This window comes from Paraburkholderia sp. SIMBA_027 (assembly GCF_046535315.1).
Taxonomy (GTDB): domain Bacteria; phylum Pseudomonadota; class Gammaproteobacteria; order Burkholderiales; family Burkholderiaceae; genus Paraburkholderia; species Paraburkholderia tropica.
Genome location: NZ_JAWRWY010000005.1, coordinates 399,751 through 455,549, shown reverse-complemented (window position 1 = coordinate 455,549; position 55,799 = coordinate 399,751). Strand labels below are relative to the sequence as shown.

Genomic DNA, 55,799 nt, shown 5'->3' with positions numbered 1-55,799 from the left:
ATGCTGCCGTCGGAAACCTACCTGGCCGAGCAGATGGCCGAGTCCGATCCGGCCGCCGTGCACGCCGCGCGCCAGTTCGTGCGCAAGCAGCTCGCGAACGCGCTCAAGGCCGAGTGGCTCGCCGCCTACGCGCAGAACGTCACGCCGGGCGCCTATGAGCCGACGCCGGAAGCCGCGGGCCACCGCGGCCTGAAGAACCTCGCGCTCTCGTACCTCGCCGAACTCGACGATCCCGCCGACGCGCTGCGCCTCGCGAGCGCGCAGTACGACGCCGCGAACAACATGACCGATCGCGCGGCTGCGCTGTCGGCGCTGCTGAACGCTTCGGCGGCCTCGGGCGGCGACGCGGCGAAGCGTGCGCTCGAAGACTTCTACGCGCGCTTCGAAAACGAGCCGCTCGTGATCGACAAGTGGTTCTCGCTGCAAGCCACGCAGCGCGGCACGGCGCAGCGTCCGGTGATCGACGCGGTGCGCGCGCTGATGCGCCATCCGGCCTTCAATCTGAAGAATCCGAACCGCGCGCGCTCGCTGATCTTCAGCTTCTGCGCGGCGAATCCGGCGCAGTTCCACGCCGCCGACGGCTCGGGCTACGCGTTCTGGGCCGAGCAGGTCATCGCGCTCGACGCGATCAACCCGCAGGTGGCCGCGCGCCTCGCGCGCAATCTGGAACTGTGGCGTCGCTTCACGCCGAAGCTGCGCGACGCGATGCGCGCGGCGCTCGAACAGGTCGCGAAGCAGGCGAAGTCGCGCGATGTGCGCGAGATCGTCGAAAAGGCGCTTGCCTGACGGACCATCGCGCGATGCGTTGATGCGTTGATGCGCTGACGCATCCAGCACGGCACGCAAGGCCGGCCCCGTGAACTTCATGGGGCCGGCTTTTTTTCGGCCTTTTTTTCGCGGATTTTTTTCGAATATTTTCCTCGCCGCAGCCCCTGCCCGGCGCGCCGGAGCGTGCACTGGCGGCCTTTTTGCCGTTTTACGCATCGGGCAGTCACAGCCCAGCGGGTAGAATTGCGCTATTCCCCAAGCTCCCCGGAGTACTGCAATGGCTTTGCACCGTCGTACCACTCTTACGAAATACCTGATCGAGCAGCAACGCGAGCACAAGAACCTGCCCGCCGACCTGCGCCTGTTGATCGAAGTCGTCGCGCGCGCCTGCAAGGCGATCAGCTTCAACGTCAGCAAGGGCGCGCTCGGCGACGCCCTCGGCACGGCGGGCAGCGAGAACGTCCAGGGCGAAGTGCAGAAGAACCTCGACATCCTGTCGAACGAAATCCTGCTCGACGCCAACGAATGGGGCGGCAATCTCGCAGCCATGGCGTCCGAGGAAATGGAAACGTTCTTCCCGATCCCGGCCAACTACCCGAAGGGCGAATACCTGCTGGTGTTCGATCCGCTCGACGGCTCGTCGAACATCGACGTGAACGTCTCGATCGGCACGATCTTCTCGGTCCTGCGCTGCCCGGACGGCCAGCAAGCCACCGAGGAATCGTTCCTGCAGCCGGGCACGAAGCAGGTCGCGGCGGGCTATGCCGTCTACGGCCCGCAAACCGTGCTCGTCCTCACGACCGGCAACGGCGTGAACTGCTTCACGCTCGACCGCGAACTCGGTTCGTGGGTGCTCACGCAAAGCAACATGCGCATTCCGGAAGACACGCGCGAATACGCGATCAACGCGTCGAACGCGCGTCATTGGTATGAGCCGGTCCAGCAGTACATTGGCGAGCTGAACGAAGGCAAGGACGGCCCGCGCGGCGAGAACTTCAACATGCGCTGGATCGCGTCGATGGTCGCCGACGTGCACCGTATCCTGAATCGCGGCGGCATCTTCATGTATCCGGCCGACAAGCGCGATCCGTCGAAGCCGGGCAAGCTGCGCCTGATGTACGAGGCGAACCCGATGTCGTTCATCGTCGAACAGGCGGGCGGCATGGCCACCAACGGCGTGGATCGCATTCTCGACATCCAGCCGACCAGCCTGCACGAGCGCGTTGCCGTATTCCTCGGCTCGAAGAACGAGGTCGAACGCGTCACGCGTTATCACCGCGAAGCCAAGAAGTAAAAAAAGATGCGAAAAGGGCTTGCGTTCCTGCGAGCACTTTTCTATAATCTTTCTTCTCTGATGTGACGCCGGAATAGCTCAGACGGTAGAGCAGCGCATTCGTAATGCGAAGGTCGGGGGTTCGATTCCTCTTTCCGGCACCACCAAGTTTCATCAAAAAGCCCAGTCTTCGGACTGGGCTTTTTGTTTTCCGGCTGCTTTTCTCCCTCTCCTCTAGCGGCGTGCAGCCGCTAACGCGCGTAGCGCCACGCGGACTGCGTCAACCACGTCATCCCAATTGCCCAGTTCGCGCTGCCTGAAAAGGCGCGCCGACGGATACCACGGACTGTCGTCGCGGTCGCTCATCCACCGCCAGTCGGTACACAACGGCAGCAACACCCACACCGGCACGCCCGACGCACCCGCCAGATGCGCGACCGAGGTATCCACCGTGATCACCAGATCGAGCGACTGCGCGATGGCCAGCGTGTCGTCGAAAGTCTCGATCTCGGGGCCGAGCGGCGTGATGTCGATACCGGCGGGCAACGCGGCCAGCTCACGCTCCGCGACGCCCTTTTGCAACACGAACCATGAGACCGGCGCACCGTCGATCGCGGACAGCGCGGGCAGCAGCGCGGCGAGCTTCATCGAGCGATAGCGGTCGAGGTCGTAATCCGGATTGCCGGCCCAGACGAGCCCCACGCACAGACGCCCAGGCGCGCAATGCGCCACCGCGTCGAGCCGGTTACGCCAGCGCGCGACGGACCCGGACGCCGGGCGCAGATACGGCACGGCGTCCGCGAGCGTATCGAGCGTCATCGCCATGTGCTCGGGCATGCGGAACATGCGGCACCAGTAGTCGTACGGTCCCGGCGGCAGCATGGCGCTCGCATGCCGAACGCCGCGCGCACGGCTCGCGATGCCGACCAGCGCCGCATGAACCCAGACATCGACGATCGCCCCACGGCGCGCGAGCCAGTCCGCACAACGCAGCAGTTGCACCTGATCGCCGAAACCCTGCTCGCCCAGCAGCAGAAAGCGCCGCCCGTCCACCGGCTCGCCCTGCCACTCAGCAAACGGCGGCCGAGCTAGCGTGCGGCTGTGATCGAAGCGTTCGTGCCAGCGATATTGTTTCCAGCCCGCCTCGTACTCGCCGTCGCGCAGCAGCGAAATCGCGAGATTGAACTGCACGGCGACGTCATGCGGCGCGAGACGCGCAGCCTCCACATTGTGACGGCGCATCCCCGCGAAATCGCCACGCATGTGCAACGCGTAGCCCGCGTTGTGATGGAGCAGCGGCAGCGTGGCGTCGATGGCGAGGCCTTGCCGCGCGACCTCGAGCGCAGCATCGAAGCGATCGAGGCAGTTCAGCGCGAATGCGAGTTCCTTGAGCGCCACGGCATGCGTGGCAAAACGCGCGCGGTAGGCGACGATCAGCGCGTCGATGTCCGCTTCGGGCTCGGGCGACAGACGCGCCAGCGTATTCAGCAGGTCGATGCCATCCTGCGCGGTCGCCTCGTCGAGCGACCACGCGCCTTGCAACGATTGCGCGGCATCGGCGAATCGCCCGGCTTGCAGATGCAGATCGGCAAGGCGTCGCGCCGCTTGATGCAGCGAGGGATCGCACGCGAGCGCTTGCTGGTAGTGCTCGCACGCTTCGTCCGCGCGGCCGGCGAGCTTCAGCACATCGGCGAGATTGCGATGCTGGCTGGCGGTGCCGCCGGAGAGAGCCAGCGCGCGGTGGTAAAACGCTTCGGCGGCGAGATGCTCGGCCGCGAGCGCCGCAATCAGCCCGCGATGCTCCCAGAGTGTGGCGTCGCCTGGCGCGATGTGAAGCGCCCGCTCCAGGCAATCGCGCGCCTGCGCGGTCTCGCCCGCGCGAAAAGCGGCGAGCGAGCGGCGATGCCACTCGTCCGCAGACGGTGCCGGGGATTGAATTTCGGGGTCGTTCATGAGGCGTTCGGGTGGCGTGTGCGACAGCGTGGCGACGCTGCGGATTCGCGCATCGGCCGGGTCTGCCGGCGGGCTCTGCCGCACATTTGAAGATAGCCGAACGCCCCGTCGGATCGAATCGGACGGTTCTGAATTAACGGTGCGACGTCAGCGCCGCTCCAGGTGCGCGCCCGGATACCAGGCCGCTGCGATCCCCCCGCGACGTTTATTCATGCGCGTTTGCTCAATAAATGCGTCCGGAAAGCGCTTCCAGCGAGTCATTAATCGACAGACTGGATAGAAACGATCGCTTACAGAGTTTTAAATGTATTTAAAGATTTCGCGTCAACGGACGTACATAATCGACCGTTGTAGAGAGATGGGGGTTTACCGCGAGAGCATGACCCGGCGAGCACCGCACCGTGTCAGCCAGAACGCCCGCCTGGCGCGGGATTGGCGAGGCTGAGGGCGCCCCTCTTGCATTCGGACACGGGTATTCGTCGGCTAAAAAGCAGAATGCGAGGCCGAATGCGGGCGACGCAGGAAAATAGACGAGGAATCCGAAGAATTATATTCCTGCGCGCTCAATAAAATCGATCGCTGTGCGAAGAAAGCAACAGACAGATCGTAAAAGGACCTTTGCGCTGGGGAGCACTAGCGTGACTGAAGGGCCGAGTCGGATAATCGGCTTACATAGGAGAAAGATCATGGACGCCAAACCGCCAAAGCTTCCGACCCCGGACCAAGTTTTCAGCCCGGATCCGGAACCGGTGGCTGTCGAGTTTCTCGGCGATGAATTGCCCGCCCACGTGCGCGCATTTCTCGACGAGCAGCGTAAGGCACACGAACAGAAGTGACGGGGACGCGCAGTCGCGCGACGCAAACGGATAGATGGACCGGCCCGTTTGACGCTCGCGCGTGCGAATCGCAGACTCAGTGCAGCGCCGCGAGCAATCGCAGCGCGCGCATCGCGCTGGGCGCTCGCTGACCAAACAAGCTGCACGCGCGTGATATGCCCGCGCGGCGGGGGTGTTTGCGCTCTGCTTGTACCACTCTGTACCGCTCTGCATCGCTCTGATTGCACATCGGATTGGCGCCTGAGTGCCGAATCCATCGCGGGCAACGCGCCTGCGTCGAGCCATTTCCTCATCGCCATTACGGGCACGGCGCCCACAACCGGCTATCCTTCGCCTTTACTTTTCCTCTTCGGCCAGCCGGCCGCTTCGTGCAATGACTCTCCGCCTTCGCGCACTCGCGTCCTGCGCCGCCGCACTCCTCTTCGCCTTCCCCGCCGTCTCGGCGCATGCCGATGGCGACGACACCCCGCTCACGAATCTCGTCGCGCTGGTTTCGCAGCGTCTCGCGCTCGCCGAACCGGTCGCGCACTGGAAGTGGATCAATCACAAGGCGATCACCGATACGCCGCGCGAAAACGCCCTGCTCGCCGACGTCCAGAAACGCGCCGCAGCGGCCGGCGTCGATCCGGCATTCGCGCGCGATTTCTTCCGCGATCAGATCGACGCGAGCACCGAAGTGCAGAACGCACTCTTCGCGACGTGGCGTTCGTCGCAGCCACCCGCCGATCCGGCGCCCGATCTCGCGACGGTCACGCGCCCGCAACTCGATCGGCTGACGGGACAATTGATCGGCGCGCTCGCCCGTGCACAGTCGACGCGCATGGCGGACGACTGTCCCGCGCGCGTCGCGCGCGCGGTGGCGAACTGGAAGGAATTGACGCGCTATGACTCCACGCGCGCCGACGCCATGACGCACGCGCTCGGCCACGTCTGCGAGACGGGCGGCGTGGGCGGCACGGCGTAACGTCAGACGGGTGTCGTCAGCCCGTCGTCGATGGGTGCGGACAAGGTCACGGGCAGCGGCAGCACGCTCAGGCCGCGCTCGAAACGCGTCTGGAGAATGCGCCAGGTCGTGAGCTCGAATGCGGGCTCGCGCGTCGCGGCGCACAGCATGGCCGCTTCGCCCTCGTTCGCGACGGCGCCCAGATAGCACCAGCGGTCGATCAGATGGAACAGCGGCGCGCCGCTCGCGACGTCGCCCTCTTCAATCAGCACGGCGCCGTCGAACGGCCAGGGCGCGGACAGCGGATCCTGCTTCGACACGCGCGGCACGCGGTTGAACGACGGCCGCCACTGCGCGATCCAGCGCGCCTCCACGAGCAACGCGCCAATCTCGCCGCCGGTCGCCTGCCACTCGACGCGGCGCACCTGCTGCGCCATGCGCTGCTCGCGCGCCGAGCGGCGTTCGCCCGACAGATGCGAGCGCACGCGCTGACGCACGCGCACGCTGCGGCCCACATAGAGCGGCGCATCGTTCTCGCCGAAAAACGCGTAGACGCCGTGACCCGCGGGCGCGGTCTCGATCAACTCGTCGGTGATGTCGCCCGCCAGACGGTGGCGACGCGTGAGCCGGTCGATCTGCGAGGCGAGCATCTGCGCGGGCACGAGACCCGGCAGGCGCTGCCAGAATTGCCACAGCAGATCGGCGTCGGCGAGCGCACGGTGGCGATCGGCGGGCACGAGCGCGTGACGCTCGACCAGCGCATCGAGTCCGTGGCGCTTTTCGGACGGAAACAGCGCGCGCGACAGCCGCACGGTGCACAGCACGTCGGGATTGAACGAGAAACCGGCGCGCTCGAATTCGGCGCGCAGAAACCCGCGGTCGAAACTCGCGTTGTGCGCGACGAACAACTTGCCGGCGAGCCGTTCGAACAATGCAGGCGCGATCTCGGCGAACGTCGGCGCGCCGCGCACCATACTATTCGTGATGCCGGTGAGCTGCTGGATGAAGGGCGGGATCGACTGCTGCGGGTCGACGAGCGAACTCCAGCGCGTCGCCTCGCCATCCTTGACCTCGACGACGCCGACTTCCGTGATGCGGTGCTCGCCTACGGAACCACCTGTCGTTTCGAGATCCACGAAGACAAGCGGGGCGTCGCCGGACGGGAGTTCGGCGCTCAGAGGGGTGTCGGACATGGTGAAACGGTAAGACGTGAAAAAGAAATCCGCCCAAGTATGCACCGTTTGGGCGAAGCGCGCTGAACTTCCCGATGGACGGCTCAGGCTTCGGACTTCGGAACCCGTATTCTTTTAATTTCGATTGACGGTTTTTTTGAATCAGGGTTTTCCCGCGCACAACATTAATAAGCGCAGGGTCTCCGAAGATTATTACGCCGCTTTTACGACTTTCACGACTGCGCGTGACGCCAAAAACAAAAAAGCCCTGGATTCTCCAGGGCCTGTTCGTGCGGCAAGCGGTTCACGCCCGCTTGCGCGGCGCGCTCGGCTTAGATCGGCTGGATGTTCGCAGCCTGCTTGCCCTTCGGGCCAACCTTGACGTCGAACGACACACGCTGGTTTTCCTTCAGCGACTTGAAGCCGTCTGCGCGGATTTCCGAGAAGTGTGCGAACAGGTCGTCGCCGCCGGCGTCGGACGTGATGAAGCCAAAGCCCTTTGCATCATTGAACCATTTGACAATACCGGTTTCCATGTTTCCGTTTCCCTCAAAATTTAATGACGCGGGCTATATCCTCACGCCGAATGCCTGCTGAATCGCTTCTTTTTCCTGCAACAATGCAATTAGCGCTAAAGAAGTAATTCAGAAGTGCCGTTATACGGGGAACGACAATCGCCAGTCAAGCGAATTTTTTATAACAGCATTCCCGTTTTCGCGATAAACCCGCATGCATCAAAAAGTGCACAAAAATTATATGCACGCGGAATGATTATCGGATACGCGGCATTTTTACCCGCCTAAATCGCGCCCCGGTCAATTCCAGGGAAAATTTCCCGAAGTGTAACAATTAGTGTCAAACGTAAGTGTTTTTACCGGTTGTTGGGGTAATACGTTGAATTCATGATGAATACCGTTAGCGTGCAAAGGGAGGTCATCATGCTGACGGCATTGCGACGTTGGATTCATTGGCTCGTGGAAATCGACGGTCCCGATCAGGCCACCGCCGGCGAGTTCGAGACGTATGGTTCCTGGCACGGCGATCACTGGCAGAACCTGCTGTGTTCCCCGATGGACGCCCGGCACTATGTAATGGAAGACTGGAGTCTGCAGCCCGAGCCGCCTGAAGGAAAGCGGCAATAAGGCAGTTGGACGTTCGCGAAGCGATTGCAGGCGGGGCGCAATGTCCCGCTGCTTATTCGCGGGCAAAAAAAAAGCGCAGCCAATGGCCGCGCCGACAAAGGTTTGGAGATCTTTTTCGTCAACGAAAAAGTCTGCTTCGGAAAGCAGCGAGTTCAGTATAGCCTCAGCGTTGGCCACGCATTAACCGTACACGACACAATCATCTGTTACGTCGGGCGCAATAATCGCGGTTGACAGAGATTTACGTTGTTTTTCGCAATCAATTGTTGTAGCGATCGCACAACGCCATTCGGTTGACACTCTCACCCCGCGCATTGCAATCCCTCTGAAAGCCCCAGCCAGTAAGGCACAAACGAAGATCTGGTAACCATTTCCAATCGCGCAATACTTTATTGCGTAAATCGGAATGCCTGATTTCCGAGCACCGTCTCTACACTCTGCCTGTCCGGAAACCGACTTCGACGGATTAACGCGCCACGCGAGTTCGCCTCTCGCTGCCATTCGCGTGGACGGTTTCCCAAACAGGGTTCGACGAAACCCACCTCTGTTCTCGGAGTTTACAAAGATGAAAAAGACTCTCATGGTCGCGGCCCTCACGGGCGTTTTTGCAACGGCAGCGCACGCTCAAAGCAGCGTCACGCTGTACGGCCTGATCGACGCCGGCGTCACCTACGCGAACAACTCGGGCGGTCACAGCCTGTGGAAGGCTTCGAGCGGCACCGTCAACGGTAGCCGTTGGGGCCTGCGTGGTTCGGAAGACCTCGGTGGCGGTCTGAAGGCAATCTTCACGTTGGAAAGCGGCTTCAACATCATGAACGGCGCGGCTGGTCAGTCGAGCCGCATGTTCGGCCGTCAAGCATTCGTCGGTCTGGCAAGCAACCAGTTCGGTGCTGTCACCCTCGGTCGCCAGTACGACTCCGTCGTCGACTACCTGGCACCGCTGTCGAACACGGGTACGCAATACGGCGGCACGATCGCTGCTCACCCGTATGACAACGACAACCTGAACAACTCGATCCGTTTCAACAACACGATCAAGTACAGCAGCGTGAACTACGCTGGCTTCAAGTTCGGCGGCACGTACTCGTTCTCGAACAGCACCGAATTCGCGAACAACCGTGCGTACAGCTTCGGCGCATCGTACAACTGGGGCGGCCTGAACGTCGCAGCTGGCTACCTGCAGCTGAACAACGACGTCAACAACCTGCAACAGGCTGCAACGAACTCGGGCGCGCAAACGGGTGAATACACGTTCGCAGCCGGCCGTCAGCGTACGTTCGGCGGCGGCGTGAACTACACGTTCGGTCCGGCAACGGCTGGCTTCGTGTACACGCAGACGCAACTGGGCAACGCAGTTGGCATCTCGGCTACGCAATCGGGTCACAACGGCGGCATCGGCTTCGGTGCTGACAGCGCACGCTTCCAGAACTTTGAAGGCAACGTCCGTTACGCTCTGACCCCGGCCCTGAGCCTGGCTGGCGCGTACACGTACACCCGCGCAAGCTTCGGCGGCGGCGTCAACCCGAACTACAACACGGTTGCTCTGCAGTCGGACTACGCACTGTCGAAGCGTACGGACGTCTACCTGCAAGGCGACTGGCAACACGTGTCGGACACGTCGACCGGCGTCGGCGCTTACCTGAACGGTCTGGGTTCGGCTTCGACCCGTCAAGACCAGATCGCTGTGACGGTTGGTATGCGTCACCGCTTCTAAGCTTCACGCCGCTGGCCCTTCCGGCCAGCTGTGCAGCTGAAAAAGGCGCCCTCGGGCGCCTTTTTTTCGTTTACCGCGCCGCGTGCGCGGCGATGCTGCGCTCAGGCGCCGGGCGCGGGATAGCGCACGTCCAGCACGTCGATGGACTCGGGGCCCGTGGGCGTATGCAAGGTCACCTGATCGCCGATCTTCGCCTTCAGCAAGGCGCGCGCGATCGGCGAAATCCAGCTCACGTGGCCGCGATCCAGATCGATCTCGTCGACCCCGACGATCGTGATCGTATGCGCCTCGCCGTCCTCGGTGCCGTACTCGACCGTCGCGCCGAAGAACACCTGATCGACGCTCTCCTGACGGCTGCTGTCGACCACCTCGGCCAGATCGAGCCGCTTGGTCAGGAAGCGGATACGCCGGTCGATCTCGCGCAGCCTGCGCTTGCCGTAGATGTAGTCGCCATTTTCCGAGCGGTCGCCGTTCGACGCCGCCCACGAGACCAGCTTGACGACTTCCGGCCGCGCCTCATCGAGCAGGTGCAGCAGTTCGCTGCGCATGCGCTGATAGCCCGCGGGCGTCATGTAGTTCTTGGTCCCGGCGGGGATCTCGGGATGACCGGCTTCGAGATCGTCGTCGTCGTCGGTCGATTCTTTGACAAAGGCCTTGTTCATGATGGTTCGATACGTTCGATACGCTGCTGCACTGACACGTCTGCTCACTGCCGCGAAGGTCACGGAACGCCGCGCGCATGACGCTGCGGCCCCGCCCTCAGGGTACACGATGCGGTACCCGACGCGGATCTTCAAACAAATTGCGATAGGGGGCTTCCTTTTTTCGAAATCGTTGCTATAATCTCGTTTCTGTGTGCGGCTGTAGCTCAGTTGGATAGAGTACTTGGCTACGAACCAAGGGGTCGTGGGTTCGAATCCTGCCAGCCGCGCCACCTTTTCAGGGTTTTGCATCAGATGTAACTTGCAAATCTCCAGTAACACTGCAGTAAATAGTATCGTTTTAGCGTGCGGCTGTAGCTCAGTTGGATAGAGTACTTGGCTACGAACCAAGGGGTCGTGGGTTCGAATCCTGCCAGCCGCACCACCTTTCGAAGGGCCTTCCTTACCGGGAAGGCCCTTTGTCTTTGTAGCGCCGTTTTCATGCGGCGCCTTCCCTGCTCTCTCACCGCGAATCGCTAACGCGGCTGCGCGCCGATATCGCCGATCTGTCCGTCCGGGCTCGGCAAATCCTCTGTGTCGCCCACATTGGCCGGCTCGGACGTCAGCTCCATCTGCATGCCGGAGAGCGACTGCGGCTGGCGCAGCATCGCTTCCACCTCGTCGCCGAAACGGCTGGTCACGAACGCCCGCAGCAGCGCCTCGCGCATCGTAGCGCCTTGCGCTTCGGCGGTGCGATGGCTGCCGACGAACTCCGCCACGCAGATCACCGCCTCGCCGTCCCGGTGTTCGCGCACTTCCAGACGCTGCGCGCGGTCCAGCACGACGCCCGCGGCTTCCCAGGATGTCGACGGCTCGAAGCGCCCGTCCCAGGCGCGGCCACGGTCGTTTCCGCGCACCGCGACGGTCTCGCCGCTGTCGGTGAAATAAATCTCGCGCACGAAGTCGGGCAGGCTGCGCGCCACCCAGTAGTCGAGCGCGAGGCCGGTGAGATCAGCTACGTTCATGGCGTGTCCTCGCTTCCGGTTGAAGAGGTTCGAGGCGGCGCGACTGAGCCGCGCCGGCGGGCCGCAGAAAGCCGGGCCGAAGAGAAACTGCTGTGAGGCGGAGCCGCTCGGGCGTCACGAAGATGGCGGCCCATGCAGCGACCGGTGCCTGCCGGCGACGCGCCGGGTCAACGGCGCGCCTGAAGCCACTATCGACTATCGAGCGTCGACGTCAGTAATCGGCGCGTTCGCGGTCGATGCGCATGCCGCCGTCGTGGCGATGATGCCCTTCGTCGCTCGGCCGCTCGCGCGTGATGCGCATCACGTCGGGATTCGTCCGCACGCGGCGCATGACGTTCGCGAGATGCACGCGGTCGCTCACCTGGATCACGAAGCGCAGCATGTTCGACTCCTGCGCGAGATCGTCGTCCATGGCGATATGCACGATGTTGGCGTCGGCGGACGTGATGTCGGCGGCCACGCGCGCGAACACGCCCTTGGTGTTCTTCACGAGCACCTTCACGGCGACGTCGAACAGACGGCCAGGCTGCGGCGCCCACGCGACGTCGATCCAGCGGCCCGGATCGCGTCGATGAATGCGCTGCGCCACACGGCAGTCGGTCGTATGGATCGCCATGCCGAGCCCGATGCCGATGTAGCCCATGATGTCGTCGCCCGGAATCGGACGGCAGCAGGCCGAGAGCTGCACGGACATGCCTTCGGTGCCGGTGATGACCACGGGCGGCGCATGCGGCGCGTTCGGATCGCGCGGCGCATGGTGATGGTCGTCGTCGTCGGCGTCGAGGCCTGTTACCAGCACTTCGATGCGCTTGGCCATGACCGCGGCGACGCGCCGGCCGAGACCGATATCCGCGAAAATTTCCTGGCGATTCTTGTTGCCGGTCCACTGCACGAGCTTTTCCCACACTTCCGGCGTGATTTCCGAAAGCTGGTAGCCGTAGCCCTTGAGCGCCTGGTCGACGAGACGCTCGCCGAGCTGCACGGACTCCGTGAGCCGCATCGTCTTCAGATAGTGACGGATCGCCGAGCGCGCCTTGCCGGTGCGCACGAAACCGAGCCACGCGGGATTCGGCTTCGAATACGGCGCGGTGATCACTTCGACGATGTCGCCGCTCTTGAGCTCGGTGCGCAGCGGCAGCAGCTCGTTGTTGATCTTCACGGCGACGCACTGGTTGCCCAGGTCGCTGTGGATCGAATACGCGAAGTCGAGCGCCGTGGCGCCGCGCGGCAGCGCCATGATCTTCGACTTCGGCGTGAAGACGTAGACGGCGTCCGGGAACAGGTCGATCTTGACGTGCTCGAGGAACTCGCTCGAATCGCCCGCCTCGCTCTGGATGTCGAGCAGCGACTTGAGCCACTGATGCGCGCGCTTTTGCACGTCGTTCAAGTCGGCGCCGCCGTTCTTGTAGAGCCAGTGCGCGGCCACGCCTGCTTCGGCGATCTCGTGCATCTTGCGCGTGCGCACCTGGAACTCGATGGGCGCGCCGAACGGGCCCACGAGCGTCGTGTGCAGGGACTGATAGCCATTCACCTTCGGAATGGCGATGTAGTCCTTGAACTTGCCAGGCACCGGCTTGTAGAGCGCATGCAGCGCGCCGATGCAGGTATAGCATTCGAGCGCCGACTCCACGACCACGCGGAAGCCGTACACGTCGAGCACCTGCGAGAACGACAACTGCTTGTCGCGCATCTTCTTGTAGATGCTGAAGATGGTCTTCTCGCGGCCGGTGACTTCGGCGTCGAGCTTCGCGTCGCCGAGCGCGCGCTGCACCGCCTCCAGAATCTTGCTCACCACTTCGCGCCGGTTGCCGCGCGCGGCCTTGACGGCTTTCTCGAGCGTGGCGTAGCGATTCGGGTTGAAGTTCTGGAAGCTCAGATCCTGCAACTCGCGATACGTGTTGTTCAGGCCGAGCCGGTGCGCGATGGGCGCGTAGATGTCGATGGTCTCGCGCGCCACGCGGCGGCGCTTTTCGGGCGGCACCGCGCCCAGCGTGCGCATGTTGTGCAGCCGGTCGGCGAGCTTCACGAGAATCACGCGCACGTCGCGCGCCATCGCGAGCAGCATCTTGCGGAAGTTTTCCGCCTGCGCTTCCTCGCGATTACGAAACTCCATCTTGTCGAGTTTCGAGAGGCCGTCGACCAGTTCCGCGACCTTGGCGCCGAAGCGCTCGGCGATCTCCGCCTTGGTCACGCCCTGGTCTTCGATCACGTCGTGAAGCAGCGCCGCCTGAATAGCCTGGGCGTCGAGCTTCCAGCCGGCGCAGATTTCCGCGACGGCGACGGGATGCGTGATGTAGGGTTCGCCACTCTGACGATATTGCCCGAGGTGGGCTTCGTCGCTGAAGTGAAACGCCGCTTTGACTTCCTTGATTTCCTCAGGGGTGAGGTAACCGGAAAGCGCCGCGGTCAGATTGGCGATGGAGACGACCCCGTGTTTGCGGGGTTGTTCCGGTGTAGCGGTCGGTCCGAACAGATGACGAAACGACTGTTCGAGAACCGCGTCGATGTAATTGCGCGCGGGGTTCGCGGTTTCCGCTTCCTGGTCCACGTCGGTGGCCGGCGAGGGCGTAGTGCTCATGTTCCCCTCCGTTTCAGGTCAGGCGTTAGCGGTTGCGCGAGATGCAATGCCCGGCAAACGCCGCCCGGCACGAATTACACGACTATGGGTACGGCAGATACGACAAATACGGCAGGCACAACGGATACAGCAAGGCGCCGTTAAACGGGCACCTTTTTCAGCATTTCCAGACCCACCTGGCCTGCCGCGATCTCGCGCAGCGCGACGACGGTCGGCTTGTCGCGGCTTTCGATCTTCGGCGTGTGGCCTTGGGCGAGCTGACGTGCGCGATACGTTGCGGCAAGCGCCAGTTCGAAACGGTTCGGAATCTGTTTCAGACAATCTTCGACGGTGATGCGGGCCATGTCGGGTTCCTTCTCATTCTCACAGGTTCTTATTCTACCTTATGTGCCCGATGCGCCGGGCTGCGGCTGATGGATACCGAGCTCGACGAAGAGCTCGGTGTGCCGCGCGTATTGCGACGTGAAGCGCAGACGCGTCGCGCTCACGATGTTACGCAGCTCCTGCAGCGCGCGATCGAAGTTTTCGTTGATGACGACATACTCCGCTTCGCTCGCGTGCGCCATCTCGCTGCCGGCCGCCAGCAGGCGTCGCGTGATGACGTTGGGCTCGTCCTCGCCGCGCTTGCGCAGACGGTCCGCGAGCGCATCGAGCGACGGCGGCAGGATGAAGATTTCCACGGCGTTGCGGAATTGCTTCTTCACCTGCTGCGCGCCTTGCCAGTCGATTTCGAGCAGCACGTCATGGCCGATCTTCATCTGGTCTTCGATCCACACGCGCGACGTCGCGTAGTAGTTGCCATGCACTTCCGCGCTCTCGAGAAACTCGCCTTGCGCGTGACGCGACAGAAAATCGTCGACGGTCGTGAAGTGATAGTGCTCGCCGTCGCGCTCCTTCGAACGCGGCGCGCGCGTCGTGTACGAAATCGACAGACAGATCGCGCTGTCTTCGGCGAGCAGCGCGTTCACGAGCGTGGATTTGCCCGCGCCCGACGGCGCGACCACCATGAAGAGATTGCCCGGATAAACGCCCGCGTACGGATTGCGCGGCTTCGTTTCGGACTTGTGCGCACCGGCGCCGCTGGTCTGGTCGGTCATGTTCGTTGCTTCCTGTTTTACCGCTGTGTTTCTGCGTATTTCCGCGTGTTGCTACGTGTGCTTGCGCGCGTTGCCGCGCGCGCTTATTCGAGGTTCTGCACCTGCTCGCGCATCTGCTCGATGAGCAGCTTGAGCGTCATCGAGGCGTCGGCGAGTTCCTTGGCCGCGGCCTTCGAACCGAGCGTGTTCGCTTCGCGGTTCAGCTCCTGCATCATGAAGTCGAGACGCTTGCCGACACGGCCGCCCTTCTCGATCACGTGACGCGTTTCGGAGAGATGCGCGGACAGGCGCGAGAGTTCTTCGGTGATGTCGATGCGGATGCCGTACATCGTCACTTCCTGACGGATGCGTTCGGCGACTTCCTCGCGCGACACGCTGCCGATATTGCCGTTGCCGTTCGTGTCCGGCGCGGCGATGCCGAGCGCTTCCTGCAGACGTTCGACGATCTTCTGCTGATGCTTGACGATCAGTTCCGGCACGAGCGGCGTGATCTTCGCGACGATCGTTTCCATCTCGGCGACGTTGGCAAGCAGCATGTTCGCGAGTTGCGCGCCTTCGCGGCCGCGCACGTCGATCAGGTCGGCGATGGCCTGCTTGCCGCAACCGAGCACCGCGTCGCGCAGCACTTCGGGCGCAACGCCGCTTTCCGCGAGCACGCCGGGCCAGCGCAGAATCTCGCCGGTACGCAGACGGCCCGAGTCGGGAAACGCGTCGAGCACCGCGCGTTCGAGCGAGGCGAGCTGTTCGAGCGCGTCGCGGTTGAGCGCGCCGGCGTTGGCGCCCTGCTCGCTGCGCTGGATGTTGATGCGGATATCGACCTTGCCGCGCGAGAGCTTCTGCATCAGCATTTCGCGCAGCGTCGGCTCGACGACGCGCACGTCTTCCGGCATGCGGAAATTCAGGTCGAGGAAGCGCGAATTCACAGTGCGCAGTTCGACGGACACGCTGGCGCCGCCAGTGCCCGATGCCGCCACCAGTTCGCGCGTGGCGCTGGCATAGCCGGTCATGCTGTAGATCATGGTTCGTCTCGCGTAAAAGCCATGCGGCGCGCCGGTTGCGGGCGCGGCTCACGGCGAGGAAAAATCGAGGCGCCCGGCGTGGACTCGTGCAATCGATGACGCGGGGCGGGGATTCGCCATTATCCCATTTTTGGCGGCTCGCCCGCCCGTTCGGCAAGCCCCGCCGGGCGGCGCGCCGGCCGGCCCCGGCGGCGCGCGGCGCGCAAGCCCCCGCGCCGGGCCGCAACCCACGCGCCGCGCCCACCGTGCGAAGGCGCTAAAATTGCGGTTTCCCCCTCCTTTGCCGTGCCCCCGCACGCCCGACGATGACCCAATCCATCCAGCGCCCCTCCGGCCGCGCCGCCGACCAGCTTCGCGACGTCCGCATCACCCGCCATTTCACGAAGTACGCCGAAGGGTCGGTGCTCGTTGAATTCGGCGACACCAAGGTGCTGTGCACCGCGAGCGTCTCGGAGAGCGTGCCGCCGTTCCTGCGCGACAAGGGCCAGGGCTGGCTCACCGCCGAATACGGCATGCTGCCGCGCGCCACGCACACGCGCAGCGACCGCGAAGCCGCGCGCGGCAAGCAGACGGGCCGCACCCAGGAAATCCAGCGCCTGATCGGCCGCGCGATGCGCGCGGTGTTCGATCTCGAAGCGCTCGGCGCACGCACCATCAACCTCGATTGCGACGTGCTGCAAGCCGACGGCGGCACCCGCACGGCCGCCATCACGGGCGCGTTCGTCGCGGCGCACGACGCCGTCTCGAAACTGCTCGCGACCGGCCGCATCGAGCGCTCGCCGATCACCGACTACGTGGCGGCGATCTCGGTGGGCGTCTACGAAGGCGTGCCCGTGCTCGACCTCGACTACGCCGAAGACTCGCAATGCGACACCGACATGAACGTCGTCATGACGGGCTCGGGCGGCATGGTCGAAGTGCAGGGCACGGCCGAAGGCGCGCCGTTCTCGCGCGACGAACTCAACGCGCTGCTCGACCTCGCGCAAGGCGGCATCCGCACGCTGATCGAGAAGCAAAAGGCCGCGCTGGAGATCGCGCATGGCTGATACGGCTGACACGGCTAATGCAGCGCCCAACGCCGCCCAGAGCGCCTTGTCGGGCCGCGTCGTGCTGGCCTCGAACAACGCCGGCAAGCTGCGCGAATTCGCGGCGCTGCTCGGCGCGGCGGGCATCGAACTCGTGACGCAAGGCGAGCTCGGCGTGCCCGAGGCCGAAGAGCCGCACGTCACCTTCGTCGAAAACGCGCTCGCCAAGGCGCGTCACGCCGCGAAACTCACCGGCCTGCCCGCGATCGCCGACGATTCCGGCCTCTGCGTGCGCGCCCTCGGCGGCGCGCCGGGCGTGTATTCGGCGCGCTACGCACAGCGCGCGGGCGGCGAGAAAAGCGACACCGCGAACAACGCCCTGCTCGTCGCGAATCTGCAGCAACACGCCGACCGCCGCGCGTATTACTACTGCGTGCTCGCCCTCGTGCGCCACGCCGACGACCCCGAACCGCTGATCGCCGAAGGCCGCTGGCACGGCGAAGTCATCGACACGCCGCGCGGCGACAACGGCTTCGGCTACGACCCGCACTTCTACATCGCGGGCCTCGAAGCCACCGCCGCCGAACTCGATCCTGCGCTCAAGAACGCGTCGAGCCATCGCGCGATCGCCTTGCGCGCCCTGCTCGCGCGCCTCGAGGAGCTAGCGTGAGCCAGCAGCACCGCATCGGCATCGAAGTCGTGAAGTCGTTCACGATGCCGGGCAGCATCCGCCTCACGTCGCTGCCGCCGCTTTCGCTTTACGTGCATTTCCCGTGGTGCGTGCGCAAGTGTCCGTACTGCGATTTCAACTCGCACGAATGGAAAGGCGATCGCTTTCCCGAGGACGATTACCTCGACGCGCTGCGCACCGATCTCGAACAGGCGCTGCCGCTCGTCTGGGGCCGCCAGGTGCACACGATCTTCATCGGCGGCGGCACGCCGAGCCTGCTCTCGGCGAAAGGGCTCGACCGCCTGCTCTCCGACGTGCGCGCGCTGCTGCCGCTCGACGCCGACGCCGAAATCACGCTCGAAGCGAATCCGGGCACGTTCGAGGCCGACAAGTTCGCGCAGTTCCGCGCGAGCGGCGTGAACCGGCTGTCGGTCGGCATCCAGAGCTTCAACGAAGCGCATCTGAAGGCGCTCGGGCGCATTCACGACGCGGCGCAGGCGCGTCACGCGGTGGAAGTCGCGGCGAAGACCTTCGACAACTTCAATCTCGACCTGATGTTCGCGCTGCCGCAGCAGACGCTCGCCGAATGTCAGACCGATATCGAAACGGCGCTCGCGTTCAAGCCGCCGCATCTGTCGCTCTATCACCTCACGCTCGAACCGAACACGCTGTTCGCGAAGTTTCCGCCCACCCTGCCCGACGACGACCAGTCGGCGGACATGCAGGAATGGATTCACGCGCGCACGGCCGAGGCGGGTTTTGGGCGCTATGAAGTGTCGGCGTACGCACAGCCCGGACATCAGAGCCGCCACAACCTGAACTACTGGCGTTTCGGCGATTACCTCGGCATCGGCGCGGGCGCGCATACGAAGCTGTCGTTTCCGAACCGCATCGTGCGGCAGGTGCGTTACAAGCATCCGTCGACCTTCATCGAGCAGGCGCGCGCGGGCTCGCCGGTGCAGGAAGAGCATGAGGTGAGCGCGCGCGATCTGCCGTTCGAGTTCATGCTCAACGCGCTGCGGCTCGTGGAAGGCTTTCCGGTGCATCGCTTCATCGAACGCACGGGTTTGCCGATCACGACGATCGAGCCGCAATTGCAGGAAGCGGAAAAACGCGGCCTGATCACGCGCGATTACGAGAAGATCGTGCCGACCGAGCTGGGTCAGCGCTTTCTCAACGATCTGCAGGAGCTGTTTCTCAAGGACCCGTCCTGACGTTTCGAGGCGCATTTCGATGCGCGCCGCCGGCGAGGCTGCCGGCGCGCGCGCATTCCAGGTTACAATGCGCGCCTCCGGAGGTGTGGCAGAGTGGTTGAATGCACCGGTCTTGAAAACCGGCGAAGGGGTAACCCTTCCGTGAGTTCGAATCTCACCGCCTCCGCCAATACTCGCCACCCGCGAGGGTTCGCGGGCAGCCGTCAAAAACTCCCCTGATTTCACTCGCATTTCACGGTGTGTCGTTGCCCGCCGTGCAATTGGCGGGATTTCCTGATTGGGTCTGATTCGTCCTGATGACTCCCGGTGCTCCCGGCCATAAACGGTCGCTGACGTGCACGCGCACGCGAGCATCCGAAATCGGACAAAAGATCCCCGGCGAGCCACGCTTCAGTTCGACAAACAGTCCGCTGCCGGCCGTCCACATGGCGAACGCCGCCCGCCCTCACCCCGTCACAATCCGCCTGTCACCCAAGCGCTGACGTTTCGTCGCGCGGTAGCTTTTCATTTGGGAATCCGCCAAACCTATAAAATACGGGTTGGCCACGATTCCAGTGGCAACTGCACCCTGGCACCCCATGTTACGTTTATCCGAAATAAAACTCCCCCTCGATCATGCCGAACGCGAGCTTGACGCCGCCGTTCGCGCGCGCCTCGCCGATCTCGGCGTAGCGGCAGACGAGCTTGTCCGCTTCACCGTATTCCGCCGCGCGCATGACGCACGCAAGCGCTCGGATATCAAGCTGACCTATATCGTCGACATCGAAGTCAAGGACGAAGCGGCGGTGCGCAAGCAGATCGTCGGGCAGCCGCATTGCGGGGTGACGCCCGACATGACGTACCGGTTCGTCGCGAAGGCGCCCGAGCACTCGACGCGTCCGCGTCCGGTGGTGATCGGCATGGGGCCGTGCGGTTTGTTCGCCGGACTCATCCTCGCGCAGATGGGTTTCCGCCCCATTATTCTCGAACGCGGCAAGGCCGTGCGCGAACGCACCAAGGACACCTTCGGTCTGTGGCGCAAGTCGGTGCTCAATCCGGAATCCAACGTGCAGTTCGGCGAAGGCGGGGCCGGGACGTTTTCCGACGGCAAGCTGTACAGCCAGATCAAGGACCCGAACCACTATGGCCGCAAGGTGCTCGAGGAGTTCGTCAAGGCAGGCGCGCCGGAAGATATCCTGTATTTGAGCCGTCCGCACATCGGCACGTTCCGTCTCGTCAGCATGGTGGAAAAGATGCGCGCGACCATCCACGAACTGGGTGGTGAAGTGCGTTTCGAAACCCGCGTCGACGACATCGAAATCGATCAGGGCAAGGTGCGCTCGCTCAAGCTCTCGAACGGTGAAACGCTGCGCTGCGACCACGTCGTGCTGGCCGTGGGACACAGCGCCCGCGACACGTTCCAGATGCTGCACGATCGCGGTGTGTATATCGAAGCCAAGCCATTTTCACTGGGCTTTCGCATCGAACATCCGCAGGGGCTCATCGATCGCAGCCGCTTCGGCAAATTCGCGGGCCACAAGCAACTTGGCGCCGCCGACTACAAGGTGGTCCATCACGCCAACAACGGGCGCGCGGTGTACAGCTTTTGCATGTGCCCGGGCGGCACGGTGGTCGCGGCGACTTCCGAACCGGGCCGCGTCGTCACCAACGGCATGAGCCAGTATTCCCGGGCCGAGCGCAACGCGAATGCGGGCATCGTCGTCGGCATCACGCCAGAGGACTACCCGGGCGGCCCGCTGGCGGGCATCGCGTTCCAGCGCAAATGGGAAGAGCGGGCGTTCGAGCTCGGCGGCGGCAACTACCAGGCGCCCGGGCAACTGGTCGGCGACTTTATCGCGGGCCGGCCGTCCACGTCGCTTGGCTCGGTCGTTCCGTCGTACAAGCCGGGCGTGCATCCGACCGATCTCAGCACGGCGCTGCCCGACTACGTGATCGAAGCAATCCGTGAAGCCCTCCCCCAGATCGACAGGAAGATCGCCGGTTTCGCGATGCACGACGCCGTGCTGACCGGCGTCGAGACACGCACGTCGTCGCCGATCCGGATTCGCCGCAAAGACGATTTTCAGAGCATGAACGTCGAAGGTTTGTATCCGGCAGGCGAAGGCGCCGGTTACGCGGGCGGCATCTATTCGGCGGCCATCGACGGCATCGAAGTCGCACAGGCAGTGGCGCTCGATCTGGCATCGACGCAAGCGTCCTGACGGGCGACAAGGAGGCGGCTGGAAGGATGCGTCCGCGCATCCTTCCAGCCGCCCGAAGCGGCCTTCGACCTCCTGCCAGCCTCCACGGCCGCAACGGGTCGAATCGCCGAGCTTCGCCTTCAGATCCGCGTCCTGCGGCTGAATCTTTCCCCACACACCAACGCCTGAATCCCCGATGGAGCGACGCTCGGCGAAGGCCCGTGTTCGTCTTTCCAATTTTAGGGTCGCGTGTTTAATTCGCCCTTTTCATACACCATGCCAGAACCCGGGCACAACCCTAGGTGAAAACCCTAGTATTGCGGTAAACTATCGCCTGTTCAGGGGATTACTCACCATGCCGCATCGTTACCAGGTCTTCGAAAAGCTGGCCTTTTCACTCGTCGTTCTGTCTGCCGTGATGTGCTCGGGCTACATCGCCTGGGAAAGCTCGCCCGATCTGCGCGCGAACGTGCAAGTCGGCAAGGAGTTGTTCCTCAAGAGCGGCGAATACTCGTACGCCTGCGCGACCGTGACCGCGGATCCCTGCGCGCAATTCCCCGTCGAATAAACGCATCGGCGCCTCGGCGCATCAACGAACGGATAAGCGCCCAGGCGCACACAACTCGCCAGTACCGCGCGCTCGCGCGGGAGAGTTCGGATTGCATCCCGCACCGTTTCGACTAAGCTCGAATCTGGTTTCGCACTCGAGCCTGGACAACATGCTCATCCGCGTCCGTACGCGCAGCGGTCACGACACCGCGAGCGCTCTCCGCCCGAACATCGCTCACACCGCGCATGCAGCGCCGCTGCGGCGTCTCGGTGCGATCCTGCTGCTCGCCCTTACAAGCGCCTGCACGATCACGCCGCCGCCGCGTCCGCTGCTCGTGATTCCGCCCGAAGCCATCAACAGCACGACGCTCGATCAATATCGCGCCGCCGTGGCGAAACGCATCATCGAGCGTAATCCGACCTCGGTGCTGCACGGTTCGCCCCAGGCGATGCTGCGCTCGCTCGTGGTCGTTTCGTTCACGATCAACCGCGAAGGCCAGGTGGTCAAGTCGTCGGTGTATCGCACCAATGGCGACGACGACGCCGAATCGACCGCGCTCGCCACGCTGCGTCACGCCGCGCCGTTGCCGCCGCCGCCCGCGCGTCTGCTCAACTCGGTCGGACAGATCGAGCTGTTCGAGGACTGGCTCTTCAACGACGACGGCAAGTTCCAGTTGCGCACGCTCGCGTCGCCGCAAGCGCAGAACTACAACTGATCCGCCACGCGCCTTTCGATGCGCCCGCGCGAGGCTTGCTTACGCCTTGCTGCGCGGCGCGCCCGCTCGTTATAATTTTTCGCTATCCCTAGCCGGCATCCGCCCGGCCACGCCGTCGACCGTCGCCACCCGCGCCGCGCCGATGCGCGCTTCGACCGTATCTGCATCGTGCCCGCGCCTATCCGCGCGCGCCGGACGGTCCACGCCTTCGCGCGCACAGCCCACGCTGCGCGATGCATACTGACGACTCGTTGCCGGCTCATGGATGTTGCAGCGGGATGCCATGGCGGCATCCGCGCCCGCGCGCCGGACTTCGAAACCTGCACAAAGACGCACGCGCCGCGCCTTGCGCCCCAGCCGCCCTCGGCCCGGCGGGCAAAGCGCGTCAGCGCGCATCACAATGACTGGAGACCCCGATGTCCACCTCCCCGCTTTCGTCGGCGAGCGCCGACCAACCCGATGCCGCGCGCCAGCAAAGCACGGCGCGCGTGATCTTCGCGAGCTTCATCGGCACCGCGATCGAGTTCTACGACTTCTATGTGTACGCAACGGCCGCCGCGCTCGTGATCGGCCCGGTGTTCTTCCCGCACGGCTCGGCCACGGCTCAGGCGCTGTCGGCGTTCGTGACCTTCGGCATTGCGTTCGTCGCGCGCCCGATCGGCTCGTTCCTGTTCGGCCATTTCGGCGACCGCATCGGCCGTAAATCGACGCTGGTGGCGTCGCTGCTCGTCATGGGTGTCTCGACCACGCTGATCGGCTTCGTGCCCGGCTACGACTCGATCGGCAGCCTCGCGCCGATTCTGCTGTGCGTGCTGCGCTTCGGCCAGGGCATCGGCCTCGGCGGCGAATGGGGCGGCGCGGCGCTGCTCGCGACCGAATACGCGCCGCAAGGCAAGCGCGGCTGGTTCGGCATGTTCCCGCAGCTCGGACCGTCGGTCGGCTTTCTCGCGTCGAACGGCCTGTTCTTCGGCCTCGCCTCCACGCTGACCGACCAGCAGTTCCGCGACTGGGGCTGGCGCGTGCCGTTCATCGTCTCGGCGGTGCTCGTCGCGCTCGGCCTCTATGTACGCCTGAAGATCGCCGAAACGCCCGCGTTCAAGGCCGCCGTCGAGCGCGACGAACGCGTCAAGGTGCCGGTCGCGACGCTGCTCTCGAACTACTGGTGGCCGACGCTGCTCGGCGCGCTGGCAATGGTGGTCTGCTACACGCTGTTCTACAACGCGACGGTGTTCTCGCTCTCGCACGGCGTGACGGCGCTGCATATTCCGCGTCCGACCTTCCTCGGCATGCTGTGTATCGCGGTCGTGTTCATGGGCATCGCCACCCCGATTTCGGCGGCGCTCTCCGACCGCTTCGGCCGCAAGCCGGTGCTGATCGTCGGCTGCATTCTGGCGATCCTCTCGGGCTTCACGATGCAGCCGCTGCTCGGCAGCGGCTCGCTGCCGCTGGTGCTGCTGTTCCTCGTGATCGAGCTGTTCCTGATGGGCGCCACCTTCGCGCCGATGGGCGCCCTGCTGCCCGAGCTGTTCCCGACCAGCGTGCGCTACACCGGCGCGGGCGTGGCCTACAACCTCGGCGGCATTCTGGGCGCGTCGGTCGCGCCGTATATCGCGCAGGTGCTGGCCGCGCGCGGCGGTCTGTCGTGGGTCGGCGCCTACGTGTCGATCGCGGCCTGCGTGAGCCTCTTCGGCGTGCTGTGCATGCGCGAAACGCGTCATACGTCGCTGACGTGATGCACGACACCGAAGCAGTGCGCTGATGCACTGCTTCGAGCAGACCGAAACGAAAAAAGCGGAATCCGGGTCATCGGATTCCGCTTTTTTTTCGTCCGTTTTTTGTCCACTTGTGCGCGCGCGGCGCGTGCCTATACTCGATAACGAGGCATCAACACGGTCCGCGCATTCGCGCCAGGGAGGCCAACGATGAACCTGCATCTGAGCAATGCCGATCTCGTCCTGATGATCGCGCTCGCACTGGGCATCTCACTCGTTCTGGCCTTTCGTTTGAGTACGCGAACGTGGCGCGCGGTGGTTCTCGAAGCCATCGTCGCCAACGTCGCGGCCATCGCGGCGGTCATCGCCGTCGAGATGCTGCTGGCCTGAGCGGGCCGCTCGCGTCGGCATCATGCTCAACGATCGTAGTAGCCGTGATGGTAGCCGCCGCCGTAGTATCCGCCGCCCGGCGGCACCACGATGCATCCGCTCAGCGACGCCGCGAAAAGCGCACCTGCGATCAGGGTAAGCGTCAATCGTTTCACTTCGTTCTCCCTTCGAGTCAATGTCTTGCGTCCGGCGCGTTCCGCAGGGGAATCGCGTGCAGTGGACGGTTTGCATTGAACACGACGGCGCGCATCGCAGGCGTTGCAATTTGTAAGCAGCGGTGTGGCCCGTGTTACAGCCCGCATGCGTTCTTACGCCGACAGGCGCGCACGCCGCGCTGCATGCAACACAGGCACGACACTTTTAACAACCTCGTAATAAGCGATGTGCGGGGAAATGTGCGGATGAATGCGCCGCAAACGCGCCGGGAACGAACTGTTCGCACGCACAAAAGCAACGGGCGCGCGATGAACGCGCGCCGCGAAATACCTCATCGAACCGTTGAATTCAGCCGCTGAAAATCACACGCTCGACACGAGCGGCGCTTTCGGCGTGCCGTCCGCATCGCGCGCGGGATACACGCGATCGACGGCATCGATTGCCACCGAAACCGGCGGCACGTGATGACCGTCGCCGATCGAAATCGAACGATTGGGCGCACGCACGCCGAGGTGCTCGGCATTGGTCGCCACGAAGACCATGATGGTCGGCTTGAGCAGCGCGTGCGCGAGGTGCACGAAGCCCGTATCGGTGCCGACGACGAGCGCCGAATCCTCGATACGCTGCGCGACCTGCGTGACCGTGAGGCGCGGCAGGATCGTCGCGCCAGGCACGAGCGCCGCGATCTCGCGCGCGGTGGCGTGCTCGGCGTCGGAGCCCCAGGGCAGCTCGATGCGCAGACCGCGCGCGATCAATGCGCGGCACAGCTCGCCCCAATGCTCGACGGGCCACTTCTTCTCTTCCTTCGAGGTCGCGTGGAAGATCAGCGCGGTGGGCGCGTCGGGCGCGGGCAGCGCGTTGCCGTCGCGCGGAATGCGCATCTGGAAATCGGGCGGCGTGTCGATCGTGTAGCCGAGCGCTTCGCCCGTGCTGATGCGCATGCCGAGCCACGCATCGCACTTCGGACGCGGACCGAAACGGCCGTTGTATGCGAACGCCGCGCCGCGCTCGCCGAGATCCTGGGCGAGATAACCGAAACGGCGGCGGCCACGCGCGAGAAACGCGATGATCGCGCTTTTGTAGACGCCGTGAATATCGATGACCGCGTCGTAGCGATGCGCGCGCAGCTCGGAGATCGACTGCCAGATCGATTTGAAATCGCTCCAGCGGCGCGCCTTCTTGAAGCGGCGCAGCGGCGCGCACAGCACGCGATCGACGCCCGCGTTCCATGCCACGATTTCCGCGAAGGCGTCGTCGACGGCCCAGTCGACGATCACGCCAGGGTACGCGCGCTGGACATCGGCCACCACGGGAAGGGCTTCGACGACGTCGCCGAGCGAAGTCACCTTGACAATCAAGACTCGTTTCATTGTGCTGCGGACCGGCGAAGGCCCAATTCAGTGATTTGCCTGCATTTTTCCGTGATTTTAACGGACGAAGCCAGGCGCGAGTGACGGAATCCGCGTGGGAATACGCAGGTTTTCCCTGCCCTGATTGCCGGCTTGGCCGATTCGGGCGGATGGCAGTCTCGCCGGGACGCGCGCGGCCGCTATGCGCCCTCTTTTTTGTCCGCGCAAAAGAAGGAGCCCGGCGCGCGGCAACGGGCGAAAAATTCGCACTGTTGCCGCGCGCCGGGCTCCCGCCGGGCTGCTTGCGCCGCGGACCGCGCCCGAACGTCAGTCGATCACGACGAGCGCGGGCCTCCCTGCAGCGTTGCGCTCAAGCGGACGAATGGTCGACGCGCGAGCTCACACGAAGCGCGCGAGCCTCAAGCGGCCCAGTGACCTTCCACCCAGTGCCAGTTCGGACCATGCGCGATCCAGTGGCCCGGCACCCAGTGATAGCCCACGCGTTCGGCTTGCCAGTGGCCGCCGATCCAGACGTAGCGGCCGTGATCCCAGCGCCAGTGGCCTTTGTCCCACACGTAGCCGGCGCGCGGCGCAGGCACGACTTCGACGCGCTCGACGGGCGGCGCGCTCGGCGCAACGACGATGACTTCGGCGAACGCAGGCGCAGCGACGGCGCACGCACCGGCGACGACGATCGCGGTTTTGGCAACGAGCAGGCGGATGGAATTGTTCATGTTGATCACCCTTGAGTAAGACGCCATGAGTGGCGTTACCGGATCAATGCGCGAGCACGACGCCGCGCTGACAGCGGCCGTGTAACCGCGCAGGGTGAAGTGAAACCGAATATTTCGGTAAGGTAAGGAATGCGCGAAGCCGTTGAAAACGGCGCGGCAAACAGATGATGCAGACAGCGGCGCGAGACGTCATGGACGCGGCCGCCGTCCGCCAAATTGAGATGCGCGCGGCGCAAACCGGCCGCGCGCAATGCCTTCATCAGGCCTGCGGAATCTCGATCTTGACCTCGAGCACTTCGAGGTCGTCCTGGCGTTCGAGGCTCACGCGGATATCGTCGTCGGAGATCTTCACGTACTTCGAGATCACCGCGACCAGTTCACGTTGGAGGGCCGGCAGATAATCGGCGGGCGGATGGCCGCCTGCGCGCTCGTGAGCGATGATCAGCTGCAGGCGTTCCTTCGCTACCGAGGCGGACTTCTTCTTCTCGCCGAGAAAAAACGAAAGAAACGACATGGCGTGCGCCTCCCTTACTTGCTACCGAACAGGCGCTGCAGGAGCCCCGGCTTCTGGTAATCGGTGAAACGAAGCGACTTCTCCTCGCCGAGAAAACGCGACACGACATCCTTGTACGCTTCCGCGACGTCGGTGCCGTCGAGATGGACGGCCGGCAAGCCCTGGTTCGACGCGTGCAGCACGGCTTCCGATTCCGGAATCACACCGATCAGATCGATACGCAGGATTTCCGAAATGTCCGACAGCGACAGCATCTCGCCTTCGTTGACGCGCTTCGGGCTGTAACGCGTGATCAGCAGATGTTCCTTGATCGGATCCTTGCCTTCGATCGCGCGCTTCGTCTTCGACGAGAGCATGCCGAGAATGCGGTCCGAGTCGCGCACCGACGACACTTCCGGATTCGTCACGATGAGCGCTTCGTCGGCGAAATGCATCGCCAGCATCGCGCCCGACTCGATACCCGCGGGCGAATCGCACACGATGTATTCGAAGTCCATCTTGCGCAGATCCTCGATCACCTTTTCCACGCCTTCCTTCGTGAGCGCGTCTTTATCGCGCGTCTGCGAGGCGGGCAGGATGAAGAGGTTTTCGCACTTCTTGTCCTTGATGAGCGCCTGATTGAGGTTCGCTTCACCCTGGATCACGTTGATCAGGTCGTACACGACGCGGCGCTCGCAACCCATGATGAGGTCGAGATTGCGCAGACCCACGTCGAAGTCGATGACCGCGGTCTTGTGGCCGCGCAACGCGAGGCCCGATGCGAAACTCGCGCTCGTGGTCGTTTTGCCGACGCCACCTTTGCCCGAAGTCACCACAATGATTTTTGCCATTCCCTTACCTTGCGTTCGTCAGTTTCTCAGTTTGGTCTCATCGCGTGCCGCATGCGAGCGCCCCGCACATCACGCGCGGGCGCACGAGCGGCGACTCAGGTGAGCCTCAACGGTTCGATCAACAGCTTTTCTTCGTCGAGCCGGATTTGCGCCGGCTTGCCCCGCACGTCGTCGGCGAGTGGAACTTCAGTGGTACGGTAGATGCCCGCGATCGAAATGAGTTCCGCCTCGAGGCTCGTGCAAAAAATGCGCGCGTCGTGATTGCCATGCACGCCCGCGAGTGCGCGGCCGCGCAACGGCGCGTAAATATGGATGTTGCCCTCGGCGATCACCTCGGCGCCGTTCGACACCATGCCGAGCACCACGAGGTCGCCCTTCGCGTAGACGCGCTGGCCCGAACGCAGCGGACGGTCGACCACCAGCGTGGGTTCCTTGGGCGCGTTGCGCGACGGGGTTTCCGCCAGCGTTTCCGTGACCGGCTCTTCTGCGGCCGTCGTGGCGGGAAAGAGTTCCGGCTGCGCGGCGCCTTTGTCGGCTGAAGCCGGCGCATTGGCGGCTTCGGCCTGCGGCGCGGCGCTGTGTTCCACGCCGGTGTCGGCGTCGGCGCCGCCCTTCGCGTGGGCGCCGCGCTTGTCGCGCGCTTCGAGGAACGGCAGTCCGGCTTCGGCGGCCCAACCGTGCTGGGCAGCCTGCGCGACCACGCCGACGGGGCGCATGCGCACGCTTTCGAGCAGGCGCGCGATGTCGCCGAGCGCGACCTGCTCGCCATCGGCGAGACGCCGGATGTCGATGGCCACGGTATCGTTGGCGAAGAATTCCGGGGTCGCCTCGAAGCGCCGCGTGAGTTCGGCGCGCATCGCATCGAGTTCAGTCGTTTTGACCACGAACAGAAGCGTATCGACTGAACCGCTCTTCAGTTCAAAATATGGCGATTTCCTGGGCGACATGGCGATCGGCGAAAAATTTTGCGTATTTTACAGGCGTCGACGCACACGGCCATCATTTTTAATGGCCTGGCATGCTGCGGCAAGGGGTCGAGGCGAGAACGACGCCGCGAACGACGTCATGACGGACGCCGTGCCGACGCCACGACGCGCAGGCGCAGTGGCATCCGGCGCGTCACGACTGCATCGACGACAGAATCAGGAAACGAAAAGACAGCAGGGACACGGCTAAAAAAACCGCAAAAAACCGGCAAAAAAATCGCAGCCGGCGCGCGGCCTCATTGCGCGGGGGCTGGCTGGGCGAGGTCGGACACGTCGCGCACGAGCAGCGTTTCCCATTGCTCCGGCGAGTGCTGGCTGCGCGCGTGATCGCCCGTGGGGCCGAAGCCGAGACGCTCGTAGAAGCGCATGGCGGTGGTGTTCGAATCGGTGACCCAGGCGTAGACCTGCGTCGCGCCTTCGCTCACGAGCCATTCGAGCGCCGCGTTCAACAGCAACTCCCCGCCACGCAGATGACGCACGGCAGGCGCCACCCAGAGCGCGAACACGAACGCGCGCCGCGCGGGAGCACTCTCGAAATTCGCGCCGATCAGCCCCGCCGGATGCCCCTCGGTATAAAGGATGAACGAGGTGGCCGCATGCGAGTCGGCATGGCGCGCGGCCGCCGCGTCGTAGACGGCTGCGTCGGCGGACAGCGCATCTTCGAGCGAGTCGCCGAACGCATAAGGTGCGTCGCGCAGCGAAGCGGTACGAAGCTCGCGGAGCACGGCACCCTGATCGGCAACGATACGGCGAACGGTCAGTGACGGACTCATGCAGTCGTAAACCCCAATAAAGCACTAACGCGTAGCTTTAACCGAACTGGCCAGAGAGTCAAATCCTTATTTGACGAAAACGTTCCCCGAGCGCCATCCGCGCGGAACTTCAGCGCGCACTTGACAGAGCGGCCGAGCGGCCGCACACCCGCCATCACGGCGCTTCGTAGCTGCCCGTGCCGTCCGGCCAGGGCGTCAGCAGCTCGTAGCCGTCGTCGGTGACGGCGACCATGTGTTCCCACTGGGCGGAGAGCGAGCGGTCCTTGGTGACCACGGTCCAGCCGTCGCGCTGCACCGTCGTGCCGGCGCGGCCCGCGTTCACCATCGGCTCGATCGTGAAGACCATGCCCGGCTTCAGGCGCAGGCCCTGCCCCGGCTGGCCGTAGTGCAGCACCTGCGGCTCCTCGTGATAGACCTTGCCGATGCCGTGGCCGCAATACTCGCGCACGATCGAGAAGCCGTCGGCCTGCGCGCGCTTCTGGATCGCGTGGCCGACGTCGCCGAGCGTCGCGCCCGGCTTCACCTGGCGAATGCCCGCGAGCATCGCCTCGTAGGTGGTGTCGATCAGCTGGCGACCGACCGGGCTCGGGGTGCCGACCGTGTACATGCGGCTCGTGTCCCCGAAATAGCCGTCCTTGATCACGGCCACGTCGATGTTGATGATGTCGCCGTCCTTGAGGACTTCGCCGCGGCTCGGAATGCCGTGGCAGACGACCGAGTTGACCGACGCGCAGATCGTCTTCGGAAAGCCGAGGTAGCCGACGTTGGCCGGCACGGCCTTGAGCGTGTTGACGATGAAATCGTTGCAGATCGCGTCGAGGTCGTCGGTGGAGACGCCGGGCTTGACGTGTTCGCCGATCATGGCGAGCACGTCGGCGGCGAGGCGGCCCGAGATGCGCAGACGCGCGATGTCGTCCGCGGATTTGTAGGTGATAGCCATCTGAGACTCAGGTGAGCGCGGCGCCGCCTGAGCGATCCGCCACGCATACAAAGGAGCAAACGTGCATTGTACCGGGGCGTTGCCGCGCTCCGGCCGGCCGACATTCGGAACTGTCCGATTGTCCGCGCGCAAGCCGCCATCAAGAATGGGAATTATCTTACAACGACACGAGCGGAACGCCAGGTCATGGATTCATCCACCACTTCCCGCACGGCGGCACCGGCCACGCCCCTGAACGTGCTGATCGCCCTGCCCACCTACGACAACTCGGTGCACTTCGACTTCGCGATGGCGCTCGCGCGCCTGATGGAGACGTTCAAGGCCACCGGCGTGAACTTCCAGTACATCCACACGGCCTCGTCGCACATCATTCGGGCGCGCAACTTCTTCGCCAGCTATTTCCTGAGCCACCCGGAGTTCACGCACATCCTGTTTCTCGACACCGACATGGCCTTCTCGCCCGAAGCCATTCCGCGCCTGCTGGCCGGCGACAAACCGGTCGCCGGGATCGCCTGCCCGTATCGCCATTTCGAGCGCAACACGACCATCACGGCGGCGGACGTGGGCCTGACGCTGGCCGAGTGGCAGGAAAAGACCGTGGACTACAACACCGCGATGCTCGCCGATGCGCACGGTAACGTCTCGGTCGACAATGGCTGGACCGAGGTGAACCACATCGGCACGGGTATTTTCCTCGTGCGCCGCGACGCGATCGAAGCCGTCGCGCCGGTCACGCAGCTTTATCGGCCGCCCGCGCAATACGCGCCCTATCTGCCCGACGGCCGCTTTCACGCCTTCTTCGATACGGTCGGCGAGCAAGGCGTGTATCTGTCGGAGGATCTGTCGTTCTGTCGGCGCGTGCGGCAGGTGGGACTTTCGGTGTGGGCGCTCGTCGATGAAAAGATCGTGCATCACGGCACGTCGGCCATCTCGGGCACGTATCTGCGCGCGCTGGAGCGGCGTGGGCGTGATTGATTGAACCTGTTAGCGCCGAAAGCGGCGCTACAAAGCAAAAACCCCCGCAGCGGTTAAGCATGCAGGGGTTTTCAGAATTTGGCGGAGAGGGTGGGATTCGAACCCACGGTACGGGGAAACCGTACGCCTGATTTCGAGTCAGGTACATTCGACCACTCTGCCACCTCTCCGGGGTACTGCTTTTTTACTGCGTTTTTTACTGCTTCTCAGGTCTTGGTCGGCGACCAGAGAAGCGAAGATTATAGAACATAATTTGAATCCTGCAAGCCCTTTTACGAAAAAAATTTCGGGGCGATGCAGGATTCATGTGCCGATCAGACGTCCAGCGACAGACGCGAGACACCGCCCATGTACGGACGCAGCGCTTCCGGCACGGTGACCGAGCCATCGGCTTCCTGATAGTTCTCCAGCACCGCGACCAGCGTGCGGCCCACCGCGAGGCCCGAACCATTGAGCGTGTGCACGAGTTCCGGCTTGCCCTGCGCGTTGCGATAGCGCGCCTGCATGCGGCGCGCCTGGAACGCTTCCGTGTTCGAGCAGCTCGAAATTTCGCGATACGTGTTCTGCGCCGGCAGCCAGACTTCGAGGTCGTACGTCTTGGTCGCCGAGAAACCCATGTCGCCCGTGCACAGCGTGATCACGCGATACGGCAGGCCAAGCTTCTGCAGGATGGTTTCCGCGTGCACGACCATCTGCTCCAGCGCGTCATACGACGTTTCCGGCGCGACGATCTGGACCATTTCGACCTTGTCGAACTGATGCTGACGGATCATGCCGCGCGTGTCGCGGCCATACGAGCCGGCTTCCGAGCGGAAGCACGGCGAATGCGCGGTCAGCTTGATCGGCAGCGCGCTGCCTTCGACGATGCTCTCGCGCACCGTATTCGTGAGCGAAATCTCCGACGTGGAGATCAGATACTGCGTGACGGTGTTTTCCGCGCCGCCCTTTTCCACGCGGAACATGTCGTCCGCGAACTTCGGAAGCTGACCCGTGCCGTACAGGATTTCCGGATTGACAATGTAGGGCGTGTAGGTTTCCGTGTAGCCGTGCTGCGTCGTGTGCGTGTCGATCATGAACTGCGCAAGCGCGCGGTGCAGACGCGCGATCTGGCCGCGCAGCATCGTGAAGCGCGCGCCCGAGAGCTTCGCGCCCGTTTCGAAGTCGAGACCGAGCGGCGTGCCGACGTCGACGTGATCCTTCACCTCGAAGTCGAACGCGCGCGGCGCGCCCCAGCGGCGCACTTCCACGTTGCCGCTTTCGTCGCGGCCCACGGGCACGCTCTCGTGCGGCAGGTTCGGCACGCCGAGCAGCAGATCCGAGAGCTTCGACTGGATCTCGTCGAGCTTGACCTGCGACGCCTTCATCTCGTCGCCGATGCCGCCCACTTCGGCCATCACGGCCGAGGTGTCCTCGCCGCGGCCCTTCATCGCGCCGATCTGCTTCGACAGGCTGTTGCGGCGCGCCTGCATTTCTTCGGTGCGGGTCTGAATGGCACGGCGTTCCGCTTCGAGCGCGGAAAAGGCCGCGACGTCGAGGGTGTAGCCGCGGTCGGCGAGGCGCTTCGCGACGCCGTCGAGGTCTTTGCGCAGCAGCTGGATGTCGAGCATGGGATTGTGAGACGCAGTTTCGTTGTGTGAAGTGTCGATTTTAGCGCACCGGCGGCGGCAATCCGCGCGGCGCGGTGCGCGAGGCTTGCGCCGGTCTGTCGGCCCGGGCCTCAGCCCTTGCGTTTGCGCTCGCGGATTTCGTCGCGATGCGCCTCGCGCCATTGCGCGTCGAGGTCGGCGAGGCGCGCGAGCTTTTCGCCGATCTTGCCTTCGAGCCCGCGCGGCGTCGGCTGATACCAGCGCGGTTCGCGCATGCCGTCGGGCAGATAGGTCTCGCCGGCCGCGTAGGCGTCGGGCTCGTCGTGCGCGTAACGGTATTCGTGGCCGTAGCCGAGTTCCTTCATCAGCTTGGTCGGCGCGTTGCGCAGATGCACGGGCACCGCGCGCGACTGATCCTTGCCGACGAAGCGCCGCGCCTCGTTGTAGGCGTTGTAGCCCGCATTCGACTTGGGCGCGACCGCCAGATAGATGACGGCCTGCGCGAGCGCGAGTTCGCCCTCGGGCGAGCCGAGGCGCTCGTAGGTTTCGGCGGCGTCGAGCGTCATGCGCGCCGCGCGCGGATCGGCGAGACCGATGTCCTCCCACGCCATGCGCACGATGCGGCGCGCCAGATAACGCGGATCGGCGCCGCCGTCGAGCATGCGGCAGAACCAGTAGAGCGCGCCGTCCGGATTGCTGCCGCGCACCGACTTGTGCAGCGCGCTGATCTGGTCGTAGAACGCGTCGCCGCCCTTGTCGAAACGGCGCAGATTCTCGGCGAGCGCGCTGCCGAGCAGTTCGCCGTCGATTTCGCCCTTCTTCTGCTGGGCCGCCGCGCGCGCGACGATTTCCAGATTATTGAGCAGCTTGCGGCCGTCGCCGTCGGCGGAACCGATCAGCGCGGCCTTCGCTTCGTCCGTGAACGTAAGCCCGCCCAGCTCGGTGGCGGCGCGCGCGAGCAATTCGCCCTGCTCCTCCTCGTCGAGGCTCTTGAGCACGTAGACGGCCGCGCGCGAGAGCAATGCGCTGTTCACCTCGAACGACGGATTCTCCGTGGTCGCGCCCACGAACACGAACAGGCCCGACTCCACATGCGGCAGGAAAGCGTCCTGCTGGCTCTTGTTGAAGCGATGGACCTCGTCGACGAACACCAGCGTCTGATGGCCGTGCGCGCGATGCAGTTGCGCCTGCTCGACGGCCTCGCGGATGTCCTTCACGCCCGAGAGCACGGCCGAGAGCGCGATGAATTCGGCGTGGAACGCGTCGGCCATGAGGCGCGCGAGCGTGGTCTTGCCGACGCCCGGCGGCCCCCAGAGGATCATCGAGTGCGCTTCGCCCGACTCGAACGCCACGCGCAGCGGCTTGTTCGGTCCGAGCAGATGCTTCTGGCCGATGACCTCGTCGATGGTGCGCGGACGCAGTCGTTCGGCGAGGGGGACGTTGGCACGGGTTTCTTCAAACATGACGTTTTCGCGATAATGTCGGCTAAGTGACGCCGCGGCGAGGTTGCAATTGAGCGTGCAATGCGTGCTGCACGGCCTGCGCGCTGTTCGCGCCCTCAAACCGCGCCGCCGCGCCAGCCCTGCATTATGACAGCCGGCGCCGCCGCGCGAGGCACGGCCGGGCCAGTGGCGCGCGGCAAAGGTCGCCGTGAAACCGGGCCGGACAAAGCGCCAGAAGAGACACACGCGAGACACAGGCGAGACACACCACGCGCACGACGCGTCAGCCAGACAGCCGCGCCGCGCGTTGAAAAGCCAGCGCGCGCCGCCTGCCGGCCAGCACGACACCAGACATACGACACAGAGGACACGCTTTCCCATGACTCAAGACCCGCAAGCCGGCGCCGACGCCGGCTCGACCTACGCGCCCAACGTGCCCGTGCCCGACGCGCGCCGCCAGTTCCGCACCGGCGACGCCTTCGCGCTGTGGTTCTCGCTCGGCATCGGCCTGCTGGTCGCGCAGGCGGGCGCCCTGCTCGTGCCCGGCCTCTCGCTGCCGCACGCGCTGCTCGCCATCGGCATCGGCAGCGTGATCGGCGTGGTGCTGCTCGCGCTCGCGGGCGTGATCGGCACCGACACCGGCCTCGCGGCCATGTCCTCGCTGCGCCCGACGCTCGGCATTCGCGGCGCGTCGATTCCGGCCGTCATCAACATGGTGCAGCTCGTGGGCTGGGGCTCGTTCGAGATCATCGTGATGCGCGATTCCGCCGACGCGCTCGCCAAACAGGCCTTCGGCCTCTCGATGCCGCTCGTCTGGACCGTGATCTTCGGTCTGCTGGCGACGCTGCTCGCAATCAGCGGTCCGCTCTCGTTCGTGCGCCGCTTCCTGCGCACGTGGGGCATCTGGCTGCTGCTCGCGGGCGCGGCGTGGCTCACGTGGAGCCTGCTCGCCCAGCACGACATCCACGCGCTGATGCAGCGTCCCGGCACGGGCGAGATGCCGTTCGGCAGCGCGATCGACCTCGTGGTGGCGATGCCGCTTTCGTGGCTGCCGCTGATCGCCGACTACACGCGTTTCGGCCGCAAGGCGGGTGAAACCTTCCGTGGCACGCTGTTCGGCTATGGCATCGCGAACCTGTGGTTCTACGCGCTCGGCGCGATCTATGGCCTCGCGGCGGGCGGCGGCGACGCGCTGCTGACCACGGCGCTCGCGCAGGCGGGCGGCGGTCTCGCGCTGCTGCTGGTGCTGATCGACGAAATCGACAACGCCTTCGCCGACATCCACTCGGCGGCCGTCTCGACCGGCACGTTCTGGACGCGCGGCAGCGTGCCCTGGCTGTCGGCGGCGTTCGGCGCGATCTGCACGCTGATCGGCCTCGTGGTGCCGATGGCGAAGTACGAGAACTTCCTGCTGTTCATCGGCTCGGTGTTCGCGCCGCTGTTCGGCGTGGTGCTCGCCGATCACTTCATCGTGCGCCGCCGCCGCATCGACGCCAACGCGCTCGCCGATCTGAACGGCACGTATGGCTATTCGGGCGGCTGGCACGTGAGCGCGTTCATTGCGTGGGCGCTCGGCATCGGCGCGTATCACGCGCTCAATCAATGGCTGCCAAACCTGGGCGCGACGCTGCCCGCGCTCGTCGTGGGCGCGCTGTGCTATCTCGTGCTCGCGGGACGCCGACGCGCGGCTTACGCATAACGCCCGGCCCAACGCCCGCGCCATAAAAAAACGCCACGCTTCGCAGCGTGGCGTTTTTGTCTTCAGCCCTTGAAAAGCGGCTTATTCGCAGTGGCCGCAGCCGCCGTGCGAGTGATCATGACCATGCGCGTGACCATGATCGTCGGTCGGCAGATGTTGCGCGGCCTGCGCCGTGATGCCCAGGCGCGACAGCAGCTTGCGGTCGGCTTCCGCCTGCGGGTTGCTCGTCGTCAGCAGTTGATCGCCGTAGAAAATCGAGTTCGCGCCCGCCATGAAGCACAGCGCCTGAAGCGCGTCGTCCATCTGCTCGCGGCCCGCCGAGAGACGCACCATCGCCGTCGGCATGGTGATGCGCGCGATTGCGATCGTGCGCACGAATTCGAACGGATCGATCGGCTCGGTGCCTTCGAGCGGCGTGCCCGTCACCTGCACCAGATTGTTGATGGGCACCGACTCCGGATACGGCTCCATGTTCGCGAGCTGCGCGATCAGACCCGCGCGTTCGCGGCGCGATTCGCCCATGCCGACGATGCCGCCGCAACACACGTTGATACCCGCGTCGCGCACGCGTTCGAGCGTCTCCAGACGGTCCTCGTAGGTGCGCGTCGAGATGATCTTGCCGTAGTACTCCGGCGAGGTGTCGAGGTTGTGGTTGTAGTAGTCGAGGCCCGCGTCGGCGAGCGCCTTCGCCTGGTGATCTTCGAGCATGCCGAGCGTCACGCAGGTTTCGAGGCCCATCGCCTTCACGCCGCGAATCATGTCCTTGATCGGCTCGAGATGGCGGTCCTTCGGATTGCGCCACGCCGCGCCCATGCAGAAGCGCGTCGCGCCGTTCGACTTGGCCACGCGTGCGGCGTCGAGCACGGCGTCGACGGCCATCAGCTTGCCGGCTTCGAGTTCGGTTTCGTAATGCGACGACTGCGGGCAGTACGCGCAATCTTCCTCGCAGCCGCCGGTCTTGATCGACAGCAGCGTGGAAAGCTGCACGGCGTTCGCGTCGAAATGCTCGCGGTGCACTTGCTGCGCGCGGAACATCAGGTCGTTGAAGGGCAGCTCGTAGAGCGCCGCGACGTCGGCGACCTTCCAGCGCGCGGCGGCTTCGGCGGCGGCGTGGGCCCTCGGCGCGGTGGCCTTGAGCGAAGTGATGTCGATGTGGGTTTGCGTCATGATGTCGGCGTCCTTGGTGACGTTTTGACTGTTGTAGCGGGACACGCGCTTATTGCGCGCTCATTGCCGCAGGTTGCGGCGCCAGCGCGGCGAGCTGTGCGAGCAGCGTGTCGATGTTCAGGTGTTCGGCGGCATCGTCGGCGCTCGCGCCGCGCATGTGCGGCACGACGCCCAGCAGCGGCGCGCCGAACTGGGCGGCGAGTCGCGTGCGCAATGCGTCGATGTTTTCTTCGGGGAACGTCATGTTCGGGTCGATGCGGTTGGCGACCCAGCCCGCGAGCTTGAGCCCGCGCGCGGCCACGGCTTCGGCAGTCAGCAGCGCGTGGCTGATGCAGCCGAGCCGCATGCCGACCACGAGCACGACCGGCAGATCCAGCGCGACCGCGAGATCGGCGGTGTCCTGCTCGTCGGTGAGCGGCACGCGAAAGCCGCCCACGCCTTCGACCACGACGGCGTCGGCGCGCGTGCAAGCCTCGCGATGGCTGTCGACGATGCGCGCCATGTCGAGCGTCACGCCTTCGAGCGCGGCGGCGATGTGCGGCGCGGCCGGTTCCTTGAGCAGGAACGGCGTGCGGATCTCCGGCGGCAGCAGCACGCTCGCGGCGGCGTCGAGCTGATCGGCGTCTTCGTTGTGCCAGACGCCGTCGCGCTCATACGCGCCCGCGGCGATCGGCTTGAGCGCCGTGGCGCGCAGGCCCGCGTGCGTGAGACCGCGCAGGATCGCGGCGCTCACGAAGGTCTTGCCGATTTCGGTGTCGGTGCCGGTGACGAAAAGCGAAACGGTCGCGGCGTTCATGCGTGGTGCTCCAGGGCCGCGCGGCTCGCTTGCTCCAGCGCGGTGTTCAAACGATCGAGGTCGGCGTCCGAATGCGCGGCCGACAACGAAATACGCAGACGCGACGTGCCCTCGGGCACGGTCGGCGGACGGATCGCGGGCACCCAGAGGCCGTCGCGTTCGAGTTCCGCCTGCAGCGCGAGCGTGGCGTCGTTCGCGCCGATCACGAGCGGCTGCACGGCCGTCATCGAATCGACGGGCAGCCAGCAGGTCTGCTTGAGCATCGCGCGCGTGCGCCCGATCAGATGATTCAGGTGCGCGCGGCGCGCATCGCCCTCTTCCCCGCCGATGATGCGCAGGCTCGCGGACACCGCATGCGCCACCGACGGCGACGACGCCGTCGTGAAGATATACGGACGCGCGCGCTGCACGAGCCATTCGATCACGGTGGCGTGCGCGCAGACGAACGCGCCCGACACGCCCGCGGCCTTGCCGAGCGTGCCGACCATCACGAGTTGCGGCGAGCGCAGCGCGGCTTCGGCGATCGCGCCGCGGCCTTGCGGACCGAGCACGCCGAAACCATGCGCGTCGTCGACCACGAGCCAGGCGTCGTGCCGTTCCGCGAGTTCGACCAGACGCGCGAGCGGCGCGACGTCGCCGTCCATGCTGAACACGGTGTCGCTCACGATCAGCTTCACGTTCGCGTCGGAGGCGTCGAGCATCGCGCCCAGCGCGTCGGTGTCGTTGTGCGGATAGATCTGGATCTCGGCGCGCGACAGGCGTGCGCCGTCGATCAGCGAGGCGTGGTTGAGCGCGTCGGAAAAGATCGTCGTGCCGCGGCCCGCGAGCGCGGTCAGCACGCCGAGATTCGCCATATAGCCGGTGCTGAAGTACAGCGCGCGCGGCGCGTCGACGAAACCGCCCACGAACGCGGCGAGATCGTCTTCGAGCTGCGCGTGCGCGCGCGAGTGGCCGCCGAGCAGATGCGAGCCGCCGCTGCCCGCGCCGTAGCGCTGCGCGCCTTCGGCCAGCGCGGCGACGAGTTGCGGATGCGCGGCGAGGCCCAGATAGTCGTTGCTCGCGAAGCCGATGGTCTCGCGGCCGTCGACCGTCATGTGCGCGTCGCACGGCGTGTCGATGGTGCGGCGGCGGCGGCGCAGGCCGCGCGCGTCGAGTTCGCGCAGGCCCTGTTCGAGCGTGTCGAGAAGCGGCATTACAGATCCTCCGCGACGGTCGCGTCGAACGTTTCGCGCGTGCGTTCGGCGAGATGCGCCTGCGTCTGCGCGTCGAGAATATACGGCGGCATCACGTAGACCGTGGTGCCGATCGGGCGCAGCAGCAGTTCGCGCTGCAACGCGTGCTCGAAGAAGCGGCGCGAGAAGGTGCGCGCGCGCGCGGGATCGTCGAGCTTCACGTCGAACGCGAGAATCGTGCCGCACTGACGCATATCGCGCACGAGCGGATGCGCTTCGAGCGGCGCGAACGCGTCGCGCAGTTGCTGCGATTTCTGCGCGTTCGTGGCGAGCACGTTGTCGCGCTCGAACAGATCGAGCGTCGCGAGCGCGGCGCGGCACGCGAGCGGATTGCCCGTGTACGAATGCGAATGCAGGAAGCCGCGCGTGGTGTCGTCGTCGTAGAAAGCGCCGTAGATCTCGTCGCGCGACAGCACGATCGAAAGCGGCAGATAACCGCCGCTGATGCCCTTCGAGAGCGTCAGCAGATCGGGCCAGATGCCCGCCTGTTCGCATGCGAAGAACGTGCCGGTGCGCCCGCACCCGACGGCGATTTCATCGGCGATCAGATGCACGTCGAAGCGGTCGCAGAGCGCGCGCAGGCCTTGCAGATAGAGCGGATCGTGCATCGCCATGCCGGCCGCGCACTGCACGAGCGGCTCGACGATCAGCGCGGCGATGCGGCCTTCGCGCTCGGCGAACAGGCGCTCGACGTCGGCGAGCGCGCGGCGCGCGATATCGGCAGCGCTCTCGCCTTCGCGGGCCGTGCGCGCGTCCGGCGACGCCACCACGTGCGCGTGTGTCAGCAGCGGATCGTAAGCATCCCTGAAGAGTTTCACATCGGTCACGCCGAGCGCGCCGATCGTCTCGCCGTGATAGCTGTTGGCGAGGCAGACGAATTCGCGCTTGTCGATCGAGCCCCGATTGCGCCACGCGTGGAAGCTCATTTTCAGCGCGATCTCGACCGCCGACGCGCCATCCGAGGCGAAGAACGCATGGCCGAGCGCGCCGCCCGTGAGCGCGCTCAGGCGCTCGGCGAGTTCGACCGCCGGTTCGTGCGTGCAGCCCGCGAGCATCACGTGCTCAAGCGTATCCAGCTGCGCTTTGAGCGCGGCGTTGATGTCCGGATTGGCGTGGCCGAACAGGTTGACCCACCACGAACTGATGGCGTCGAGGTAGCGGCGGCCTTCGTGGTCGTAGAGCCACGGGCCTTCGCCACGCGAGACGGCGACGAGCGGCAGGCGCTCGTGGTGCTTCATCTGGGTGCACGGATGCCAGACGGCGCGCAGACTGCGCGCGATCCACGCATCGTTGGCAGTGCCTTGATGGAATGGGGTTGCGGAATTCAAGTACGGCTCCAGGGTACGACAGCGGGACCGAGATTAGCGCGTTCGCCCGCGCAATGCACTACCCCTCAAAACCCCGCCAGGCAAGGCTTCTAGCGGGGTTCGACGCGGTTCGCGACATCTGCGGCGGGATCGTTCTAAAAGCCCGTAAATGACCGTAGATGACGACGGCAAAGTCATGCGCGCTTATGCAAAAAAATCCGGGCGCGCGCGAGCGCAGTCGCGCGCTCCAACCAGGCGAAAGCGGAATTTTTTAGGGCGGCATCGAAAGAGGCGGCATTGAGGTCCGCCAGCGCCAGAAAAAAACGGGCGGCCTCGCGGGCCGCCCGATCCGGAACACACTGCAAACTGGGGAATTGCCCGCGCGGGCTAATTGAGCGCGACGTGCAGCTCAGCGGCTCGCGAGCGAGTGCGACGACTCGGCGGCGTTGTCCGTGGCGTTGGCGGCGACGGCATGCGCGTCGCCGCTGTCGTTTTGCGCCGTGGCGGCGGTGTCGTTCGCCCACACCACGTTGCCGTTGACCGCGTAGAGGCGGCACGGATCGCTGCTGTGCTGCTGGCAGTTCGCGACGGCGACGGCCATCGGATTGTCGCCGCCTTCGGCCCACGACCACGCGCCCGAGTCGGACACCGCGAACGCGCGGCTCGGATACTGCTTGAGGAAGTTGCGATAGCCGTCGCGGCCGGCCTGATCGAGGAACGGCACCGCGCCCACCGCGTCGATCGACGCATAGCCGCTCGCCTGCGGCGCGGCGGCCGTCGCCACGCGATACTGCACGGACGTGGGCATGCCCTGCTCGGCGAGGAAGGATTCGACCTTCGGCCACCAGACCTGCACGCCGTCGCGGTCGCCCACGAGGCGGTGCGCGTCGTTCTTGTACGCGCCGAAATCGATCAGCTTCGCGCTCGCCACGCTGCCGTTCTCGCTCGCCTGCGCCGTGCGGAAGGCCGCGAACATCTTCGTGACGAGGTCGGGCGACCACACGGAGTCGTTGTCGCCGTAGAGCCAGAGCGAGGCCACGCGGGCCTTGCCGCCGTAGTCGCCGAACGCCTGGGTCAGGTTGCCCTGCCAGCCGGTGCACGCGTCCTGGCGCAGACCGCCCGAGAAGTTGATGAGCGCGCGCACGCCTTTCGCGGCTTCGGTGCCGTAAGCCATGGTGGCGAGGCCGCCGTGCGAGGTGCCCGCGACCACGATATGGTTCGCGTCGACGAAAGGCTGCTTCGACATGTAATCGACCGCCGTGGCGACGTCCGACGCCTGGCCCATGCCGTTGCTCGCGACGTCGCAGCCGTCCTGTTCGTAGGTGCCGCCCGAACCGGCGAAGCCGCGGCGGTTCGGCGCGACGACCACGTAGCCGCGACGCACGAATTCGCGCGCGAACGACATCGGATCGCTGCGCGCCTGCAGACGCGGATCGCCTTGAATCTTGCCGTGATTGAACACCACCATCGGGAACGGGCCGGGACCTTCCGGGCGATACACGGTGGTTTCGAGCGTCACGCCGGGCTCGTCGACGACGGGGATCTGGATGATCTGCGCGTTCATGTCGGCGTGGACGACGGGGAGATACGCGTCGTCGAGCGCGAGGCGCGCCACTTTGGCGTTGCCGAGCGGGCCGCCCGCATTGGCGTGCTGAGCGGTCGTGGACGAGGATGAGGGCGTGGCAGAGAGCGCCGATGTCGCATCGGCCAGCGAGGCGGCGTGAGCGTTCGACAGCGCGACCGACAGCACGCACGCCGTGCCGGTCACTGCCCATCCGGTAAGAAGCTTCCTGAACGCCATCTGCTGCACCTGCCCGCGAAAATTCCCGCCGTCAATCTGACTACCCGAGCGACTCACCCGCGACCTGCCCGCTTGCGCGAGACACAACAGGACACCGCTGCGCGTGGCCGGAGCCTTAAGCGCGTTCGTGACCCGTCGCGGGGAAGAAAACCGATCGGAAAACCTGTGCGGCACCGTTCTGTTGTCGACCAGACCCGCCGCCAGCGTTCGCCCGGGATGCCACGGCGAAGCGTCGAAAAAGTGCTTTTTCAACATTCGCTTACGTGGCGGACGAACACCGTGATTGCATCCTCGCACGACAAATAATTGTTGTGCAATTCAGTAGTAACCCGGCATAAGGCATGCCAGCGGCGCGCAAGCCTTGCTGCGCGGCGGCTGCGGGAATTTCGGCCGGTTTGCGGCGCGATGGAATAAAAAAATTTCGGGAAATTTCGCGTCGCGCGGCGCCAACAATCGCGTCGTTTTTACGTAAGTGCCTGTTTGCAAACGCGATATTTCAGGCGCTATGGCGCCGTCCTTGCTTGTCGGCGGATGCGCGGGCTGTCAGCGCCGGTCAGCGGAATTCATGCCTCGGAGACGTCGCCGTCGACGTAGCGCCAACGGCCGTCCTCGCCGCGCGTGAAACGGCTCAGTTCATGCAGACGATGGCCGCGTCCGCCGCTCTTGTAGCGCGCGACGAATTCGACGCGCGCGTGCGTCTCGTCGACGGTCTCGTGACGTTTGATCGCCAGGCCAAGCCAGCGCGGCGCGTCGGGCGCCTCGGGCGCATCGGCGTTGGCGTCGAGATCGGCGGGACAGGTCGCCGGGTCCCAGCTCGCGCGCAGCCACGCGGTATCGCCGAGCACGTAGGCCGTGTAGCGCGAGCGCATCAGTTCGAGCGCCGTGGCGGGCAACTCGCCGCCGTCGATGAAGCGGCCGCAGCAGGCCGCGTAGCGCGGCGGCTTCGCGCCTGCCTTGAGGTTCGGCGCGGCACCGCCGCAAGGACAGTCGAGCGGGCGCGCGGCGCGCGGGGAATCAGCGGTCATCGGGAAACATCCGTGGACGAAAACGAAAACAAAAACGCACCAAAGCAAAAGGCCGCTTCGCGCGGGCAAAGCGGCCTTTCGCATTTTTACCTGAACGGCGCGCCGCTCACCAGCATTCGCTGGCACGCACCGGCACTCGCCCGCACTTACCAGTCGAGCTCGGTGCCGTCGTACTGGAAGAAGCGTCCGTTGAAGACATCGCGCGCGGCGGCCGCTTCGGCCACCACTTCGCGCATGCCGGCCACGCTCGCGGCGGCGTCGATGGCTGCCTGCGCGCCGCCCATGTCCGTGCGCACCCAGCCCGGATGCAGTGCGACGCAGGTGGCGCGGCGCGTCTGCAGCGAGGTGATCTTCAGGACGTCGTTGAGCGCCGCTTTGCTCGCGCGATAGAGCCAGCCGGTCGTGCCGGTCGTCTGCGCGATGCTGCCCATGCGGCTCGACAGCACGCCGAGCACGCCATGCGCCGCATCGACGAGCGGCAGCAGGATCGGGATCAGTTGCATCGGCCCGCGCACGTTGGTGTTCATCACGTATTCGAAATCTTCGGCGGTGATCGCTTCCACGCCTTCGGTGCGCGGACCGTAGACGCCCGAGACGATCAGCGCCACATCGATCCGTTCGCCATCGAGCTTCCAGCCGAGCGCGGCGATGTCCTCGGGCTTCGCGATATCGACCGGATAAGTCTGCGCACCGAGCGCACGCAGGTCCGCGAGCGCGGTTTCGGAACGCGCCGTGGCCAGCACGCGCCAGCCGGCCCTGGCATATTGACGCGCGAATTCGAGACCCAGACCTCGCGACGCACCCACGATCAACGCTGTTTTCATCTCGTCACCTTCTCTCGTGTGCCGCGGCCTTTGCTGAAGCGCCGCGTGCGGGTGATGCCGCGCGCCGCCTCCCTGCGGCGCGCGTTCTGGCGTCAGCCTACAGGAGTTCGACGCCCATTGCCGTGGCTTCGCCCCCGCCGATGCACAGGCTCGCGACACCGCGCGTCTTGCCGCGCGCGCGCAACGCACCGATCAGCGTCACGAGAATGCGCGCGCCCGACGCGCCGATCGGGTGGCCCAGCGCGCACGCGCCGCCGTTCACGTTGACCTTCTCGTGCGGCAGATCGTGCGCCTTCATCGCGGCCATCGTGACCACGGCGAAGGCTTCGTTGATCTCGTAAAGATCGACGTCGGCGGCCTTCCAGCCGGTCTTTTCGAAGAGCTTCGCGATTGCGCCGACGGGCGCCGTGGTGAACTTCGACGGTTCCTGCGCGAAGGTCGTATGGCCGGTGACGCGCGCGAGCGGCGTGACGCCGAGGCGCTTCGCCGTCGACGCGCGCATCATCACGAGCGCGGCCGCGCCATCCGAAATCGACGACGAATTCGCCGCCGTCACGGTACCGGTCTTGCTGAACGCGGGCTTGAGCGTGGGGATCTTGTCGGGATTGGCCTTGAACGGCTGCTCGTCGCGCTCGACGAGCGTCTCGCCCGCGCGCGTGGCCACCTTCACCGGCGCGATTTCCCACGCGAACGCGCCGTCCTCGTTGGCGCGTTTCGCGCGCCTGAGCGACTCGATCGCGAACGCGTCCTGGCTCTCGCGCGAAAAGCCGTGCTCGCCCGCGCATTCCTCGGCGAAGGTGCCCATCAGGCGGCCTTTGTCGTAGGCGTCTTCGAGACCGTCGAGGAACATATGATCGAGCACCTGACCGTGGCCCATGCGCATGCCCGCGCGCGCCTTCGGCAGCAGATACGGCGCGTTGCTCATGCTCTCCATGCCGCCCGCGACGATCACGTCGGCGGAACCCGCCAGCAGCATGTCGTGGGCGAACATCGCCGCGCGCATGCCCGAGCCGCACATCTTGTTGACGGTGGTCGCGCCCGCCGCGAGTGGCAACCCGGCACCGAGCGACGCCTGGCGCGCCGGCGCCTGGCCCTGCCCCGCGGGCAGCACGCAGCCCATCACCACTTCGTCGATCTGCTCGGGCTTGAGGCCCGCGCGTTCGAGCGCGCCCGCAATCGCCGCCGCGCCCAGTTGCGGCGCCGTGAGCGAGGCGAAATCGCCCTGAAATCCGGCCATCGGCGTGCGCGCGGCCGCCACGATCACGACGGGGTCCTGTTGCGTCTCACTCATGTCTGTCTCCTGGGTTGAATGTCTCGATACGCTGATCAAGCGCGATCAGGCCGCGCACGCGGCGGCGCCGCCGCTGCCGGATGCGCATTCGAACAGTTGCGGATAGCGCGCGCGAAACCGAGCGCTCGCTTCGTACGGCAGGCAATCGGGCACCTCGCCCGCGAGCAGGCGCGACTTGCTGTCCTGCCACAGCGCCGGCTCGAAAAAATCGGCGTGATGCTCGAGGAAATAGCGCCGCACGCGCGGGTCGCCGAGCAGGAACGTGCGATACGTCTCCGGAAAAATATCGCGCGGACCGACCGGATACCACGGCTCGTCCGATAGTTCGTCTTCCTCATGACGCGGCGGCGGTACTGCGCGCACGTTGCAGTCGGTCAGATACTCAATCTCGTCGTAGTCGTAGAACACCACGCGGCCGTGACGCGTCACGCCGAAATTCTTGTAGAGCATGTCGCCCGGAAAGATATTCGCGCGGATCAGATCCTTCACCGCGTTGCCGTATTCGCGGATGCCGTGCTCCACGTCCGCGTCGCTGCCGTTCTGCAGCCAGAGATTCAGCGGCACCATGCGCCGCTCGATATACAGATGGCGAATGACGAGCTGGTCGCCCTCGTACTCGATCATCGACGGCGCGAGCGTTTCGAGTTCGCGCAGCAGCGCGTCGTCCAGCCGCGCGAGCGGCAGCGCGACGCTCGAATATTCGAGCGTATCGGCGAGCCGCCCGAGCCGGTCGTGACGCTTCACGAGCTGGTACTTCGCCTCGACCTGCTCGCGCGTGGTTTCCTTCGGCGCGGGAAAGCTGTCCTTGATGACCTTGAACACATACGGATACGAAGGCAGCGTGAACACGATCATCACCATGCCGCGGATGCCGGGCGCGACGATGAAACGGTCGCTCGAATGCCGCAGGTGTTGCAGCAGATCGCGATAGAACAGGTTTTTGCCCTGCTTTTGCAGGCCCAGCGACGTGTAGATCTCGCCCTTGGCCTTGCGCGGCATGATGCTGCGCAGAAACTCCACATAGGCCGACGGCACTTCCATGTCGACGAGAAAATACGAGTGCGCGAAGCTCATCATGATGAGCACGTCGTCGGTACGCAGGAGCGCGGTGTCGAGCGCGAGCCGACCGTCGTCGACATGACGGATCGGCACGACGAACGGCACGAGCGCGTCGCCGTTGATGATGCGCCCGACGATATACGCGGCCTGATTGCGGAAAAACAGCGAGGCCAGCACGTGAATCTGGAAGTTCGCTTTCGGCTCGACGTCGCCGAAGGTTTCGCGCATCGCGCGCATCGTGCATTCGACGTCGCGGCGCAGATCCTCGAACGGCGTGTCGAGCTGAAAATTCGTGACGATGCGTTCGAGCGTGCCGGCGAGGCCGTCTTTCAGCGGGTAGTACGCGCGATACGTGGGCTTGGCGGCGGGTTCGTCGTTCTCGATGTACTCGGTCGAGATCGCGGGGCGCACGAAGATGAACGCGTTGTTGAAGTACGAACGATGCAGGATCTTGCAGCACACCGAGTTGAAGAACGTCTCGGCGCATTCGGGTTGCCGGTGCGCCGTGAGCAGGCCGATGTAGTGCAGCTTGATCTGCTCCCAGACATCGTCGTCGATATGTTCGGCGTCGTATTCGTCTTCGATCGTCACCACGCATTCGCGCACGCGCTCGTCGTAGGACGCGATGCGTTCGCGTGCGAGCTGCTGCAAACCCTGCCAGTCGCGCGCCTCGAAACACGCGCGCGCCCGCGCCGCCGCCGCACAGAAGCTGCGGTAGTGCCGATCGAAACCGTCGAGCAGGGTCTGCGCGACGTCGTAACCGATCTGCGACGAGAGCAGCTTGGGAAAATGTCTCATGGCGCGCTCGGTTCGGGGCGGACGATGCGGTCGACGCTCGGGCCGGCGCGGCTTACCGGTTCGCCGCCGCGGCGTTCTTTTCGAGCAGCACGCGCGCCTGCGCCTCGTACTGGGCGAGATCTTCGAGCGTGGCGTCGAGGTCGGCGCGCTGGCGTTCGAGGATCTCGCGATGGCGCACCACCGTGTCGAGAAAAGCCTGAAGCTGCGGGAGCGTGTCGGTCGGCGACTCGTAGAGATCGAGCAGCGCGCGGATTTCGTTGAGCGTGAAGCCGAGGCGCTTGCCGCGCAAGGTCAGCTTCAGGCGCGTGCGGTCGCGTCCGGAAAACACACGCTTGAGCCCGCTCGCGCCTTCGCGGCTGGGCGCCAGCAGGCCCTGGTCCTCGTAGAAACGGATCGCGCGCGGCGTCACGTCGAATTCGCGGGCGAGTTCGGTAATCGTGTAATGGGTCATGACTGGTGGGCGCCTCTGGCCGCCGGCCGGGTGCGTCGGCAAGGCGGCGTGTTCGTCGTTAGAATCGACGTTTACGTTATCGTCAACCTTCAGGTTTCGCAACCTTGCCGCGACGGCGAGAACCGCTCGCGAGCTGCCCGTGACAGACTCGCGCCGGGTCGGAGCGTCGACATTGTTCCGCGTACCGGAACACTCTCCCGGATTCTCTGCACAAATACCGCAATGCGGCGACAATGTGGAACGGACGGCGCTCGCCCGACGCCGCACCGCGCCGACTCGCACACATAAAAGACAGGAGTTGAGACCCCCATGAATGCGCTCGAACACCAGCTCGATTACCCCTTCAAGGACACGCTGCCCGAACCGGGCCACGCCTTCGAGGTCGCGCCCGGCGTGAAGTGGCTGCGCATGCCGCTGCCGTTCGCGCTCGATCACATCAATCTCTGGCTGCTGCGCGACGAGATCGACGGCCAGCAAGGCTGGACCGTGGTCGATTGCGGCATCACCAACGACACCATCAAGGCGCACTGGGAGCAGGTGTTCGAAAGTCAGCTCGACGGCCTGCCGGTGCTGCGCGTGATCGTCACGCACTGCCATCCGGACCATATCGGCCTCGCGCACTGGATCTGCGCGGGCGGCGACAAGGCGCGCTGGGACGTGCGCCTGTGGACCACGCTCGGCGAATACATGAGCGCGTGCGTGCTGGCCTCGGGCAACGGCTCGAACGCGGGCGGCGAAGGCGCGGCGCGCCATTTCGCGCGTCACGGCGTGAAGGACGAAGCGGCGCTCGACCAGTTGCGCAACCGCCGCAGCTATTACGCGAACCTCGTGCCGGCGCTGCCGGCGCAATACCGCCGTCTGCGCGAAGCCGACACCGTGTCGATCGGCGGGCGCGACTGGCGCGTCGTGACGGGCTTTGGCCATTCGCCCGAGCATTGCGCGCTGCTGTGCGAAGAGATCGGCGTGCTGATTTCCGGCGACATGGTGCTGCCGCGCATTTCCACGAATGTGTCCGTGTTCGATATGGAGCCGGAAGGCAATCCGCTCGGTCTCTACCTCGAATCGCTGGGCCGTTACGAGACGATGGCCGAAGACACGCTCGTGCTGCCCTCGCACGGCAAGCCGTTTCGCGGCGTGCGCACGCGCATCGGGCAACTGCGCGAGCATCACGACGCGCGTCTGGCCGAAGTGATGGAAGCCTGCGCGAGCGCGCCGCAAAGCGCGGCCGACATCGTCCCGCTGATGTTCAAGCGCGCACTCGACATCCACCAGATGACGTTCGCGATGGGCGAGGCGCTCGCGCATCTGCATCTGCTGTGGCTCGCGGGCAAGCTCACGCGCAGGACGGGCGAGGACGGCGTGATCCGCTTTTCGGCTTGATCGCGATGTGATCCTCTGCGAACGCGAATAAAAAAGGGCGGCTCATGCGAGCCGCCCTTTTTCGTTGCCATGCGCCTGGTGGCGCGGCAAAACTCAGTTGCCGCCGCCCGTGATCAGGTCGGCGCCCTTCGGACGCACGAACTTGAACGTCGACGCCGGCAGCGACGGGTTCTTCTCGATGTTGGAGAACGTGAGCAGCGTCACGTTGCCGAACACGTCGTGCAGTTCCATCGCTTCGAGATTGCCGTCGCGAAAGCCAATGCCCACGCTCTTGAACTGCGTGTCCTTCGACTTCGGAATCAGCTCCAGCCAGTCGATGCCGTTCTTCACGCCCGCGTCGGAAAGCGTGAAGTTCTTGTCGAGATCGTTGCTGCCGAACAGGATGGCCGCCGGGCTCGCGCCGAGCGCGCCGCCGAGCTTGCGCTCGGTGACCTGGTTCAAGTCCTTGTCGTAGACGTAGAGGTTGTCGCCGTCCGATTGGAGTTGCTGCTGATACGGCTTTTCGTAATTCCAGATGAACTTGCCGGGACGCGAGAACACGAACGTGCCGCTCGACGTCTTGGCGTTGAGCGTGGCCGTGGCGACGGCGTCGCTCGTGCTCTTCGCGTTCGACGGCGCCTTGAGTTCGCGCTGCACGAAGCTGCCGCGCGCGGCGTGAACCTGCGAAACGAATTGCTTGAGCTGGTCGGTGCCGCCCGCGTAGGCGTGCGAGGCCATCGCGAGCGATGCGCCCAGCGCGACGGCGAGCGCGCGACCGGCGCGCGCGAATGTCAAACGAGTCGGTTGTCCTGCGAAAAACTGCATCTATCGTTCTCCAGTAGCGAAATGGATAGCGTGAAGGGCCGGTCGGCCTTTAGTCGGCGTCGCGCGTGGGCGCGAGAATCTCGCGATTGCCGCTCGACGACATCGACGAAACGAGTCCCGACTGCTCCATCTGTTCGAGCAGCCGCGCTGCCCGGTTATAGCCGATGCGCAGATGACGCTGCACGAGCGAGATCGACGCACGCTTGTTCTTGATGACCACCTCGACGGCCTGATCGTAGAGCGGATCGGACTCGTCGCCGGTGCCCGAGGCGGACGCCGAACCTTCGTCGCCCTCGCCCGCCACGCCGCCTTCGAGAATGCCCTCGATATAGTTCGGCTCGCCCTGCTCCTTGAGCTTGTCGACGACGCGATGCACCTCGTCGTCGGCGACGAATGCGCCGTGCACGCGCACCGGCAGGCCCGAGCCCGGCGGCAGATAGAGCATATCGCCCATGCCGAGCAGCGACTCCGCGCCCATCTGGTCGAGAATCGTGCGCGAGTCGATCTTCGACGACACCTGGAAGGCCATCCGCGTGGGCACGTTCGCCTTGATCAGCCCGGTGATGACGTCCACCGAAGGACGCTGCGTGGCGAGAATCAGGTGGATGCCGGCCGCGCGCGCCTTCTGCGCGATCCGCGCGATCAGTTCCTCGACCTTCTTGCCGACCACCATCATCAGGTCCGCGAGTTCGTCGATCACCACGACGATGTGCGGCAGCTTCTGGCACGGTTCCGGGTCGTCCGGCGTGAGGCTGAACGGGTTCGGAATCTTTTCCTCGCGCTTGTTCGCCTCTTCGATCTTGTTGTTGTAGCCCGCGAGATTGCGCACGCCCAGCTTGCTCATGAGCTTGTAGCGGCGCTCCATCTCGGCGACGGTCCAGTTCAGCGCATTGCCGGCCTGGCGCATGTCGGTCACGACCGGACAGAGCAGATGCGGAATGCCTTCGTAGACGCTCATTTCGAGCATCTTCGGATCGATCAGGATCATGCGCACCTGTTCCGCGCTCGCCTTGTAGAGCAGCGAGAGGATCATCGCGTTGATGCCGACCGACTTGCCCGAGCCGGTCGTGCCGGCCACCAGCAAGTGCGGCATCTTGCCGAGATCGGCGCACACCGGCTTGCCGCCGATGTCCTTGCCGAGGCCCATGGTGAGCGCAGAAGGCGCGTCCGCATAGACTGCCGAGCCGAGAATTTCCGACAGGCGCACGGTCTGGCGGCGCGAGTTCGGCAGTTCGAGCGCCATGCAGTTCTTGCCCGGAATCGTTTCGACCACGCGGATCGACACGAGCGAGAGCGAACGCGCGAGATCCTTGGCCAGATTGACGATCTGGCTGCCCTTCACGCCCGTGGCGGGCTCGATCTCGTAACGCGTGACGACGGGGCCCGGATAGGCGGCCACCACGGCCACGTCCACGCCGAAGTCCTTGAGCTTCTTCTCGATCAGGCGCGAGGTGAATTCGAGCGTGTCGTCGGAGATGGTTTCCTGGGTGGCGGGCGCGGCGTCGAGCAGCGAGATCGGCGGCAGCGTGGAGTCGCCCGGCAGATCGGTGAAGAGCGGCACCTGGCGCTCCTTCTCCACGCGCTCCGAGCGCTGCGGCGTGACCACGGGCGGCACGATCGTGACCGGCTCGTGCTCCTCGATCTTGACGCGGCCGCGCTCGACCTTGCCTTCGCGCTTGACGGCGGCAGCCTCGCCGAGCTTGCGGTCGCTGCGTTCCTCGCGGCGCAGCTTGGCGAGCGTGACGGCATTGATCAGCGCCTCGCCGACTTTCTCGGCCACCGAGAGCCACGAGAAACGGAAATACAGTGACAGACCGATGGCCAGCGCGATCAGCATCGCGAGCGTGCCGCCGGTGAAGCCGAGCGCGTTCGAGACCGCGCGGGCGACCGCGCCGCCCACGACGCCGCCGGGCGTCTGCGGCAATTGGACCTTGAGCGACCACATGCGCAGCGCCTCGATGCCGCAGCTCGACAGCATGACGAGCACGAACGCGAAGCCTTCGGCGACCCAGCTGATGTCGCGCGGTTTCTCGTCGTCATCGTCGCGCAGGGTTTCGTGGCGCGTGATGCGGCGGTAGTTCGCCGAAATCAGCCGCCCGAGCAGCACCAGCCACCAGTAGGCGGACAGGCCGAACAGCAGCAGCAGGATGTCCGAGGTGCGCGCGCCGACGCGCCCCGCCCAGTTCGAGATGTGGTCGACCTGGGCGGCGTGGGTCCAGCTCGGATCGTGGCGGCTGTAGCTGATGAGCGCCATCAGCAGGAACACGCCGAGCGCGACCTGCAGGATCCAGCGGATTTCGGTGAAAAGGCGCGACATGCGATGCGGCAATGCCTGCGCCTGCGCGGTAAAAGGTGCTTTGGCCATTGAATCCTGGTGATTCTCGATGCTTTGGCGTACCGGGCGCGCCGACAGGGGCGGCGGCGCGGACGCCGTCGTCCGATCCGGCCTATTGTAAACGCGATGTTTGAGCCCCGGCGGCGCGACGCTGTAAATGAGGGTAACTGACAACGCCGACCCGACGGCCGGCCGCCTCGCCTGGCCCCAAGGCTATCGCGCCGATCAGAAAGCTTCATGAAGCGGCGAACCGCCCCGACCTTTATAATTGCGGGCTGATGCCCAACTTACCTGCGTAAGCCCCGCCGCAACACCGGCGGCCGACCGCAAATCCGGCAGCAGCGCGGCGCCCCGCAACACGCGCCACGCAGCGCCCTCAACGGAATTCGATCATGTCCGCAACCAAACACGCCAAAGTCCTGATTCTCGGTTCCGGCCCCGCCGGCTACACGGCAGCCGTCTACGCCGCGCGCGCGAACCTCTCGCCGCTGCTCGTCACCGGCCTCGCCCAGGGCGGCCAGCTCATGACCACGACCGATGTGGAAAACTGGCCCGCGGACCCGAACGGCGTGCAAGGCCCCGAGCTGATGCAGCGCTTCCTGGAGCACGCGGAGCGCTTCAACACGGAAATCGTGTTCGATCACATCCACACGGCCAAGCTCGACGAAAAGCCCATCCGTCTGATCGGCGACTCGGGCGAGTACACCTGCGACTCGCTGATCATCGCGACCGGCGCGTCGGCGCAATACCTCGGCCTGCCGAGCGAAGAACTGTTCATGGGCCGCGGCGTCTCCGCCTGCGCAACCTGCGACGGCTTCTTCTACCGTAACCAGCACGTCGCCGTGATCGGCGGCGGCAACACGGCCGTCGAAGAAGCGCTGTACCTCTCGGGCATCGCGAAGAAGGTCACCGTGATCCACCGCCGCGACAAGTTCCGCGCCGAGCCGATCCTGATCGACCGCCTGCTGGAAAAGGAAAAGGAAGGCGTCGTCGACATCAAGTGGGACACCGTGCTCGACGAAGTGAAGGGCAACGAAGGCGGCGTGAACGGTCTGCGCATCAAGAACGTGAAGACCGGCGAAACCACCGACCTCGACCTGCAAGGCGTGTTCGTGGCGATCGGCCACAAGCCGAACACCGACATCTTCGAAGGTCAGGTCGAGATGAAGAACGGCTACATCATCACGAACGGCGGCCTGAACGGCAACGCCACCGGCACGAGCGTGGCCGGCGTGTTCGCGGCCGGCGACGTGCAGGATCACGTCTACCGCCAGGCCATCACCAGCGCGGGCACGGGCTGCATGGCCGCGCTCGACGCGCAGCGCTATCTCGAGACCATCAACGAGATCGCCCAGCCGCACGTGATGAGCGCCGAAGCCGACCGCTAAGTTGTCACCAAGGTTGTCCAGCGGCGTCATGTCGCTAAAATAGTGCCCGTCAGCCCGACGGCGCACCCAACGAGGGCCGCGGCCAGTCAGCCGGCGGCCCTTGTTTTTTGTCCCGTTTTTCTGGCGCTCCGCGTGAGCGCCCCGGCGTGCGCCGCTTCGGCCGTGCGTCCGTCGCTTTATCGTTGCCATCGAGCGCCTTTCGCCATGCCCAAGAACGTGCCCCATCCGGGCGAGCCCAAGCGCCCCGCCACGCCCCGTCCCGCCGCCGCGCCCGCGCCCGCGCCGGTGGCGAGCGATGCCTCACCCGACGTCTCCAAGGCGCAGACCGGCTTCGCCGGCCTCGGCAGCCTGCGCGATGCGCTCAAGGTGCAGACGCGCCAGCGCGAGCAGCAACGCGTCGCCGTTCAGGCCGCGCGTGTAGAAGCCGCCGCGGACAGCGATCTCTTCCGCCGCGAGATCGGCCAGATCGCGCCGCTCAAGCAGCCGCCGCGCGCGCAGCCGCGCCGCAGCTCGCCCGTGCCGCTGCCGCTGCAAACCCAGCGCGACGAACAGGCCGTGCTGCACGAAGCCATCTCCGACGAGTTCGACCCCGAAGCCTTTCTCGACACCGACGACACGCTCTACTACCACCGCCCCGGCATCAGCGAGGAAGTGGTGAAGAAGCTGCGCCGCGGCACGTGGATCGTCCAGGCGCAGCTCGACCTGCACGGCATGCGCCGCGAGGAAGCGCGCGAGGCGCTGCAGGCGTTCATCCGCGAAGCCGGCAAGCGCGGGCTGCGCTGCGTGCGCGTGATTCATGGCAAGGGGCTGGGCTCGGCCGGCAAGGAGCCGGTGCTCAAGGGCAAGGTGCGCGCGTGGCTGGTACAGAAGGAAGAAGTGATTGCGTTCTGTCAGGCACGGCCGCACGACGGCGGCGCGGGCGCGGTGCTCGTGCTTTTGCAGCCGCATGGCGCCGGGCACGCGCATCATCATCCGCACGCCGGGTAGCCCGATCGATAGGCGCATGGCGGCGATGCCGCGCCCTACGCCATCCGGCTAGCTGTTGCGCGCGAGCGCGTTTCGTTATGGTCTTCGGTGTGTCCGACCGATCCGCAACGTAACACCACGCCACGCTGCAATGACCGCCAACGGCCTTCACGCCACCTCACGTCAACTCGTCTACGCGCTGCCCATTCTGATGGGCGGCGTGGAATACCTGTTGCGCGTCGCGCTCGGCCAGAGCGACAGCGACGCCTTCTTTCCCAGCTCGCTCGCGGCGGGCGGCATCGCCTTGTTCATCGCGTTGACGGATCTGACGTCGCTATCGGCATCCGAAACCGGCGCGGTGTCCGGCCGCCGCGGCTGGCTCGATCAACGGCTGGCTCAGGCGGGCGTCTGGGCCGCTGTCATCGGCACGGCCGGGTGGCTTTATCTTGTTTTAGCTTCGTTGAGCGAATCGGTAAAAGCCGTCATTCCCTATCATCCATTCTGGTGGGCGATCGCCTACTATGGCGCAGGCGTAGTGCTGAACGAATGGAAAGCGAGAGCCACATGACCGATA

Annotated in this window: 51 protein-coding genes and 5 tRNA genes (2 of these 56 only partly in view); 25 read left to right on the top strand and 31 right to left on the bottom strand. The window is 65.2% G+C overall.

Going from position 1 to position 55,799, the window contains the following annotated elements; all coding sequences use genetic code 11:
* From pepN to SB764_RS12465, 3 genes are all read left to right on the top strand, one after another.
* Positions 1–786, top strand: the 3' portion of a protein-coding gene (gene pepN / locus SB764_RS12475; protein ID WP_410863681.1) for an aminopeptidase N. Its footprint begins 1,914 nt before the window's first position; the window shows 786 of its 2,700 coding nt (coding positions 1,915–2,700); the start codon falls outside the window, past its left edge; it ends in the stop codon at positions 784–786.
* Between the two features lie 259 nt (positions 787–1,045).
* The gene (locus SB764_RS12470; RefSeq protein WP_065058250.1) at positions 1,046–2,062 is read left to right on the top strand and encodes a class 1 fructose-bisphosphatase; all 1,017 of its coding nucleotides are present in this window, start codon (positions 1,046–1,048) and stop codon (positions 2,060–2,062) included.
* A gap of 67 nt (positions 2,063–2,129) precedes the next feature.
* Positions 2,130–2,205: transfer RNA gene (locus SB764_RS12465), tRNA-Thr, on the top strand.
* A gap of 70 nt (positions 2,206–2,275) precedes the next feature.
* Here SB764_RS12465 and SB764_RS12460 read toward each other — a convergent pair.
* Complete coding sequence (locus tag SB764_RS12460) at positions 2,276–3,994, bottom strand: tetratricopeptide repeat protein (protein WP_110327994.1); 1,719 nt, start codon at positions 3,992–3,994, stop codon at positions 2,276–2,278.
* Positions 3,995–4,680: 686 nt separating this feature from the next.
* On the opposite strand from SB764_RS12460, the gene SB764_RS12455 reads away from it, so the two are divergent.
* Together SB764_RS12455 and SB764_RS12450 are read left to right on the top strand one after the other, a co-directional pair.
* The gene (locus SB764_RS12455) at positions 4,681–4,830 is read left to right on the top strand and encodes a hypothetical protein (protein WP_167371414.1); all 150 of its coding nucleotides are present in this window, start codon (positions 4,681–4,683) and stop codon (positions 4,828–4,830) included.
* Between the two features lie 373 nt (positions 4,831–5,203).
* Entirely contained in the window at positions 5,204–5,794 is a 591-nt protein-coding gene (locus SB764_RS12450) for a chorismate mutase (RefSeq protein WP_110327972.1), read from the top strand.
* 2 nt (positions 5,795–5,796) lie between these two features.
* Here SB764_RS12450 and SB764_RS12445 read toward each other — a convergent pair whose 3' ends face one another.
* On the bottom strand, positions 5,797–6,966 hold the full coding sequence (locus SB764_RS12445) for a 3'-5' exonuclease family protein (protein ID WP_074983939.1): 1,170 nt from the start codon (positions 6,964–6,966) through the stop codon (positions 5,797–5,799).
* A gap of 311 nt (positions 6,967–7,277) precedes the next feature.
* Complete coding sequence (locus tag SB764_RS12440) at positions 7,278–7,481, bottom strand: cold-shock protein (protein ID WP_065058198.1); 204 nt, start codon at positions 7,479–7,481, stop codon at positions 7,278–7,280.
* Between the two features lie 402 nt (positions 7,482–7,883).
* Between SB764_RS12440 and SB764_RS12435 the strand changes: the two genes are divergently transcribed.
* Both SB764_RS12435 and SB764_RS12430 read left to right on the top strand, forming a co-directional pair.
* On the top strand, positions 7,884–8,087 hold the full coding sequence (locus tag SB764_RS12435) for a hypothetical protein (protein ID WP_110327993.1): 204 nt from the start codon (positions 7,884–7,886) through the stop codon (positions 8,085–8,087).
* A gap of 565 nt (positions 8,088–8,652) precedes the next feature.
* Entirely contained in the window at positions 8,653–9,801 is a 1,149-nt protein-coding gene (locus SB764_RS12430; RefSeq protein WP_065058196.1) for a porin, read from the top strand.
* 101 nt (positions 9,802–9,902) lie between these two features.
* Here the strand turns inward: SB764_RS12430 and greB are convergent, their stop codons facing one another.
* Positions 9,903–10,463 carry a transcription elongation factor GreB gene (gene greB, locus SB764_RS12425; RefSeq protein WP_065058195.1) on the bottom strand — a complete coding sequence of 187 codons (561 nt, stop codon included), beginning with the start codon at positions 10,461–10,463 and terminating at the stop codon, positions 9,903–9,905.
* A 195-nt stretch (positions 10,464–10,658) separates the two neighbouring features.
* On the opposite strand from greB, the gene SB764_RS12420 reads away from it, so the two are divergent.
* Both SB764_RS12420 and SB764_RS12415 read left to right on the top strand, forming a co-directional pair.
* Positions 10,659–10,735, top strand: a tRNA-Arg gene (locus SB764_RS12420).
* 75 nt (positions 10,736–10,810) lie between these two features.
* Positions 10,811–10,887, top strand: a tRNA-Arg gene (locus SB764_RS12415).
* 91 nt (positions 10,888–10,978) lie between these two features.
* On the opposite strand, the gene SB764_RS12410 is transcribed toward SB764_RS12415, so the two are convergent.
* The 5 genes from SB764_RS12410 to SB764_RS12390 all read right to left on the bottom strand — a co-directional run bounded on the left by SB764_RS12410 (position 10,979) and on the right by SB764_RS12390 (position 16,161).
* Positions 10,979–11,467, bottom strand: a complete 489-nt coding sequence (locus tag SB764_RS12410; protein ID WP_065058193.1) for a phage protein NinX family protein — start codon at positions 11,465–11,467, stop codon at positions 10,979–10,981.
* A gap of 211 nt (positions 11,468–11,678) precedes the next feature.
* Complete coding sequence (locus SB764_RS12405) at positions 11,679–14,045, bottom strand: RelA/SpoT family protein (RefSeq protein WP_065058192.1); 2,367 nt, start codon at positions 14,043–14,045, stop codon at positions 11,679–11,681.
* Between the two features lie 140 nt (positions 14,046–14,185).
* Complete coding sequence (rpoZ, locus tag SB764_RS12400; RefSeq protein ID WP_006400783.1) at positions 14,186–14,389, bottom strand: DNA-directed RNA polymerase subunit omega; 204 nt, start codon at positions 14,387–14,389, stop codon at positions 14,186–14,188.
* Positions 14,390–14,428: 39 nt separating this feature from the next.
* Entirely contained in the window at positions 14,429–15,142 is a 714-nt protein-coding gene (gene gmk, locus SB764_RS12395) for a guanylate kinase (protein WP_065058191.1), read from the bottom strand.
* Positions 15,143–15,225: 83 nt separating this feature from the next.
* Entirely contained in the window at positions 15,226–16,161 is a 936-nt protein-coding gene (locus SB764_RS12390) for a YicC/YloC family endoribonuclease (RefSeq protein ID WP_065058190.1), read from the bottom strand.
* Between the two features lie 305 nt (positions 16,162–16,466).
* Here SB764_RS12390 and rph point away from each other — a divergent pair, with 305 nt between their 5' ends.
* From rph to SB764_RS12345, 9 genes are all read left to right on the top strand, one after another.
* Positions 16,467–17,207 carry a ribonuclease PH gene (gene rph / locus SB764_RS12385; RefSeq protein WP_065058189.1) on the top strand — a complete coding sequence of 247 codons (741 nt, stop codon included), beginning with the start codon at positions 16,467–16,469 and terminating at the stop codon, positions 17,205–17,207.
* On the top strand, positions 17,200–17,856 hold the full coding sequence (gene rdgB, locus SB764_RS12380) for an RdgB/HAM1 family non-canonical purine NTP pyrophosphatase (RefSeq protein ID WP_124260778.1): 657 nt from the start codon (positions 17,200–17,202) through the stop codon (positions 17,854–17,856). The genes rph and rdgB overlap by 8 nt, the downstream gene beginning before the upstream one ends.
* Positions 17,857–17,900: 44 nt before the next feature.
* Complete coding sequence (gene hemW, locus SB764_RS12375) at positions 17,901–19,070, top strand: radical SAM family heme chaperone HemW (protein ID WP_124260805.1); 1,170 nt, start codon at positions 17,901–17,903, stop codon at positions 19,068–19,070.
* Between the two features lie 79 nt (positions 19,071–19,149).
* Positions 19,150–19,239, top strand: a tRNA-Ser gene (locus tag SB764_RS12370).
* Between the two features lie 409 nt (positions 19,240–19,648).
* The gene (locus SB764_RS12365; RefSeq protein WP_074983963.1) at positions 19,649–21,271 is read left to right on the top strand and encodes an NAD(P)/FAD-dependent oxidoreductase; all 1,623 of its coding nucleotides are present in this window, start codon (positions 19,649–19,651) and stop codon (positions 21,269–21,271) included.
* A 334-nt stretch (positions 21,272–21,605) separates the two neighbouring features.
* A complete protein-coding gene (locus tag SB764_RS12360) occupies positions 21,606–21,818 on the top strand; it encodes a hypothetical protein (RefSeq protein WP_065058183.1) in 213 nt (70 codons plus the stop codon).
* 151 nt (positions 21,819–21,969) lie between these two features.
* Positions 21,970–22,515 carry a TonB family protein gene (locus SB764_RS12355; RefSeq protein WP_410863676.1) on the top strand — a complete coding sequence of 182 codons (546 nt, stop codon included), beginning with the start codon at positions 21,970–21,972 and terminating at the stop codon, positions 22,513–22,515.
* Positions 22,516–22,931: 416 nt separating this feature from the next.
* The gene (locus tag SB764_RS12350) at positions 22,932–24,248 is read left to right on the top strand and encodes an MFS transporter (RefSeq protein ID WP_065058182.1); all 1,317 of its coding nucleotides are present in this window, start codon (positions 22,932–22,934) and stop codon (positions 24,246–24,248) included.
* 189 nt (positions 24,249–24,437) lie between these two features.
* Positions 24,438–24,617 (top strand): hypothetical protein, encoded by a 180-nt coding sequence (locus SB764_RS12345; RefSeq protein ID WP_074983965.1) that lies wholly within the window; start codon positions 24,438–24,440, stop codon positions 24,615–24,617.
* A 518-nt stretch (positions 24,618–25,135) separates the two neighbouring features.
* Here SB764_RS12345 and waaC read toward each other — a convergent pair.
* From waaC to map, 7 genes are all read right to left on the bottom strand, one after another.
* A complete protein-coding gene (gene waaC / locus SB764_RS12340; RefSeq protein WP_321890708.1) occupies positions 25,136–26,143 on the bottom strand; it encodes a lipopolysaccharide heptosyltransferase I in 1,008 nt (335 codons plus the stop codon).
* 398 nt (positions 26,144–26,541) lie between these two features.
* A complete protein-coding gene (locus SB764_RS12335) occupies positions 26,542–26,856 on the bottom strand; it encodes a YXWGXW repeat-containing protein (protein ID WP_065058303.1) in 315 nt (104 codons plus the stop codon).
* A 259-nt stretch (positions 26,857–27,115) separates the two neighbouring features.
* Positions 27,116–27,370 (bottom strand): cell division topological specificity factor MinE, encoded by a 255-nt coding sequence (gene minE / locus SB764_RS12330; RefSeq protein ID WP_028215841.1) that lies wholly within the window; start codon positions 27,368–27,370, stop codon positions 27,116–27,118.
* Positions 27,371–27,384: 14 nt separating this feature from the next.
* Positions 27,385–28,200, bottom strand: a complete 816-nt coding sequence (gene minD, locus SB764_RS12325) for a septum site-determining protein MinD (protein ID WP_065058179.1) — start codon at positions 28,198–28,200, stop codon at positions 27,385–27,387.
* A gap of 95 nt (positions 28,201–28,295) precedes the next feature.
* Entirely contained in the window at positions 28,296–29,147 is an 852-nt protein-coding gene (gene minC, locus SB764_RS12320) for a septum site-determining protein MinC (RefSeq protein WP_065058178.1), read from the bottom strand.
* Between the two features lie 275 nt (positions 29,148–29,422).
* Positions 29,423–29,959 carry a GNAT family N-acetyltransferase gene (locus tag SB764_RS12315; protein WP_110327967.1) on the bottom strand — a complete coding sequence of 179 codons (537 nt, stop codon included), beginning with the start codon at positions 29,957–29,959 and terminating at the stop codon, positions 29,423–29,425.
* Positions 29,960–30,113: 154 nt separating this feature from the next.
* Positions 30,114–30,899 carry a type I methionyl aminopeptidase gene (gene map / locus SB764_RS12310; RefSeq protein WP_065058176.1) on the bottom strand — a complete coding sequence of 262 codons (786 nt, stop codon included), beginning with the start codon at positions 30,897–30,899 and terminating at the stop codon, positions 30,114–30,116.
* A 186-nt stretch (positions 30,900–31,085) separates the two neighbouring features.
* On the opposite strand from map, the gene SB764_RS12305 reads away from it, so the two are divergent.
* Entirely contained in the window at positions 31,086–31,874 is a 789-nt protein-coding gene (locus SB764_RS12305) for a glycosyltransferase family 2 protein (protein ID WP_176080793.1), read from the top strand.
* Between the two features lie 79 nt (positions 31,875–31,953).
* Here SB764_RS12305 and SB764_RS12300 read toward each other — a convergent pair.
* The 3 genes from SB764_RS12300 to SB764_RS12290 all read right to left on the bottom strand — a co-directional run bounded on the left by SB764_RS12300 (position 31,954) and on the right by SB764_RS12290 (position 34,923).
* A tRNA-Ser gene (locus SB764_RS12300) sits at positions 31,954–32,044 on the bottom strand.
* Positions 32,045–32,188: 144 nt separating this feature from the next.
* The gene (gene serS / locus SB764_RS12295; RefSeq protein WP_065058174.1) at positions 32,189–33,481 is read right to left on the bottom strand and encodes a serine--tRNA ligase; all 1,293 of its coding nucleotides are present in this window, start codon (positions 33,479–33,481) and stop codon (positions 32,189–32,191) included.
* Between the two features lie 110 nt (positions 33,482–33,591).
* On the bottom strand, positions 33,592–34,923 hold the full coding sequence (locus SB764_RS12290) for a replication-associated recombination protein A (RefSeq protein ID WP_065058173.1): 1,332 nt from the start codon (positions 34,921–34,923) through the stop codon (positions 33,592–33,594).
* Between the two features lie 358 nt (positions 34,924–35,281).
* On the opposite strand from SB764_RS12290, the gene cytX reads away from it, so the two are divergent.
* Positions 35,282–36,601, top strand: a complete 1,320-nt coding sequence (gene cytX, locus SB764_RS12285) for a putative hydroxymethylpyrimidine transporter CytX (protein WP_321856140.1) — start codon at positions 35,282–35,284, stop codon at positions 36,599–36,601.
* An 81-nt stretch (positions 36,602–36,682) separates the two neighbouring features.
* Here the strand turns inward: cytX and bioB are convergent, their stop codons facing one another.
* The 10 genes from bioB to SB764_RS12235 form a co-directional block, all read right to left on the bottom strand.
* Positions 36,683–37,768, bottom strand: coding sequence for a biotin synthase BioB (gene bioB, locus SB764_RS12280; RefSeq protein ID WP_410863672.1), 1,086 nt, complete (start codon positions 37,766–37,768; stop codon positions 36,683–36,685).
* A 49-nt stretch (positions 37,769–37,817) separates the two neighbouring features.
* Complete coding sequence (bioD, locus tag SB764_RS12275; RefSeq protein WP_410863671.1) at positions 37,818–38,564, bottom strand: dethiobiotin synthase; 747 nt, start codon at positions 38,562–38,564, stop codon at positions 37,818–37,820.
* On the bottom strand, positions 38,561–39,757 hold the full coding sequence (bioF, locus tag SB764_RS12270; RefSeq protein ID WP_110327964.1) for an 8-amino-7-oxononanoate synthase: 1,197 nt from the start codon (positions 39,755–39,757) through the stop codon (positions 38,561–38,563). The genes bioD and bioF overlap by 4 nt, the downstream gene beginning before the upstream one ends.
* Complete coding sequence (gene bioA, locus SB764_RS12265; RefSeq protein WP_410863668.1) at positions 39,757–41,124, bottom strand: adenosylmethionine--8-amino-7-oxononanoate transaminase; 1,368 nt, start codon at positions 41,122–41,124, stop codon at positions 39,757–39,759. Before bioA ends, bioF begins: the two co-directional genes overlap by 1 nt.
* A gap of 388 nt (positions 41,125–41,512) precedes the next feature.
* Positions 41,513–42,904 carry a dienelactone hydrolase family protein gene (locus SB764_RS12260; RefSeq protein WP_410863666.1) on the bottom strand — a complete coding sequence of 464 codons (1,392 nt, stop codon included), beginning with the start codon at positions 42,902–42,904 and terminating at the stop codon, positions 41,513–41,515.
* A gap of 563 nt (positions 42,905–43,467) precedes the next feature.
* Positions 43,468–43,929, bottom strand: a complete 462-nt coding sequence (locus SB764_RS12255) for a YchJ family protein (RefSeq protein WP_410863664.1) — start codon at positions 43,927–43,929, stop codon at positions 43,468–43,470.
* Positions 43,930–44,075: 146 nt separating this feature from the next.
* Positions 44,076–44,753 carry an SDR family oxidoreductase gene (locus SB764_RS12250; protein ID WP_065058166.1) on the bottom strand — a complete coding sequence of 226 codons (678 nt, stop codon included), beginning with the start codon at positions 44,751–44,753 and terminating at the stop codon, positions 44,076–44,078.
* 97 nt (positions 44,754–44,850) lie between these two features.
* A complete protein-coding gene (locus SB764_RS12245; protein WP_110327961.1) occupies positions 44,851–46,044 on the bottom strand; it encodes an acetyl-CoA C-acetyltransferase in 1,194 nt (397 codons plus the stop codon).
* A 45-nt stretch (positions 46,045–46,089) separates the two neighbouring features.
* Complete coding sequence (aceK, locus tag SB764_RS12240; protein WP_321943333.1) at positions 46,090–47,901, bottom strand: bifunctional isocitrate dehydrogenase kinase/phosphatase; 1,812 nt, start codon at positions 47,899–47,901, stop codon at positions 46,090–46,092.
* Between the two features lie 52 nt (positions 47,902–47,953).
* Positions 47,954–48,352, bottom strand: coding sequence for a MerR family transcriptional regulator (locus tag SB764_RS12235; protein WP_065058163.1), 399 nt, complete (start codon positions 48,350–48,352; stop codon positions 47,954–47,956).
* A gap of 309 nt (positions 48,353–48,661) precedes the next feature.
* On the opposite strand from SB764_RS12235, the gene SB764_RS12230 reads away from it, so the two are divergent.
* Complete coding sequence (locus tag SB764_RS12230; protein ID WP_065058162.1) at positions 48,662–49,732, top strand: MBL fold metallo-hydrolase; 1,071 nt, start codon at positions 48,662–48,664, stop codon at positions 49,730–49,732.
* Between the two features lie 93 nt (positions 49,733–49,825).
* Here SB764_RS12230 and lolA read toward each other — a convergent pair whose 3' ends face one another.
* A complete protein-coding gene (gene lolA / locus SB764_RS12225; protein ID WP_080180360.1) occupies positions 49,826–50,536 on the bottom strand; it encodes an outer membrane lipoprotein chaperone LolA in 711 nt (236 codons plus the stop codon).
* Positions 50,537–50,585: 49 nt separating this feature from the next.
* Positions 50,586–52,901, bottom strand: a complete 2,316-nt coding sequence (locus SB764_RS12220) for a DNA translocase FtsK (protein ID WP_074983980.1) — start codon at positions 52,899–52,901, stop codon at positions 50,586–50,588.
* Positions 52,902–53,263: 362 nt separating this feature from the next.
* Here SB764_RS12220 and trxB point away from each other — a divergent pair, with 362 nt between their 5' ends.
* The 4 genes from trxB to SB764_RS12200 form a co-directional block, all read left to right on the top strand.
* Positions 53,264–54,259 (top strand): thioredoxin-disulfide reductase, encoded by a 996-nt coding sequence (trxB, locus tag SB764_RS12215; RefSeq protein ID WP_110327958.1) that lies wholly within the window; start codon positions 53,264–53,266, stop codon positions 54,257–54,259.
* A gap of 204 nt (positions 54,260–54,463) precedes the next feature.
* Positions 54,464–55,246 (top strand): Smr/MutS family protein, encoded by a 783-nt coding sequence (locus tag SB764_RS12210; RefSeq protein ID WP_321870238.1) that lies wholly within the window; start codon positions 54,464–54,466, stop codon positions 55,244–55,246.
* Between the two features lie 130 nt (positions 55,247–55,376).
* Entirely contained in the window at positions 55,377–55,793 is a 417-nt protein-coding gene (locus SB764_RS12205; RefSeq protein WP_074983982.1) for a hypothetical protein, read from the top strand.
* Positions 55,790–55,799, top strand: the 5' end (the start) of a protein-coding gene (locus SB764_RS12200; protein ID WP_156773617.1) for a hypothetical protein. The gene runs 347 nt beyond the window's last position; only the first 10 of its 357 coding nucleotides appear in the window; the start codon lies at positions 55,790–55,792; its stop codon lies off the right edge, out of view. Before SB764_RS12205 ends, SB764_RS12200 begins: the two co-directional genes overlap by 4 nt.

What these genes read in the sequence shown, in the direction of transcription:
- SB764_RS12470 (WP_065058250.1), top strand. Translation starts at nt 1,046, where the DNA reads ATGGCTTTGCACCGTCGTACCACTCTTACGAAATACCTGATCGAGCAG.
- SB764_RS12460 (WP_110327994.1), bottom strand. Translation starts at nt 3,994, where the DNA reads ATGAACGACCCCGAAATTCAATCCCCGGCACCGTCTGCGGACGAGTGG.
- SB764_RS12455 (WP_167371414.1), top strand. Translation starts at nt 4,681, where the DNA reads ATGGACGCCAAACCGCCAAAGCTTCCGACCCCGGACCAAGTTTTCAGC.
- SB764_RS12450 (WP_110327972.1), top strand. Translation starts at nt 5,204, where the DNA reads ATGACTCTCCGCCTTCGCGCACTCGCGTCCTGCGCCGCCGCACTCCTC.
- SB764_RS12445 (WP_074983939.1), bottom strand. Translation starts at nt 6,966, where the DNA reads ATGTCCGACACCCCTCTGAGCGCCGAACTCCCGTCCGGCGACGCCCCG.
- SB764_RS12440 (WP_065058198.1), bottom strand. Translation starts at nt 7,481, where the DNA reads ATGGAAACCGGTATTGTCAAATGGTTCAATGATGCAAAGGGCTTTGGC.
- SB764_RS12435 (WP_110327993.1), top strand. Translation starts at nt 7,884, where the DNA reads ATGCTGACGGCATTGCGACGTTGGATTCATTGGCTCGTGGAAATCGAC.
- SB764_RS12430 (WP_065058196.1), top strand. Translation starts at nt 8,653, where the DNA reads ATGAAAAAGACTCTCATGGTCGCGGCCCTCACGGGCGTTTTTGCAACG.
- greB (WP_065058195.1), bottom strand. Translation starts at nt 10,463, where the DNA reads ATGAACAAGGCCTTTGTCAAAGAATCGACCGACGACGACGACGATCTC.
- SB764_RS12410 (WP_065058193.1), bottom strand. Translation starts at nt 11,467, where the DNA reads ATGAACGTAGCTGATCTCACCGGCCTCGCGCTCGACTACTGGGTGGCG.
- SB764_RS12405 (WP_065058192.1), bottom strand. Translation starts at nt 14,045, where the DNA reads ATGAGCACTACGCCCTCGCCGGCCACCGACGTGGACCAGGAAGCGGAA.
- rpoZ (WP_006400783.1), bottom strand. Translation starts at nt 14,389, where the DNA reads ATGGCCCGCATCACCGTCGAAGATTGTCTGAAACAGATTCCGAACCGT.
- gmk (WP_065058191.1), bottom strand. Translation starts at nt 15,142, where the DNA reads ATGACCGACCAGACCAGCGGCGCCGGTGCGCACAAGTCCGAAACGAAG.
- SB764_RS12390 (WP_065058190.1), bottom strand. Translation starts at nt 16,161, where the DNA reads ATGATCTACAGCATGACCGGCTATGCCAGCGCCACGCGCGAACTGGTG.
- rph (WP_065058189.1), top strand. Translation starts at nt 16,467, where the DNA reads ATGACCCAATCCATCCAGCGCCCCTCCGGCCGCGCCGCCGACCAGCTT.
- rdgB (WP_124260778.1), top strand. Translation starts at nt 17,200, where the DNA reads ATGGCTGATACGGCTGACACGGCTAATGCAGCGCCCAACGCCGCCCAG.
- hemW (WP_124260805.1), top strand. Translation starts at nt 17,901, where the DNA reads ATGCCGGGCAGCATCCGCCTCACGTCGCTGCCGCCGCTTTCGCTTTAC.
- SB764_RS12365 (WP_074983963.1), top strand. Translation starts at nt 19,649, where the DNA reads ATGTTACGTTTATCCGAAATAAAACTCCCCCTCGATCATGCCGAACGC.
- SB764_RS12360 (WP_065058183.1), top strand. Translation starts at nt 21,606, where the DNA reads ATGCCGCATCGTTACCAGGTCTTCGAAAAGCTGGCCTTTTCACTCGTC.
- SB764_RS12355 (WP_410863676.1), top strand. Translation starts at nt 21,970, where the DNA reads ATGCTCATCCGCGTCCGTACGCGCAGCGGTCACGACACCGCGAGCGCT.
- SB764_RS12350 (WP_065058182.1), top strand. Translation starts at nt 22,932, where the DNA reads ATGTCCACCTCCCCGCTTTCGTCGGCGAGCGCCGACCAACCCGATGCC.
- SB764_RS12345 (WP_074983965.1), top strand. Translation starts at nt 24,438, where the DNA reads ATGAACCTGCATCTGAGCAATGCCGATCTCGTCCTGATGATCGCGCTC.
- waaC (WP_321890708.1), bottom strand. Translation starts at nt 26,143, where the DNA reads ATGAAACGAGTCTTGATTGTCAAGGTGACTTCGCTCGGCGACGTCGTC.
- SB764_RS12335 (WP_065058303.1), bottom strand. Translation starts at nt 26,856, where the DNA reads ATGAACAATTCCATCCGCCTGCTCGTTGCCAAAACCGCGATCGTCGTC.
- minE (WP_028215841.1), bottom strand. Translation starts at nt 27,370, where the DNA reads ATGTCGTTTCTTTCGTTTTTTCTCGGCGAGAAGAAGAAGTCCGCCTCG.
- minD (WP_065058179.1), bottom strand. Translation starts at nt 28,200, where the DNA reads ATGGCAAAAATCATTGTGGTGACTTCGGGCAAAGGTGGCGTCGGCAAA.
- minC (WP_065058178.1), bottom strand. Translation starts at nt 29,147, where the DNA reads ATGTCGCCCAGGAAATCGCCATATTTTGAACTGAAGAGCGGTTCAGTC.
- SB764_RS12315 (WP_110327967.1), bottom strand. Translation starts at nt 29,959, where the DNA reads ATGAGTCCGTCACTGACCGTTCGCCGTATCGTTGCCGATCAGGGTGCC.
- map (WP_065058176.1), bottom strand. Translation starts at nt 30,899, where the DNA reads ATGGCTATCACCTACAAATCCGCGGACGACATCGCGCGTCTGCGCATC.
- SB764_RS12305 (WP_176080793.1), top strand. Translation starts at nt 31,086, where the DNA reads ATGGATTCATCCACCACTTCCCGCACGGCGGCACCGGCCACGCCCCTG.
- serS (WP_065058174.1), bottom strand. Translation starts at nt 33,481, where the DNA reads ATGCTCGACATCCAGCTGCTGCGCAAAGACCTCGACGGCGTCGCGAAG.
- SB764_RS12290 (WP_065058173.1), bottom strand. Translation starts at nt 34,923, where the DNA reads ATGTTTGAAGAAACCCGTGCCAACGTCCCCCTCGCCGAACGACTGCGT.
- cytX (WP_321856140.1), top strand. Translation starts at nt 35,282, where the DNA reads ATGACTCAAGACCCGCAAGCCGGCGCCGACGCCGGCTCGACCTACGCG.
- bioB (WP_410863672.1), bottom strand. Translation starts at nt 37,768, where the DNA reads ATGACGCAAACCCACATCGACATCACTTCGCTCAAGGCCACCGCGCCG.
- bioD (WP_410863671.1), bottom strand. Translation starts at nt 38,564, where the DNA reads ATGAACGCCGCGACCGTTTCGCTTTTCGTCACCGGCACCGACACCGAA.
- bioF (WP_110327964.1), bottom strand. Translation starts at nt 39,757, where the DNA reads ATGCCGCTTCTCGACACGCTCGAACAGGGCCTGCGCGAACTCGACGCG.
- SB764_RS12260 (WP_410863666.1), bottom strand. Translation starts at nt 42,904, where the DNA reads ATGGCGTTCAGGAAGCTTCTTACCGGATGGGCAGTGACCGGCACGGCG.
- SB764_RS12255 (WP_410863664.1), bottom strand. Translation starts at nt 43,929, where the DNA reads ATGACCGCTGATTCCCCGCGCGCCGCGCGCCCGCTCGACTGTCCTTGC.
- SB764_RS12250 (WP_065058166.1), bottom strand. Translation starts at nt 44,753, where the DNA reads ATGAAAACAGCGTTGATCGTGGGTGCGTCGCGAGGTCTGGGTCTCGAA.
- SB764_RS12245 (WP_110327961.1), bottom strand. Translation starts at nt 46,044, where the DNA reads ATGAGTGAGACGCAACAGGACCCCGTCGTGATCGTGGCGGCCGCGCGC.
- aceK (WP_321943333.1), bottom strand. Translation starts at nt 47,901, where the DNA reads ATGAGACATTTTCCCAAGCTGCTCTCGTCGCAGATCGGTTACGACGTC.
- SB764_RS12235 (WP_065058163.1), bottom strand. Translation starts at nt 48,352, where the DNA reads ATGACCCATTACACGATTACCGAACTCGCCCGCGAATTCGACGTGACG.
- SB764_RS12230 (WP_065058162.1), top strand. Translation starts at nt 48,662, where the DNA reads ATGAATGCGCTCGAACACCAGCTCGATTACCCCTTCAAGGACACGCTG.
- lolA (WP_080180360.1), bottom strand. Translation starts at nt 50,536, where the DNA reads ATGCAGTTTTTCGCAGGACAACCGACTCGTTTGACATTCGCGCGCGCC.
- SB764_RS12220 (WP_074983980.1), bottom strand. Translation starts at nt 52,901, where the DNA reads ATGGCCAAAGCACCTTTTACCGCGCAGGCGCAGGCATTGCCGCATCGC.
- trxB (WP_110327958.1), top strand. Translation starts at nt 53,264, where the DNA reads ATGTCCGCAACCAAACACGCCAAAGTCCTGATTCTCGGTTCCGGCCCC.
- SB764_RS12210 (WP_321870238.1), top strand. Translation starts at nt 54,464, where the DNA reads ATGCCCAAGAACGTGCCCCATCCGGGCGAGCCCAAGCGCCCCGCCACG.
- SB764_RS12205 (WP_074983982.1), top strand. Translation starts at nt 55,377, where the DNA reads ATGACCGCCAACGGCCTTCACGCCACCTCACGTCAACTCGTCTACGCG.